We start from the raw sequence: 57671 nt of genomic DNA, 5'->3' as shown, positions 1-57671 counted from the left end.
TATTAAAGTTAGTACCTACAATTTCAGCACGTTGCTGACCTGACTCAGTTTTTCCAGCAGGCAATAATTCTACATGAGCGTAGTCTGTTAATATGTGATATCGCCCATGCTCACAACTGGCAATGGCAGCTACACGCTCAAATAACCCATACCAATCAAAAACAGTGCATTTAAAACGTGTTTCAATTAGGTGCTTGTCTTCCTTTGATAAAGACTCTGATGAGGTAACAATCGACTTTAAGTCTCCTGGATAATATTGATTATTCACTTCTAAGTATTTAGCTAACGTGGCTATAGAAGAGGGGTAGGCTTGAATAACTTGTACACCAAAACTAACCATTGTATCTATGTATGACTGCAAGTTAGCAGGCGCCATATGAAAGGACGAAAGCATAATCATATTTTCGAAATAGGAGTAACGCCAAAATGGCGCCTTTTTTTGTTCGAGTGGTACAATCATATCACCCCTGATCCATGCTCGCTTATCACCCTCTTTAAATCCAGCCCATGCTAAGCCTCTGCTAACGAAAGCTTGTTCAGTAATTATTGATTGCATATTCTGCGGGATAACTAGTGGAGCACCTGTTGTGCCACTCGTTGCGCCATTAATTACAGCGCCTCTTTTTTGAGGTGACACAAACTCATATTTATGGCTATTAATTGTAGATTTATCGATATATGGGTACTTTTCTATATCTGTTCCAGTCCCTATGTAGTAATCAACAGTCTCATTTGCATTTGTAACTACATCACTGAGCATTCCATCACTATACTGTTTCAGCAATTCACTGTTAAATTCATGAGCTTGTAACTTTTGAGTAAGCTTTTCGCAATCATTATTTTCCCTAAGTTTTTTACGTATAAATGCACGACTACTTAATAAAATGTTTTGAATGAAAATAGGGCTTTTTATGTATACCTTACTCGTAAACATCAATACTATTCCTTTAATTTAATATCAGGTTTAATTGCTTGAGATCGCAAAATACAATTAAATTACATAAGATTAAACATGACTGTCTACTTGACAAAGTCTTGTTTTATTTTTTCACCATATATGGAGCTACATCATCTAAATAACTTTCGTTTTTTAATATGTCATAATTCAATTCGTCTATATTCCCGATAATTTTTGCAGGAACTCCACCGACTATGCATCCATTAGGTACACTTTTTGTAACTACAGAATTTGGAGCGACTATTACTTTGTTACCAATTATTACTGGTCCTACGATTACAGAGCCTGGACCAAGAAAAACATCATCTCCAATACTAGGAACACGCTTATAAGGTCCCTTACCAACGACTTTGCAACCAATACCAATCCTGCAACGTTCTCCTATTCTGGCGTTATCAATAATTACTACCCCAATACCTTTAACCACAAGAAAAGAACCTTTCCCGATATCCGCGCTAGCAGGTAATTTTGAATTATAAAACAGGAAAATCATTAACTGTATAAGCTTTGGTAATAAAGGGACTTTTCTTAAATAAAGCCACCTGGAGACTCTATATAACAGTATTGCATTGGGCATTATTTAACCTCATCATTTTAAATTGTATAAATTTCTAAAAAATTTTGCTTTAATTTCCACTTTAGCTAACAATGAAATCCTGTATTTTATACTGAGCTATATTTTGGTCTTACTTTCTATTGCTCTGGAAAGGTACATTACGCTAAATAAAAATAACAAAGCTGGCGTTTTAGTCGTTAATGCATTGTTGGTCACTGATACTAAAATAAATACAATTAAGGCAACATTTAATTTTATATTACTTCTTGTCATCAATTTTGATGGTATGCTATAGCAAGTGAAAACAAGTAAAAACGTGCCAATAAGTCCAAAATTAACAACCCAACCAATGATATAATTTTCAATCACATTTATTCCAATGTAGAAATCAATATTTTGCTTAAATGCAGACGATGCTCCAAATACCCATTCAATAGGGGTTAACTCATCTAACAAAATATATACGTTAAAACGTGCTTCAGCACTCTTATCAATATGCAACTTACTTAGGATTCGAGCACCAATTGGAGTTAAAGTAATTATTAATGTTGTAAAAATGAACGCAAAAAAAGCGAGCGCTTGAATTATCGCAAAACGCATTTTTGATGTATGAAACCCTGATTTTATAAATCTAGGTATCTTTGGCATAATTAAAAACAACATTCCGAAAATGAATATAGCAGTGGCAGCTCGCCCTCCAAATGCAAATAAAGCTAAAGTTACAACGGTAAAATAGATTAAATAAGGAATTCGAGTATAACTCATTAGTATAGGGGCTAACGCAGCTGTGATTAATGCATTATTTAGAGGGAAACCTAAGAGTGCACTTGACCGAAAAAAGCTAAAGTTTGCAAACTCAACACTAACCATTGTTTTGCCTAACGTAAATTCCAGTATAGCAATCATGGCATTAAAAAATAAAAGATAAGCAAATAAGCTTAATAATTTACCTTTATGATGTGTGCTTAACTGACATAATAAATAAATAGCTAAAAGTGGTGAGATCATGGTATTGACCAAATAAGCTATACCAGACATACCCGAGGTATATAAACCATAAAATATCACAAAAATTATACTCAGTAAGCTAATTAGCCATGCTGTACTTAGCTCCTTAAGATTAATTATAGGTGTTTTAAATCCTTTTCTGAGCGTAAAGATAGCAAAAGTTAGCATTAATATATACGTTGAAATATGTATTTTAACTAACGGATTTCCGCCTTCTGATACGTATTTTATACCTACGTTTTCTAGTAAATAGCCGCCAAAAATAAAGGCCGTCAAAAAAGTGAATACCATTACTTTATAAATATTTTCACTTTTCATTTATTTATTACCCATGCTTTACATTTTTTATAATTCAGTAAGGCAAGCACACATGAGAAAATGCTCACACCAATAACGATATCAATAATAATATTGACTATGGGTATATTAATTATCACAAAGTGATAAACACGTAATTCTGGAAGGAATATAGCCATACACACAGTTGAAAGTAGAATTTTATATACCTGCAACGGTACAGTGTATTTATACCCTTTTCTTAGTGATAACCATAGACTCATAACCAATGCGATAATATTAGCAATTAAAAAAGCACTCGCTGCACCTATCAAACCAAAAGGAGGAATCAAAGTAACTAATAATGACAGGTTTAAAATTAATGAAAAAACACTAATTTTTGGCAGGTATTTAGTGTTTAAAGAGAACTGTAAACCATGGTCTATATAATGTCCCTTCAAATTTAAAACAAACACCCCCGCACATAAAATATAAATAATAGTAGAACCTTGTGATAAATATTCTTCACTAAGCAATAGGTGCGTTATAGGCTCGGCTAAAATACAAAACCCAACTAAAGCGGGCATTGCAATTAAACATAACAAAGTTAAATATTCACCATGTGCTTTGTACAAAGCAGTTTTATCGTTAATTTTTTTTGTTAATTCAGGATAACTTGGTAAGGCTACTACCATAAAAATAAGTGCACCAATTCCTAATAAAATATTTGATATAGCGGCATAAATACCTGTTTGTGCTAAATCTAATGAGTCGGCAATAAAATAACGATCTAACCGACTTGATATTGCTGCAACTAAGCCACTGGCCATAAGTGGTAAGCCATAAGAGAAAATAGCCTGAGCGTCTGCAGTTTTAAGTTTATTAATACTGATTTTAAGCGGTTTAAAAACAACTAAACCTGCAGCTATGTAGCTCAAAGCAAGGGCTGATAATGCAGAAAGGATATTAGGAGAATAAGCTAGCAAGCCGCCTGTAATTACTATAGCCATAATAGATTGAGTAAGTACGGCAACTCTATATTGGTTTAAACGCTCCATTATACGGGCTAATTCAAGATAGAACTGATAGAGGGCTTTAGTTAAAAAAACTAAAAAGGTAGCTAAAAACGTAGATAAGGTTAATAGACCTGTTAAATATAACCCCAAGCTAACTAATGCTAAAGCTGGTAATGTGCAGCAAAAAATAATTGAGCTGGCAATCGCTGCAAAATTATTATGTTCCTCTGTTTTTTTACTAGGAAGTAAACGCAGCATGCTAGAATTTATCCACTGGGCAGCTACCGCCCTTACAACTTCAACCGTTAATAGCATTAATGCCAACATTCCGTATTCTGTTGTAGTTAATAACTTGGTATGAATACTAATTAATGCAAAAACACTAATTGCAGCAAAAATTTGCACTGGAGCATATTTAAGTAACGAGCTAATCATTATTTTTTTCACTACACTTTTTATATAAATCAATATATTGCGCGAAAACAGATGCAATATTAAATTTTACTTCAAGTTCACTTTTAGACTCATTAACATTATGATTAGCAATTAAATTTTTGATACGGTTAGGGGTTATCGTATCAGATAGGTATAAAACACCCATTTTATCAAAAAAAGTTTTCTCATCTTCAAGTATTCCAACCTCAGTTGTTATTAGAGGCAATCCAACTGCTAACATTTCTAGAGGTACTAAGCCAAAGGTCTCTTCACTAGAAGTAAAAATACCTACATCAGCATTAAGATATTGTTGTACAATTTGGGTTTTATTTAACTTACCCATAAATTTTACTTTGTTTTCTAATTCTAACGAAGCTACCTGTTTTATCAGTTGCTCTGTATAGCCTTTATCAGCATGTGGCCCAATGATAGCTAATGAGGAATCAATGCCGTCATTAATTAATTTAGCTAGTAAAGAAATTGAATCTTCCACCTTCTTTCTTGGTGTTAGCAACGCACACGTAACAAGCTTTATTTCTTTTCGTTGATGTTTGACGTAATTAGCTTCAAAGTATTCTTGATCTATTGGGTTATGAACTACTAAAGATTTAAACCCATCTGCAGCAATTGCACTTTGTAGCTGTTTGCCAACAACAACAACATTATCATTTCGTTTCTTTATTAACCGTGGTATTGCTTTTTCATATAAAAAGTTATTAACCAACCCCACATTACGCCGAGCTATTTTTTTATAGCTATGAACTGTAACAACCGATTTCCCTCTAAAACCACTACCTATCAAAAAGCTCCAAAGGTGGGTGTGCACTAAATCAGGGTTCAAAGTTTTTAATAACTTACGAACATGCCAATTTTGCCAAATAATGCCGGGGATTTTAAAGCCTATTTGCTTACTTGATGCAGGCAGCCAAATAAAATCAACATTATCTGATAGACGAATAACATTCCCTGCGAAAGGGGTTTTACTCTGCGGGTCGAGCCCGATAATGGTAAACCTAAAGTTAGCGTCATCATGGTTAACCAAATATTCTGCAAACATTTGGCATACACTGTCTACTCCGCCACAGTTAACACTACCCCAGTCATAAGTAGATAAAGGCATAATTAAAACTATATGTTTTTTAGGCATCATATTTATTCATAATATATCGGCCAGGATCATTTTGATTTACTACACGTGAAGGGTTACCCACAGCCGTTGAATTTTCAGGTATATCTTTAATAACCACAGAGCCAGCACCAATAGTAACGTTATTCCCTATGACAACATTTTCGACTATGCAAACCATAGGTCCTATATACACGTTATCTGCAATAGATGCAGCTTTCCCATGGTTACTTCCAATGTTTACAAATTGGCTAATATTACAGTTAGCTCCAATTTCTACTGTTGGACTTAAAACTATTCCAGTAGCATGACCTAAATTTAACCCAGGACCAATTTTTGCTTCTTTAGGTATTTGTATTTGATACCTAATAGATAAGGTTAAATGCATAAACCTTGCTAGTGCCCTAATCAATAGATTATTCGACTGAGTTAGCCTCCACCAAAAAGTGTACTTAAAAGAACGGTTATTATTGATTAAGTTTTTTATTAATAATTTATGGGAGTACCTTGCGGTACTCCGATACAAATCACATTTTATAAGCTCAAAAGGAGTCATAAATGTTAGCCTTACAAAATACCGCGGGTATCGATAACAACTTTTGATGCAAACTCTGTTTTATCCGCCGCTTTAAATTGTTTATGATCAACCAATACTACAACGACATTTGCTTGCTCTAGAGCACTTTCTAGCGACACTAAACTAACATTTTTATCTGCTAGGTTGGCTGGTAGCTCTGCAATGTTTGGCTCTACCGCAAGTATTTCACCAATATTTTTTGCTGCTAATTCTTCAACAATATTTAATGCCGGACTTTCACGAAGATCGTCAATATCGGCTTTAAATGAAAGGCCTAAACATGCAATAACTGGTCGTTTAAATTCATCAGCGGCTTTTGCTACTTTTTCAATTACGTAAAATGGTTTTGCGTCGTTAGTTAAGCGCGCTTGTTTAATTATTTTTGCTTCGTCTGGGCAGCTTGCAACAATAAACCAAGGGTCAACCGCAATACAGTGGCCGCCAACACCTGGGCCTGGATTTAAAATATTTACACGCGGGTGACGATTAGCAAGCTTAATAAGCTCCCACACATTAATTTTTAATTTGTCACAAATGACCGACAATTCATTGGCAAAGGCAATGTTTACATCGCGAAATGAGTTTTCGGTTAACTTAGCCATTTCAGCAGTACGGGCATTGGTAATAATACACTCGCCGCGTACGAAAGTTTCATATAACTTAACCGCTTTTTCGCTACATGCTTTGCTCATACCACCTATAACGCGGTCGTTTGATACCAGCTCCTGTAATACATAACCAGGTAATACACGTTCTGGACAATGCGCAATGTTAATGTCGGCGGCATCGCCTTTATCTTGTGGGAAAGTTAAGTCTGGGCGCGCTTCACTTAACCAAGCGGCTAGTTGCTCCGTTGCACCTACAGGTGAGGTGCTTTCTAAAATAACTAAGTTACCTTTTTCAAGCACTGGGGCAATCATTTTTGCAGCCGATTCAATATAGCTTAAGTCGGCACTGTGGTTACCACTTTCGCTGTGAATAAATGGTGTAGGTACAGCTACCATAAACGCGTCGGCTTTTTCTGGCGTTGTAGTCGCTCTTAAATTACCAGTAGATACTACGCCACGAACTATTATGTCGAGATCAGGCTCTACTATGTGTATTTCACCGGCATTAATGGTATTAACTGCTTTTTCGCTTACGTCTAAACCAATTACTTTCATACCACGCGATGCAATAACCGCTGCAGTTGGTAAACCTATATAGCCTAAACCAACAACTGAAACTGTTTTAATTGTCATTACTAAATCCTTGAAAAAGTTTTAAACTTTATTTTAATCTTTAAAGTGTTGCTTAATTTTAGCCACAATGCGCTCACACGCTTTACCATCACCATAAGGGTTATGTGCACGGCTCATTGATTGATATTCTTGAGCGTTAGTGAGTAAGTTATTTACTTCACTCACAATGCGAGATTTGTCTGTACCTACTAATTTAACTGTACCTGCTTCTACCGCTTCTGGGCGTTCTGTAGTATCACGCATAACAAGTACAGGCTTACCTAGGCTTGGCGCTTCTTCTTGTACGCCACCTGAGTCGGTTACTATTATGTGAGCTTGATTCATTAAGTACACAAATGGTAGGTAGTCTTGCGGCTCGATTAAATGCACATTATCAACATTTTTTAATATGCGGTTTACCGGTTCGCGTACATTAGGATTTAAATGCATTGGGTATAAAATTTGTGTATCTGGATGCGCGGTTGCAATTTCTACTAACGCCTCACAAATTCGCTCAAAACCGCCACCAAAACTCTCACGGCGGTGCCCTGTTACTAAAATAAGTTTTTTAGTTTCATCGAGCTCTGGAAACTTAGCTTTTAATGTTGCGATTAAAGCGGTATCAGTTTTTACCTTATCAACCACTTGTAGTAATGCATCAATAACGGTGTTACCAGTAATTACGATATCGTCAGCATTTACTGCTTCGTTGAGTAAGTTTTGCTGTGATGTTTGCGTTGGTGCAAAGTGTAGCTTTGTAATAGCGCCAGTGAGTTTACGGTTACCCTCTTCCGGCCATGGTGAACTTAAGTTACCTGTGCGTAAACCCGCTTCTACGTGCCCTACTGGAATTTGCTGATAAAACGCAGCTAAGCTTGCAGATAAAGTCGTACTTGTATCGCCATGAACAAGGACTAAATCTGGTTTAAACTCTTCAAGAATAGGTTTTAAACCTAACAAAATATTTGTTGTTACATCGTATAAGCTTTGACCCGGCTTCATAATATTTAAATCGTAATCTGGTACAATTTCAAACAACTCTAAAACTTGGTCAAGCATTTCACGATGCTGTGCAGTAACACATACTTTTGCGTCAATACCTTCTGCTGCATTTAGTGCTTTAACAAGTGGCGCCATTTTTATTGCTTCAGGTCGCGTACCAAAAATACTTAATACTTTAATAGCCATGATTTCCCTTAATTTTTTACTAACCGGTTTTGCATAACTTTATGCATTTGCCATTAATTGCTTAACGCGCTTTGTAAATTCATCACCCATTAGGCTTGATTGCATTGCGTACTCTACATTTGCAAGCATGTAACCCAGTTTTGAGCCGCAATCGTGTGACTTACCTTTTAAATGGTACGCTTCAATTGTTTCAAGATGACGTAACTGCAGTAATGCATCTGTTAATTGTATTTCTCCGCCAGCCCCCGGAGGCGTATATTCGAGTAAATCCCAAATAGCGGGTGATACAACATAGCGCCCTGTTATGGCTAAGTTACTGGGTGCTTCGTCATTGTTTGGCTTTTCAACCATATTGGTAATGGTTGCATTTTCGCCAGGCGCAATATTTTTACCTGCCAAATCAACCACACCATAGTTGTGCACTTCCTCATGAGGGACAGGTTCAACCATAATTTGATTATGTTGAGTACGTTCAAATTGGGCGATCATTTGCGCTAGGTTATCAACCTTAAGATTTGACTTATATTGATCGATAATTACATCGGGCAATAAAATAGCGAATGGGTTGTTGCCTATAATTGGGCGTGTTTCAAGTATTGCGTGGCCTAACCCTAATGGCGCCGATTGACGAACCGATATAATGCTTACATCACGTGGGATTATTGAACGCACCTCTTCTAATAGGCTGCGTTTTACGCGCGCTTCTAGGGTGGCTTCTAGTTCAAAGCTAGTGTCAAAATGGTTTTCTATAGCGTTTTTAGAAGCATGAGTAACCAGTACAATTTCTTTAATACCGGCTTTTACTGCTTCGTTTACAACGTATTGAATGAGGGGCTTATCGACTAATGGAAGCATTTCCTTTGGCGTTGCTTTTGTAGCTGGTAACATACGGGTACCCAAGCCTGCAACAGGCAAGACTGCTTTTAATACTTTCACTTCAATTCCTTTTATAGTTACTTTTGGTTATAACGTAGCTGTTTATAAATGTCGCTTCGAATAGCGAGTTTTAAGCGCTACTAACCATATGGGCGGCTATTATACACAACACATATAATCGCTCAATATAAAAAGCAGCCTTTTTGATTGTTTTAGGTTAATTTTTTGTTAACGGTTTATTTTTGCTTTTTTTGTAATCTATCAATTTACTTCCAATGGGAATATAATGGCTTTGTTAACATTTTAGGGATGGGCTTTGTGCGCGTTGGAATTTGCATCATTATATTAGTGTCTTTTTTTGCTTGTGCACAAGACATGCTTTTGCATCTGCGAAATAGCGATATAATAAGCCGTGCCAAACAGTTTTACGGCGATGCAGGCCACCAACGAATAAAAACGTGGCTGAGTTTTATAGATGACTCTGCCGATAAGAGCGAATGGCAAAAAATTCATTTAGTTAATGATTTTTTTAATAAGCATATAAAGTACAAAACCGATGACGAACTTTGGCAAAAAAAAGATTACTGGGCCACCCCTCTAGAAAGCCTAGGTGTTGGCATGGGTGACTGTGAAGATTATGTTATTGCTAAATATTTTACTTTAATCGCTTTAGGTATCCCCGAAGATAAAATACGCTTTATGTATGTTCGCCAGCGTACGGTTAATCAACCACACATGGTGCTTATATACTTTGAACAACCAAACCAAATACCGTTGGTGCTTGATAACTTTAATACAAAATTAGTGCCTGCAAGCAATCGGGGCGATTTAAAACCTATATACAGTTTTAATGGCCAAGGTTTATGGTTAGCCAAATCGAAAGGGTTAGGTAATAAGGTTAAAAATAGTCGTGGCGTTTCTGCTTGGAACACTATGCTTGAACGAATTGAACAAGGTGAGCTTGCCCCCGCCGCCGGTAACAATAAAGGAACTAGTAGTTATGTCTCGAATATTTAAATATGGATTGAGTTTAAAAACTCAAGTATATGGCTTGATCATATTAATTTCGGTTATTTCATTTTGTGTACGCGTTATTACCGATGTGGATACAACCCGTAATTATTTACAAACGCAAATGGCCAGCCATGCGCAAGACACCGCTACCAGTTTAGGGCTTTCTATATCTCCTTATTTAGAAGACGACAGCCTAGTAATTGCCGAAACGATGGCAACCGCTATTTTTGACTCTGGTTATTACAGCCAAATTAAATTTACCGATGTGCAAAATAATATAGTGTTTGAGTTACAAAACCCTAAACGCGTTGAATCTGTTCCAGGTTGGTTTATTAGTGCTGTTGAACTGAGTGCACCTACTATGCATTCTGAAATAAACAATGGTTGGATGATGGCAGGCACACTTGATGTAACCAGCCATACTGGGCAATCTTACCTTACATTGTGGCAACACACACTCCGCAGCTTATATAGCTCATTTTTGCTATTAGCAGCATCACTGGCTATTGCATTTTTAATTTTACGCGCAGTATTTAAGCCGTTAAAAGCAGTAGAAGACCAAGCCACTTTAGTTACTCGAAAACGCTTTACCTTAAATAAAGAAATACCAGTAGCACGGGAGCTTCGCACTGTAACCCAAGCCATAAATAACATGGTTATAAACTTACAAAGTACGTTTGATTCGCTGACCAAACAAACACAAGCGCTTACTGAAGAAGTATACATAGATTCGTTAACGGGGTTGGGTAACCGTAAGTCGTTTGAAAACCACTTTAATTCTGTTGTAAATAATATTACTGACGATACGCCAATTACTGCGATGATGCTTACCCTACCCTCGTTAAATAATATTAACCAAGTGGTAAGCTACCAAGATGGTGATCAGCATGTGCTTGATGCTGCTAAAATACTTAAGCATGTTGCCGATGAGCTACCAAATTCAACTATATTTAGGCTTAATGGGGGTACGTTTGTATTACTGGCCCCATATGACGTTTTATTTTTAAATAAAGCCCGCTTAGACCTCATTGATAATTTAAGTCAAAAAGAAAACAGCTTACATATAAACGGTTACGCTAATTTAGCGATTGTTGGTGTTGAGCAAGGAGCGAGTTTAGGTGAAGTGTTATCGCTACTTGATACTGGTTGCACTATAGGTGAAGACACTACGTTTGATAAAAACGATAAAGAGTCATTATTTAGTGTTAACCAATGGCGTACCTTAATTAAGTCGATTATAAATGCTGGCGAAGTGAGTTTTTCGGTGCAACCTGTTAAACAAGCTAATAAAACTGATTCTCAGTGTTACTTTGAAGTATTTGCTCACTTTATTCATGAAGGTGAAAAGGTAAATAATGGCCACTTATTCGCGATGGCTGAAAAGTTAAATTTAACCGAAGAGCTCGATAAAAAAATTATACGTAGCTTTGTTGATATAAAAGAGCACTACCCTAATGATGTGTTTGCGTTAAATATTAGTAAGGCCTCATTGTATTCAGCCGACTTTATACAATGGCTTACCCTTTACTCGCACACTAAACCGGTAATTAAAACAAACTTAGTGTTTGAACTACATGAAATTGGTTTGCTTTATAACGTGCATGTTGCGTCTTTACATATAGATGCAATTAAAGAGCTGGGTATTAATGTGTGTATTGAACACTTTGGTACTAGCTTAACATCGTTTAGGTATTTACAAGGTCTTGATATTGAGTACGTTAAAATTGATGGTAGTTACATTCAAGATTTGGTAACTAACCCGCAAAGTCAATTTTATATTCAAACAGTTAATAATATTTGTCATGGCTTTGGTATTAAAGTTTTAGCCTGTTTAATTGAAAAAACCGAGACTTTAGAAATACTTGAATACCTAGGATGTGATGGGGTACAAGGTAATTTAATACTGCCACCATCAAAAATTATTAAATCTAATGAAAATGGCGTAAATAAAGAGTTTACTTTTTGCACCGATGCGCTAAAATTTTGCAATTAGTACTCAACCAAGGGACGAGAAATGAAAAAATTAATTTTAGCTGGCTTAGTAGCTAGTGCGTCTGCTCTAACTGCTTTGCCAACCTATGCACAAACGGATAATAATGCTGTGGTTCAAGAAGTGAGCATAAATAGCATTATTGATATTCTTAATAACGTAACAGCAGATACTACGCCAGAGCAATTACGCGAAGATTTAGTAGAAGCGATTAAACGTATTTGTAAAAATAAAGAAAAAATCAAGCTAGACGAAAAACTGCTTAATGGCGCTTGTGGCGCTGCTGATATAGATGCAATGGTTGCTGCTGTTGTGGCACGTTTTGGTGCAGACAATCCATTAATTTCTGACTTTTTAGCTGCTCTTTCGGATGCTGGTTTAGATACTGATGCAATTACCCTAGCAGCAATTACCGCAGGTGTTGATGCAACAACCGCTTCTGAAGCAACTGCTGCAGGTCCTGGTGCGGGTCAGCCTGCTCCGCCAGTAGGCAGCTTACCAACATTACCAACACCTCCAGGTTCTGGTGGTACAGGCGGTGATAACGGTATATCTGAAGTCGGTAACTAGTTTTTACTATTAGTATATTCAAACGCAGCCAATTGGCTGCGTTTTTACTTTGTTTGAGTTTATTTTGAATCGTTTTATATTTTTTCTTATTTGTCTGATCCTTTTTTTGCTTCCCCTTCCTTTAGGTAGTTATAGGCCTTGGGCAATTTTAGCTATTGGTATTTTAACTAGCTTTACCTTTATTACTCACTTGGCAAACAGTGTTTTAAATAACCACCAAGCACTTTTCCCTCCTCGATATACTTGGCCGTTATTTACTACCTTAGGCATTGTGGCTTTAGTGTGTGGAGTTCAGTTATTTGGCGTGAGTGTTGATGCTTTTCAAACCAAACAAATGTTATTAAAAACCAGTTTTTTAATAATGTTGAGCTGGTTAATATTTAATTACTGTAATAATGTAAATCGTATTAAAAAATTAATTTACGCCGTTATTTGCGCCGGTGTTTTTCAGGCTTTGTATGCTAGTTACTTAAACTTATCGCCCGATATTGTTAGCCCTTTATTTGGCTACAAACACACCGACAGAGCGATTGGTACTTTTACCTATTCTAACTTTTTAGCTAACTATTTAGCGCTGTGCTTATGCTTAGGCATTGGTGCTTTAATTAGCGAACTAAAACGCACTAACAACGGCTACAAGCCTACTTTAAAACAAACCTTACGTGCTTGGGCTGAGATTATATTAAGCTCTAAAATAATTTTGCGTATATCGCTAATTATTATAATTGTGGCGCTTATTTTAACCCGTAGTCGCATGGGTAATTCGGCCTTTTTTATCGCCTTAATTATAGTGAGCTTACTGGCGCTGTTTGTTTATAAACAAAAGCCTAAGGCATTTAAGTTACTGATTGTGAGCTTTTTTATTATCGATTTAATCATCATTGGTGCCATTTTCGATGTAGAAAAAGTAAAACAACGTATTAGCGAAACCAGTTTACAATCGGAAACTCGCGATGAAGTTGTACGCGACTCAATCCCACTAATTTTAGATAACCCGTTATTAGGCTCGGGCGGCGGTACTTTTTACACTGCGTTTCCTGCATATCAGTCTGAGCCCTACTCTGGTTATTACGACAATGCGCATAACGATTATGTGCAATTTGCAGTTGAGCTGGGTATTCCTGCAACGGCGTTATTGGGGCTGTTAGTGGTTTATTGTTTATGGTTATGTATTAATACTATGCGAACGCGCAAAACGGCCCTTTATCAGGGTGTGGCGTTTGGTTGTGCTACAGCTATTGTGGCAATGATGCTGCATTCGTCGGTTGATTATTCGCTGCAAGCGGGGGCTAATTCGATGTTGTTTATAGTAGTGTTATGTTTAGCTTTATTAACCAATAAGTTGCCAGCACCAAAAAGGATTAAAAAACGGCGAAGTGAAAGTTAACGGGTTGCGGGGAGCGGGTTACGAGCCTAATCCCGAAACCCGTAGTTCGCAACCCGCCGTGAGCAAGCTCTAACACCTAACACTTCATCCAGTTATATCATTACAATAAGATCTTAGTGATTTATTTACCACCGAGGGTTGGAGAAAAAAGAGAAAGTGACTAAATACAAACGTTATGAGCATTAGAAAAGTAAAAGGTATTAGGCTTTTTGCTTTGTATTCTCAGTGCAGCGTGTAGCGCCTCGGTGTCCTCTGTGGTTCAAGAATAAAGGTTTTAAATAAAGTTAACGGGTTTCGAGCTTAATCCTTCACCCAGTACTATTATTACAATAAGAACTTAGTGATTTATTTACCACAGAGGGTAGGAGAAAAAAGAGAAAGTGACTAAATACAAACGTTATAAGCATCAGAAAAGTAAAAGGTATTAGGCTTTTTGCTTTGTATTCTCAGTGCAGCGCGTAGCGCCTCGGTGTCCTCTGTGGTTCAAGAATAAAGGTTTTAAATAAAGTTAACGGGTTTCGAGCTTAATCCTTCACCCAGTACTATTATTACAATAAGATCTTAGTGATTTATTTACCACCGAGGGTTGGAGAAAACAGAGAAAGTGACTAAATACAAACGTTATGAGCATTAGAAAAGTAAAAGGTATTAGGCTTTTTGCTTTGTATTCTCAGTGCAGCGTGTAGCGCCTCGGTGTCCTCTGTGGTTCAAGAATAATTTTTATGTTTTGGGTTTAAGTGATTTATTCACAAAGAGGGTTAAGAGACGCTGCGCTTTTAGTTATTTAGCCCGTAACTCGAAGCTCGAAGCTCGTCGCCCGTCGCTCACGACATCAAAGAATGCCGCGACATAAAGTCGCTGCTACACGTCGGCAATAATATCAATTTAAAACCTATCGCCTGTTCAAATTTACTGCTCTTCTAAATCAAATTCGGTGGTGTGGCCGTCGCCGTGTATGAGCTGGTAACGGTCTAAATTACCGCCTTTGAGAGTAACCAAACTAATAGCCGAATCACTTACTAGGTACTTTTGCCCTTTGCCTTTAGTTTGGTGTTTGTCGACTTCCATATGCCAGCGTTTAGTAAAAAAGTTAAGCGGACTTTTAGGGCCATATAAAATGGAGTCGAGCTTATCAAGCACATTTATTAGCTTACGCGGGAACTCGTTTTTAATGCCACTAGCTGTGAGCTGCCAAATTCTGTTGGGGTGATCGCCAAAGCGCTTTTGCACTGAAAAACAAAACGAATAATGCACGTCGCCTGATAAAATCAGCGTTTCATTTGGGGTGTCGGTACGTCTAAATGTGTCGAGCAGTTTTTTAGCTGAGCCCTCATGCGCCATCCAGTTTTCTACATCAACCATAAGCGGTTGCCCACACATGTTAAACACCGCTTGAATCGCCTCTATTGATTTGACTCCAAACACCGGTGCGGGCGATACAATAATGACTTGGTCATGGCTGAGTAGGCTTTCTTCAAGCTCAGTGAGACGCTCCCAATCTAACAAGCCTGAGGGTTCATTAAAGTTCTGCTCGTTACGCCAGCGGTGTGTTCGGGTATCAAGCACCACCACTTTAGGAATAGTTGTTAGCTCATAATGCCAATGGTTAAAATCGTTTAGATGTTTATCAAATGCTTTGAATTGCCATTGCTTATCCCCAGCTAGACTTGTTGTAAATGGAGTAAGTAGCGCACCAGTTTTTTGCAGTGCGTCGTTCCCCATTCCCTGAAACAGCCAATAGCTTGCTAAGCCATTATTTACAATACGCTTGCTACTGGGGTTTTGATTAATGGCTTGCTCCCACCCGGCGGTGAGGTTCCAATCGTCGGTTACATCGTGATCGTCAAACATCATTAAGGTAGACACATTGGCACATAATCGCTCTACCTCAGCTAAGCCTTTAGCGTAATCAATGAGTGTGGCTTTTTCTGTGCTAAACAATGCTTGGCTTTTTTCGTTACCGCCTGAGTAATTTAGCTTTGATAAGTCAACATATTGCCACGCGGTACTACTAAAATTAAGTAAATACAGTGCTACAAACTCTTCAAAATGAATAAGGTGGTTATACGCTTTTACGCTAGAAAAATGCGGCTCGTCTTTTTTTAACCAGTAACCTATGCCTAATTTAGAGCGCTTTTTCCATGAGGTGGTAGGGAGTAAATGATGGCGGCCATAAAGCTGTTGGCTAATATCGTCGGGTAAATCCAGCGCAAGCGCTTGCTCTTTGTAAATGCCTAATTGCTCAATGAGTTGATGGATAGCTAATAACATAGGCCCTGCTACATCGTCAGCATATACCTGATCGCCCGAGAGCAATAGCAACTGCGCCCCTTGTTGATTATTACTGCGTTGAGTAGCTTGCCACTGACTTGAACTAACTAGGCTGTCTTTTGCGGGATGATGTGCATTGCGACATGAGCCATGCAATATTTGCGTCAGTCTTTTGGGGATCACAAACGCAGGTAACGCGCCATCATTAAAACTAAACGCTGATAAATCAACAGGGCTATCATCAAAAAACAGCTGATATTGTAGTAATATATCGCGCGGGAACTGGCTGTTTATGGGTTTAATAACTATGAATTGTAAAAATAAATGTTCACCCAGTCTAACGCTGTTTTGTTCGCTATAGCATTCGTAACCCATTAGCTCTATACGGCCGTTTACCTGCTTTGAGGTAGCAAACTGAATACAAACTGTGGTTTTTTCTGCTCGGCGCACCATAGGCCCCATAAGTAACAGCGGGTGTTGCACCGAGAGAGTCGTCATGAGGTTAGCCTTTAGCTGCTAATTTAAATAAAGAATAAAAATTATCGGTAGTAGCCTTTGCCAACTCGTTAAAGCTAATGCCTTTTAGTTCACTAATATAATAAGCAACGTCTTCCACATACGCTGGCTGATTAGTTTTACCACGGTACGGCACTGGGGCTAAATACGGCGAGTCGGTTTCAATAAGCAGTCTATCAAGTGGGATTTGTTTTACCACTTCTTTAAGTTCTACCGCATTTTTAAAGGTTACAATACCTGAAATAGAAATATAAAAACCCATATCAATGGCTTTTTTAGCCATATCCCAATCTTCGGTAAAGCAATGTAATACCCCACCGCAGTTTTCTGCTTTGTGTTCACGCATTAAATTAATGGTGTCGGCACGTGCGTCGCGGGTATGAATAATAAGTGGCTTTTGTAATTCGTTGGCTACTTCAATATGGCCAACAAAGCTTGCTTGCTGCACTGCGTGAGTGTCTTTTGCGTAATAGTAGTCAAGTCCGGTTTCGCCAATGGCCACTACTTTGTGGTGCGAGGCTAAATCAATTAATTGCTGTTTGTTGAGCGCGTCTTTTTGATCAAGCGGATGTACACCACAGGACGCTGATACGTCGTCGTAATGCTTAATTTGCTCTAGCATGTTAGGGAACTGATCAAGTGTGACGCTCACACATAAAAAGTGTTCTACTTTTTTGGCACGGGCGTTATCAAGTACTTGGTCTAGGTTTAAATCGAGTTTATCAAAATCAAGACGGTCTAAATGGCAATGAGAATCTACAATCAAAATAAGGCCTGTTTTTACTACATGGTATAAGTTGGATTGCCGGAGTTTAACATAGTCCCCAGCAGTTTTTCGATCTTCGCGTTTAGGTTTGTTTTATCATCTAAAAAGCTAATGCCGATCCCCGGAGGGTTTGAGCTTTGTGCACCTTGCGGAGTGATCCACGTAACTTTGCCGGTGACCACATCGTCTTCTAAGGCATCAGGTAAGGTTACTCGTAAAGCGAGTGAATACCCAGGCTCATAACGCATATTGGTGCGTACAAATAGCCCCCCTTTTTTTAAAAAAGGCATGTAGCAGCGATATAGTTCGTCAAGGTCATCTATATCAACTAATAGCTCTTGCATATCTAATCCTTTTTATTGGTTGCGTAATGTATACGCTAGTCGTGATACCGCAAGCGGTAAGTTTAGCCCAAGAATTTGTATGTTATTTTGTAAAAAATCATTCAAGGCTTGCTGTGCAACTTGGTAGGCTTCAAAACTCATGCCGTTTAAAAGCTGCTGTTTTAGCTGCTCACTTAAAAATAAGGTAAAAATACGAACAAGCTCAGGCTGTTTATTTATTATATCGACTAACGCATTGAAATTATGGCTTTGTTTAAACTCAGTTGCAAATTTATAGAGTGTATCAATGCTTTCTAGCTGATTTTGCTGTTGCCACTGCTTTACTTGCAGGGGTTGACTGTAAAACAATGATAACCATGGGTAGTTAGGCACATCTAAAGAACTTAGCCACTGCTGTGCTAGCTGGCTATTGGTTACTTTGACCTCAGTTTTAGCACAGCGGCTTAAAATAGTCGCTGGTAATTGTGCCACTTGGCTGGTTGTGAGAATTAAAAACCGGCTGTTACTTGGCTCTTCTAAGGTTTTTAATAATGCATTTGCTGCCGCCGTGGTCATTTTTTCGCAGTTTTCAATAATCGCCACTTTGTTGCCATTTTGCGCCGCCGACTGGTGCATAAAATCGCTTATGCCGCGTATGTCGTCTACACCTATGCTTTGCCCTTCTACTTGGGTAACGCGTTTATCTGGGTGCGTCCCAGCTAGATTTAACGAGCAGCTTTTACACTGCCCACACGGCGTTAACACGCTATTAGGTGCACTCAACTGCGATTGTGTATTGTGACATAACAAACTGTTAGCTAATTGATCGCTTAGCTCAAACTTGCCTACCCCAATAGGCCCGCAAAATAGCTGCGCGTGATGAAAGCGCTGCGCTTTATAGCTTTGAGCTAAACGTTGTTCTACATCGTTAAGCCATGGCAATGCCATATTATTTTAATCCTGAAAAAAATGTGCGCAGTACATTGGTAATATCACGGTGTACTTTATCAATACTTTGGTTAGCATCAACGGTTTTAATGCTTTCATCATCGTTTGCCAGTTCTATGTAACGCATACGGGTGCGCTGAAAAAACTCAATGGCTTCTTGTTCAATTCTATCGAGTTCACCACGCCCTTTTGCCCGTTCAAGACCAATAACAGGATCAATATCAAGGTAAATGGTTAAATCGGGTTTTAATCCTTTTAACACCATAGAGGATAACGACGCTAACGTGTTTGCACTAATTCCGCGTCCACCGCCTTGATACGCCTGTGACGATAAATCGTGACGATCAGCCAATACCCATTGCCCTTGTTCCAGTGCTGGGTTTATTACATTGTGCATTAGCTGTGAGCGAGCTGCGTACATAATAAGTAGCTCAGTTTCAAAGGCGATTTCTTCTTGATGCTCTGCTTTTACTAAGGTACGCAACGATTCAGCCAGTGGTGTGCCACCGGGTTCACGCACATTAATAAAATCAATATGATGATGGTTTAAAAAGTTTTGGCACAGGGCAATAGCGGTTGATTTACCCGCGCCCTCTAGGCCTTCTATAACTATAAATTTTGGTTTCATAAACACTAATTCTTTTTATTTAAAATATACCGGTTAACCGCCGCATTATGTTGCTTTAATGTGGTTGAAAACTGATGGCTGCCATCGCCTTTTGCTACAAAGTAAACATACTCGCTTTTAGGCGGGTTTACCGCGGCTAAAATCGCTTCTTTGGATGGCATGGCAATTGGCGTGGGCGGTAATCCGTTAATACGATAAGTATTATACGGTGTGTAATTTCTCAAGTCTTTACGTTTAATATCACCGTCAAAATCTTCGCCTAGCCCATATATTACGGTTGGATCGGTTTGTAAGCGCATATTGGTATTTAATCTATTTATAAACGCCGATGCAATTAACGGACGCTCGCTGGCAAGCGCGGTTTCTTTTTCGATAATAGAGGCCATGATCAGTGCTTCATAGGCGGTATCGTAAGGTAAATCACTTGCCCGTTGCTGCCAAGCATCAGCCAACGTTTGCTGCATTTTTTGCGCAGCACGTTTTAGTAAACTGCTGGCAGTATCATTGCTATGGTAATGATAGGTATCGGGGAATAACCAACCTTCTAGATGGGTTTGCTTACCGATTATTTGCTCGCCAAGTTGCTCAAGTTTTAAATCGTTTTGTAAGTGTGTAGAAGTACTCAGAGTATTTAAAACATCTCTAAGTGCTTGGCCTTCAATAATGGTAAAGCTAAAGCTAATTTGCTGACCTTGATTTATTTTTTTGATGTTATTAAGCACGCTATCTGCGCTTAGCTCGTACAAGCCTGCTTTTAAATCGGTCAAGGTTGGGTCGAGCTTGGCTAATATTTGAAAACGCCAACAGTCTTCTACCCACTGTTGTTGCTGCCATTGACGGCACAACTTATTAAAGCCGGTGCCTTTTTTAACTTCAAATTGGGTGTTATTGGCTATCTGTAATGGCGTTTGAATGGTTGCCTGTAGTTGCTGGTAGCCAATCACTGAGCTAAAAAAAGCCAGTAATAATACTGATATTATAACTTTTAACATTAAGCCTCCTTGGCTACTGTTAGTAATGACTGACTGTGAGCAATATCAAAACAGTGCTCGCCTATGCTTTTTACAGGCACAATTTTCATTAAACTATTACATACAAATACCGCGTCTGCTTGGGTAAGCTCATCAACGCTGATAGTTTTAAATTCAATTGCTAATTTATCACATAAAGATTGCAGAAAAACACCTTTAATGCCGCACTCATCAAGCCTGGGGCTAATTACTTTATTATTTTTTATTGCAAAAATATTAGCCGCTGAGGTTTCAATTACATTGCTGTTGTAGTCAAGTACAAGTGCATCATCACTTTGCTCGGCTTGTAGGGCATTTTTAATCAATACTTGCTCAAGCCTATTTAAGGTTTTAAGCCCTGCTAAGTGCGGTTGTAAAGCCAGTTTAATTGGGCTAATAGCTAAACTAATTCCTGTTTCGCGTAAGCTGTGATAATGCGCTGGATAAGGTAAAACACTCACAATAATGTTTAAATTACATTCGCTTGGTGGCGCATAGCCTCGCCCGCCCTCGCCACGTGTTACCACTATTTTAAGAACCGCTTGAACCTGTGATGCTATTTGCTGAGTAATGTGCGACTCAAGTGCGATAAACTCAAGCGCCGGAAACCCTAAACGCTGCGCGCATTCAATTAAACGCGCTTTATGATAAGCCCAATGCTCAACCTGTCCATGAGTAATAATTGCGGTTGTAAAAAAACCATCGCCATAGTTTAAGCCCCTATCGCGGGTACTTATGCTACTGGTTTCACTTGCTGTTATTATTGTTTGCATATTTTTTTACACATAAAAAAACCCAGTTAAACAACTGGGTTCTTATTGTCGTTCGTTGTTAAAAAAGATTATACCTTTTTAAACAGTAACGAGCCATTAGTACCACCAAAACCAAATGAGTTACACAACGCGTAATCAAGTTTGGCGTCTCGCGCTGTGTGCGGTACGTAATCTAAATCACACCCTTCATCTGGGTTGTCTAGGTTAATCGTGGGTGTTACTTTTTGCTCGGTCAACGATAAAATAGACACTATCGACTCAACAGAGCCCGCTGCACCTAGTAAATGACCCATCATAGATTTAGATGAGCTTACCATCACATCTTTCGCTGAATCACCAAAAATGGTTTTAACCGCTGAGGTTTCGGCTTTGTCACCCGCGTGAGTAGACGTACCGTGTGCGTTAATGTAGCCAACTTGCTCTGCATTTACTTGCGCATCGTTTAATGCGTTTTCCATAGCCAGTGCTGCACCTGCGCCGTCTTCTGGTGGCGAGGTCATGTGGTAGGCATCGCCACTCATGCCAAAGCCAACAAGCTCTGCATAAATTTTAGCGCCACGTGCTTTAGCGTGTTCGTATTCTTCAACAACTACTACACCAGCGCCATCAGAAAGCACAAAGCCATCACGGTCTTTATCCCACGGACGAGACGCTGCTTGTGGGTCGTCGTTACGCGTTGAAAGCGCACGTGCGGCATTAAAGCCACCCATACCAATTGGCGTACACGCTTTTTCTGCGCCACCAGCAACCATTGCATCGGCATCGCCGTAGGCAATCATTCGCGCTGCATGGCCAATATTATGCAGACCTGTGGTACATGCGGTTACAATTGAAATATTAGGACCACGCAAACCGTGCATTATTGATAAGTGACCCGAGATCATATTAATAATGGTAGACGGTACATAAAACGGCGATAACTTTCGTGGACCGCTGTTTAGTAATTTAATGTGGTTTTCTTCGATTAGGGTTAAGCCACCAATGCCTGAACCTACCGCTACACCAATACGGGTTGCGTTTTGCTCTGTTACTTCGAGGCCTGAATCTTGAAAAGCTTGAACACCCGCTGCAATGCCATACTGGATAAATAAATCCATTTTTTTAGCATCTTTTGGCGACATATAAGCCGATGCATCAAAATCATTGATTAAACCAGCGAAGTGAGTACCAAATTTTGATGTATCAAAGTGGGTAATATTTTGAATACCACTTTTACCATCTAATAAGCCTTGCCAGGTTGATTGCACATCATTGCCTAGCGGCGTCAACATTCCTAAGCCAGTTACGACGACACGACGTTTAGCCACGGTTTGCCTCCAATAAGGAATTATTATTATACCAATTAACTTAGCTCAGTTTATTTCAGCGTTAACGCTGTTGCTAGTTATGTTATTAGTATTGGGGATGATCATACCCAAGCTACCTCAAAGTGCGAGTCTCAAACCAATAACCAACGCTGAGCAATAACAACTTAATTGCTGATGATAGGTGAGGGTTTGGAATTGAATCATGTACTTTGAGGTGGTTTGGATATAAAGATTAAAGGCAGCGGATGCTGCCCTTAATTTGCGATTAATTACTCAGCGTGAGCTGTAACGTAATCGATTGCAGATTGTACTGTAGTGATCTTTTCAGCTTCTTCATCTGGGATCTCAGTGTCGAACTCTTCTTCAAGAGCCATTACTAATTCAACAGTATCAAGAGAGTCTGCACCTAGGTCATCAACGAATGAAGCTTCGTTTTTAACTTCTTCTTCTTTAACACCTAGCTGTTCGATGATAATTTTCTTTACGCGTTCTTGGATATCGCTCATTCTTCTTTCCTTTATTAAAAACGCCAATGCGTTATTTTCAGATTGCGGCGTAGTTTACGTCCGATAATTCTCTGATTCAATCTTTTGACCATAAATAATTTGCTGGTCAAACCTCTTGAGTGTTTATTTTATCTTTTATCGCTTATTTTCACAGCGATTTCAAGTATGTTTAAAGCAAGTTTGCGAAAAATTCAATATTTTTTAGCAAACTCATTGGTAATTTGTGGTTTAACTATTTCGCATTGCGAAGCTAAACCATGTACATCGCACCATTTACATGCAAAGTTTCACCTGATACGTACGCAGCGGCGTCAGATGCTAAATAACACACAGCTGCTGCAATCTCATCTGGCTGGCCTAAACGACCCGCAGGTACGTTTGCAAGCGTTGCTGCTTTTTGCTCATCTGTCAAATCATCCGTCATGTCTGTTTGGATGAATCCCGGTGCAACCACGTTAACAGTAATACCACGAGAAGCAACTTCACGCGCTAATGATTTAGAAAAACCGATAACACCCGCTTTAGCGGCCGCGTAGTTCGCTTGGCCAGCGTTACCCATAGTGCCCACTACTGAGCCAATATTGATAATACGGCCGTTCTTTTTCTTCATCATTGGGCGAAGTACCGCTTTAGATAAACGGAAAATAGAGCTTAAGTTGGTGTCGATAATATCGTCCCACTCACTCTCTTTCATGCGCATTAATAAATTATCGCGCGTAATACCGGCATTATTCACTAAAACATCAATATCACCTAAATCAGCTTTAATTGCCGCTAATGTTGCCTCAATTGACGCAGGATCGGTGACGTTAAGCGCATAACCCTTACCGTTATCACCTAAGTATTCGCTAATTTTAGCCGCACCTGACTCGCTTGTCGCTGTGCCCGCTACCTTTGCGCCTTGTGCCACTAAGGTGTTTGCAATCGCTTTACCAATACCACGGCTAGCGCCGGTGATCAGGACAACTTTGCCCTCTAAAGAAAATAAATTACTCATATTATATACTCTTATTTAGCTGTATCGATTGATGCAAGGTCGTTAACTGAGCCACACACCATCGCTTTATCAATGCGTTTTGCAAGTCCTGTTAATACTTTACCAGGGCCAAATTCATAACTTTGCGTTACGCCTTGTGCAACTAATGCTTGCACTGTTTCAGTCCAACGAACTGGGCTGTATAACTGACGTACTAATGCGTCTTTAATTGCATCGGCTGAACCTTCAGCTTTTACATCAACATTATTAATTACATCACACTTAGGTGAATTAAATATTAAAGCCGCTAAATCGGCGGCTAATTTTTCAGCCGCAGGTTTCATAAGTTCACAATGCGACGGTACGCTGACCGATAATGGTAGCGCACGTTTTGCGCCGGCTTCTTTACAAGCTACTGATGCTCTATCTACTGCATCTTTATGACCGGCAATAACCACTTGGCCTGGCGAGTTGTAATTAACCGGTGAAACAACCTCACCTTGTGCAGACGCTTCACATGCCGCTTTAATTTCGTCATCACCTAAACCAATAATAGCGGCCATAGAACCCACACCCGCAGGGACGGCTTCTTGCATGTATAAACCACGGTTTTCAACCAGTTTTACGGCTTCACTTAGGCTGATCACATCGCTACATACTAGTGCTGAGTATTCGCCTAGGCTGTGACCTGCCATGACAACGTCTGCATCTGGATTTGCTGCTAACCAATGACGGTAAATAGCAACGCTTGCTGTTAATAAAGCAGGTTGAGTACGGTGAGTTTGATTTAGTTTTTCTTCTGGACCGTTAAGAACGAGATCTGCTAGGTCGTATCCTAGTGCGGTTGATGCTTCTGCAAATGTGGCTTTTACTATGTCTGAGCTTTCAAGTAGCTCGTTTAACATACCCACAGTTTGCGAGCCTTGACCTGGAAAAAGAAGTGCAATTTTTTGTGCCATAGTTTGCTCTTTTAATTAAACAAAATAAATAATGTATAACACGGCACATCAATTTACTGATTGGCCACCGTGTCTTTAGAATGTGTTTTTTCGAAGATAGCAGCAATTTTATCCGGAAGTTGACGTTCTACTTCTTTCACTGCTTCGTCGATTGCGGCATGAAATGCTTTAGCTGAGGCATTTCCATGGCTTTTAACAACAATACCGCGCAATCCTACCAGAGAAGCGCCGTTATACTGGTCGGGGTTCACTCTTTTATAGAGTTTTTTTATGATTGGCGCCAACATAAACGCCATGCACTTATAAACAACGTGTTTTTCGAGGGCACGGGTGAACTTTTTCATGATAAGTTTGGCAATACCTTCGCAGGTTTTAAGTGCAACGTTACCGACAAACCCTTCACAGACGATAACATCGGCTTTGCCAGAAAAAATATCGCTACCTTCGCTGTAGCCAATATAATTAATCAGCTCGCTTTGTTGCATTAACTGCGCGGCTTGCTTAATTTCGTCGTGACCTTTGATGTCTTCGGCGCCAATATTTAATAAACTGACTTTTGGGTTATCACACCCGAGTGCTTGTCCTGCCACTACCGAACCCATAATGCCAAACTGATACAGCATTTGCGCATCACAGTGTACGTTGGCACCTAAATCGAGTAAGTAAACAGGATTTTTTCGTTCAGTGGGTACAGCCGATATGAGTGCGGGACGTTTCACTCCTGGAAGCATTTTTAATACGTAATGCGCCATAAAAAATAGCGCCCCAGTATTGCCAGAGCTAACACAGGCTTGCGCTTCACCCGATTTAACTAAATCAAGGGCAACACGCATTGAGGAATCTTTTTTTGAGCGTATAGCAACAGCGGGTTCGCAAGCATTGGTGACAACGTCATTACAATGGCGAATTATTAATCTGGGATGAGAAAGTGAATCGAGTGATTCTAATTGTTTAGCTATTACTTGCTCGTTGCCACATAAAATCAGTTTTAAGTTGGCATTAGCATTTACCGCGGAAACGGCTGCGGGGATAGATGAACGGGGGCCATAATCGCCCCCCATCATATCTAACGCTATGGTTAGATTGGTCAGCATATAAGCAATCTCTTAGTTAGAAATTACTTGAACGCCTTTGTAGTAACCATCTGCAGTCACATGGTGACGACGATGAGTCTCACCAGATGTTTGGTCTACAGTTAAAGTTGGACCACTGATCGCATCGTGTGAACGGCGCATGCCGCGTCTTGCACGAGACTTTTTGCTTTTTTGTACAGCCATAGTCTTCTCCTAAGAATCTTTCTTAAGTTGTTTCAAAATATCAAATGGATTTGGTTTATCATCTTCCGCCTTTAAAACACCAAAGCTGGCAGGCTCTGCTGTATAACTGCATGAAGCTTCGTTGTGGGTAGGCACTAATGGCACTGCTAAAATAAGTTCGTCTTCGATTAACTCAAATACGTCTATTTCACCATTTTCATCAAGTGCTACTTCGTCGTAGCTTTCTGGAAGATCATCTGACTCTGCATCCAAACCGACTGGCGAATACACAAAGTCTTGATCCAAATCCAACCCTAAATCACCATTACAACGTTGACAAGTGACAGTTACGTGTGTGGACAAATTGCCACTAATCACAACTAAACCTTGCTCATCGTTTTTGCAATGAATTTTTACCGCTATTTCACCTACTTCTTCCTGGATAACCCCTCGTAAACGAGGAAGTTTCTCAAGCGGTACAATGCCGTCATACTTTAAACGGTGTTGCGCTGCTTTGCCCGGATGAAGGGTGATGGGAATTTTCACCTTTTGCATAGGGGCTGCATCATATAGATAGTTAGTGGGTTAGTCAAAGTAAAAAACCAATTTTACGTTGTTTTTCACGTGTTTTACTCACGGATCTGATTTATCCTAACTCAATCTGATTTACGCTAGGAAAACATGCCATGAAGCACTCTCTTATATTAGCCTCAAGCTCGCCTTTTAGGCAGTCTTTATTACAAAAATTTAATCTGCCTTTTGAAACGTTTTCGCCCGATGTTGACGAAACGCCTCACAGCAACGAAACACCTAACGATCTTGTTAAGCGTTTAAGCGAACTAAAAGCCGCAGCTGCGGTCGAGCATTTTGACCAAGGCTTGGCGATTGGCTCCGATCAGGTTGCTGTATTTAATGACCAAGTATTAGGTAAACCACACAATAAAGAAAACGCCATGAAACAACTCAGCTTATTTAGTGGGCAAACGGTCACTTTTTTAACTGGCTTGTGTGTGTACGATATAGACACTAAGCAAAGCAAAACCCTTGTTGAGCCCTTTAATGTCACTTTTAAAACGTTAACAACGGCGCAAATAAGTGCTTATTGTGATGCAGAGCAACCTTATAATTGTGCAGGAAGTTTTAAAAGTGAAGGCTTGGGTATTTGCTTATTTGAAAAACTAAACGGAGACGATCCAAATAGTTTAATTGGTTTACCACTCATTAAACTCAGCCAATTATTGGCTGAGTTTGGCTTAGATGTATTAAGCGCTCAAACTAACTAAGTAAAAGTTGTTGCAACTGCTGATAGTTGTCAGCTGTTGCAATAGGCGTAAACTCGTTTAATTGCGCAGCGTTGTGCACGCCCATGGTTACCCCTAGTCTATCCATACCTGCAGCTTTTGCCATTGCCATGTCGATTTGCGTGTCGCCTATCATCAATGCTTCGTCGGCGCTTATAGCCAGCTCTTCAAGTAGTTGATAGAGCATATCAGGAGCTGGCTTTGATTTGGCGTCGTCGCTGGTACGCGTAGCACTAAAAAAATGACGCAGCTGGCTCTCATCCAATAAACGCTCCAACCCTACCCGACTTTTACCTGTGGCAACCGCCAATATTACGCCTTGATTTTTTAACCCAGAGAGCACCTGTTCAACGTGCTCAAATACCGGTGTTGGGGTGGTATCAAGCGCATACTGCTGTTTATAACCTGCAATAAGCGCTTCGTGATGCTCACTGTAATCAGGAAACAAGCTCGCTATTGCGTTTTCAAGCGACAAGCCAATAATATTTTTACTGGCAGTATCGCTCGGCGGTTCAATATTGAGTAACTGCGCACTTTTGCGGATACAATTAACTATTTTGCTAATTGAATCCATAATGGTGCCGTCCCAATCAAAAATCACCAGCTTGTAGTTTTTCATGCTGGGTGAGATCACGCTTTTGCTGCTCTAAGTTTAACTAAACAACTTGATAGTGCTTTATCAAGCGGTGCTTCTACTCGCATAGTGGTTTCGTTTTTAGGGTGGTAAAAACTTAAATCATGGGCGTGTAAAAATAAGCGGTTTAAACCACGTTTACGCATTGACTCGTCAAACCCTTGATCGCCATATTTGTCATCACAGGCAATAGCATGACCTTGACACTGAGTATGCACACGAATTTGGTGAGTACGACCGGTTACAGGGGATGCTTGTACTAATGAGCAATCGTTAAAACGCTCAAGCACTTTAAAGCGGGTATGCGACGGTTTGCCCTCAGTGTTATCAACACGTACTACGCGCTCACCCGATTTTAGGGTGTTTTTGCGCAAGCCTTCAGTCACATTTTTTGTTTTAGAGTCCCATTGACCCTCAACAAGTGCCCAATAATTTTTTTCCATGGTTTTTTCACGCAATTGCTCATGCAAGGCAGTCAGCACAGAGCGGCGCTTAGCAATGAGTAAACAACCTGATGTATCACGATCTAAACGATGCACAAGCTCAAGGCTGCGCTCTTCTGGGCGTAAAACACGTAATGCTTCAATAAGGCCATAGCTTAGGCCACTGCCGCCATGCACAGCCATACCCGATGGCTTGTTAATAACCATCAGGTATTTGTCTTCAAATAGAATATCGTCTTCAAGGCGCGTTACTTTATCGAGTTTTGAAGGGACAAACTCTTCACGCTCTGACACTCTGATTGGTGGTATACGAATAACGTCGTCTAGCTGCAATTTATACACAGGTTTAATGCGTTTTTTGTTTACACGCACCTCACCTTTACGAAGAATTTTGTAAACTGCGCTTTTAGGCACCCCTTTTAAATGGGTAATAAGAAAGTTATCAATACGCTGACCTAGGTGGTCTTCGTTGATAGTGACAAAAGTTACTTGTAAGCCGGTTTTTTCTGACATTGCCTAATCACTGATTTAAGTAAAATAATTTAGTTGCTAACACAGTTATAATAGTGGGATAATCAGCAGCGCAAATATTTAGTATTTGCAAATAACAACGGTGCTTTTTAACACATTAAAACATTCGTGATGCACATTCTGGGTAACCGATCATACAGATCCGAGTTAAGTTTTCCAAAGCTTTTATACATACCCAGTTAACACGTGCGCACAACTAACGGCAATGCGCGTAATATATTGCTGCTTAAGTTTGAACATGAATTGATTTTTAAAGTGATAATAAAAGCAATGAACAGATAATTTGTCTGATAGTGGCGGCGTAAAAAAACGCCGTTCAGAATTCGCTCAAATATTGTAGTACCGTACAGCAGCTTATTTAGAACTAAAAAAATCTAATAAATAAGCGTTCATTAACATCGGTAGCGATTTTTGCTCATAAAAACGATAACGGTAGTTTTAAAAACGAAACTATGGTTTGAAGCTAAAGAGCCCTACGCACCTAATATGAATGCATTTAATAAGATTGTTATGACAGGCCAACTTCTGGATAAAACGAGTATTGAGCTAAACAGCCGACACGTTTGTATCCCCTTAGAATTTAATAGCGTGATTACACCCTATTGTTTGCCGGCATTTAAAATACTGCTTACTAAATACAGAGCCGTTCCGTTAAAGACCCAGTCGTGAGGCTGCACATTCTAAAAATAGGAACACCTGAACAGGCGAGAAAACATCGTCATGTCAGCGACACAAACTAGTAGAGTAACATTATGAAACGTATGCTAATCAATGCAACGCAGCAAGAAGAAATGCGCGTAGCACTGGTTGACGGCCAGCGCCTATATGATTTAGATATAGAAAGCCCAGGTCACGAACAGAAAAAAGCCAATATTTACAAAGGTAAAATCACACGTATTGAACCATCTTTAGAAGCAGCATTTGTTGATTACGGTGCTGATCGTCATGGTTTCCTTCCTTTAAAAGAAATTGCCCGTACTTACTTCCCGCAAGGTTACACCTTTCATGGTCGTCCGAATATTCGCGACGTGATCAAAGAAGGTCAAGAAGTTATTGTACAAGTTGATAAAGAAGAGCGCGGCCAAAAAGGGGCAGCACTGACTACCTTTATCAGCGTGGCAGGTAGTTATTTAGTGCTTATGCCTAACAACCCTCGCGCTGGCGGTATTTCTCGCCGTATCGAAGGTGATGAGCGAACTGAACTTAAAGAGTCGCTAAGCCGCTTAGAACTTCCAAAAGGTATGGGCTTAATTGTACGTACCGCAGGTGTTGGTAAGTCGTTTGAAGAACTAAACTACGATTTAAAAGCATTATTAGTCCACTGGGAAGCCATTCAACAAGCGGCAGACAGTGCAAAAGCACCATTTTTAATTCACCAAGAAAGCAACGTGATTTTCCGTGCAATTCGCGATTATTTACGTCGTGACATTGGCGAAATTTTAATTGATAAGCCTCGTGTTTTTGAAGAAGCTAAAGCGCACATAGAGCGTTTTCGTCCTGATTTCATGAGTCGCGTTAAGCTTTATCAAGGTGATACACCGTTATTTACACATTACCAAATTGAAAGCCAAATTGAGTCTGCGTTTCAACGTGAAGTGCGCTTACCTTCAGGTGGTTCTATTGTAATTGACCCTACTGAAGCACTTACCTCTATCGATATCAACTCGTCTAAAGCAACAAAAGGCGGCGATATTGAAGAAACAGCGCTTAACACCAACCTAGAAGCGGCAGATGAAATTGCACGTCAACTTCGTTTACGTGATTTAGGTGGCTTAATTGTTATCGACTTTATTGATATGACACCTCCACGTCATCAACGTGAAGTAGAAAACCGCTTAAAAGATGCTGCTCGCCCAGATCGTGCGCGCGTACAAATTGGTAAAATTTCTCGCTTTGGCTTACTTGAAATGTCGCGCCAACGCCTTCGCCCTTCACTAGGTGAAGCAAGCCAAGGTGTTTGTCCACGTTGTAGTGGTCAAGGTACTATTCGTTCTAACGAATCAATCGCATTGTCTATTCTTCGTTTAATTGAAGAAGAAGCGATTAAAGACAACACCGCTCAAGTTAATGCTCAAGTGCCTGTTGCTGTTGCCGCTTATTTATTGAATGAGCAACGTCGTAGCGTTCACCGTATTGAAAAGCATCATAAATGTGATGTAGTGATTATTCCTAATCAACACATGGAAACACCTCACTACGAAGTAATGCGTTTACGTAAAGATGAAACACTTGAAACTGTAAGCTACGAGCAAGTTGTTGCGCCTGAGCCTGAAGCATTTGAAATGTCTAAATCGCCAGCGGCACCTGTTCGTGAAGAGCCGAAGCTTAAAGGCGTCGTTATGCCTTCAACGCCTGCTCCACAAGCGGCAGCAAAAGCTGCGCCGGTAGTAGAAGCAAAAGCTGAAATTGGTTTATTTGCCGCATTAGGTAAATGGATTAAGTCGTTATTTGGGTCTGATACTGAGCAAAAATCAGAAAAACAGACTGAAAAGCAATCGCAAGATCGCCCTAGTAATAACCGTGGTAATGATAATCGTCGTCGTAATAACAACCAACGTCGTCGTAATAATAACCCTCGTAATAAACCGCGTAACGAACGTACTGCAGACGCTGAAGCTAAAAATGAGTCGGCGCCTGTAAATGATACGCAAGAAAAGAATGAGAATCGCAATAAGCGCCGTCGTAATTCAAATACGCGTAAACGTCCTGAGCATAAAACTGAAGATAAAACGCAAGTAAAAGCAGAGGCAACTCAAAATACGGATACTGCAGTTAAATCTGATAAGAATGCTGAGCCAAAAGAGCAAAAGCCAAAGGTACGTCGTCAACGTCGTAATTTACGTAAAAAAGTTCGCGTAAAAGACGAAAGCACAGAGCAAGTTCAAACAACTGAGCAAGCTGTTGAGCAACCAGTGGTTAAAGAAGACAAGCCACAAGTGAAAGAGCAAGCTCCTGTTGTTGAAAAGCAAGCGCCGGTATCTGATGAAAAAGCACCTGCACCTGCTAAAGAACAAGCTGAGGCTGTTGTTGATGCAAACGATAACGTGGCAACACAAGATGAAGAGCAAGAGCAAACACGTACTCGCTCACGTCGTTCACCGCGTCATCTTCGTGCATCTGGCCAACGTCGTCGTCGTCCTGAAGGTGAAGGCACGCAAGAGAAGTCTGATGAAGCGCCTGCTTTCATTCCAGTTGCGGATCAAGCCGCTGCTGAATACGAAGCAGAGCTAAAAGCAAAAGCACATAAAACGGCCGTTGATGCCTCTGATGCAGTTGAACAAAACATTGTTGAAGAAGAATTAGCGAAAGTTGAAGAGCCTGTAAAAGCTGAAGAACCAGTAAAAGCTGAAGAACCAGTAAAAACTGAAGAACCAGTAAAAACTGAAGAACCAGTAAAAACTGAAGAACCAGTAAAAACTGAAGAGCCAGTGCAAGCTGAAGAACCAGTGCAAACTGAAGAACCAGTGAAAGCTGAAGAACCAGTGAAAGCTGAAGAACCAGTGAAAACTGAAGAACCAGTAAAAGCTGAAGAACCAGTAAAAGCTGAAGAACCAGTAAAAGCTGAAGAATCAGTACCAGCTGAAGAAGTTGCTGTTGAAGCTGAAACAGCACCGGTTAGCGCTACTGAAACACCTGTAGAAGCGAAAGAAGCACCTGTGGTTGAAAATAAACCTAAGGCAGTTTCGCAAACGAGTTCAGCTAATGTAAACGCTAAAACAGTGATTACAGCAGGACATGCAAGTGCGCCAATGGCACAGCCTGCGCCTGTAGCCGATAGCGAAACCAAGCATACATCGGTTGCAATGGCACATGACAAACGTGAGTTAATCCCTGACAGCGGCCTTCGCCCTGGCTCGGTAAAACCTGCCGGTCGTGCAAGCTCAGCAATGACTAAAACGCTGAGTGCTGAATAAGCACTGAGTTTAGCTCAAAGCATAAAAAAGCCGCGTTAATTGATTTTAACGCGGTTTTTTAATGCCTGGCATTTATGTATCTGGCAAACGGGGTTCGGGCTGCGAGGATCGGGTAAGGAGTAAAGACTGAAGGTTAAAGACTGAAGGTTAAAGGTTAAAGGTTAAAACATTCGAAGCTTCGCTTCACACGAGATCAAGCTCTATGTCTACCAGTTATCTGCTAATACCTGTTTTATCTTCTCATTTACTCCTCATTCTCTTCTCTCAGTGCAATTAGATCTTTAAGAAAATTATTCACAAAGAGGGCTAAGAGACGCTGCGCTTTTAGAGATTAAAGTTACAATCGTAAGTTAACGGGTTGCGGGGATCGGGCTTCGAACCTGATCCCGAAACCCGTAGCTCGCAAATTGCCGTAAGCATGACAATAAGATTTTAGTAATTTATTTACCACAGAGGATAGAAGAAAACAGAGGAAATGATTAAATACAAATGTTATGAAATTAAAAAGTACAGGGTATTGGTTTTGTTTTGTATTCTCGTGCAGCGCGTAGCGCCTCGGTGTTCTCTGTGGTTCAAAAATAAAGATAGAGGTAAAGTTAACGGGTTGTGGGGAGCGGGCTACGGGCCTGATCCCGAAACCCGTAGCCCGCAAATTGCCGTAAGCATGACAATAAGATTTTAGTGATTTATTTACCACAGAGGGTAGAAGAAAAAAGAGGAAATGATTAAATACAAATGTTATGAAATTAAAAAGTACAGGGTATTGGTTTTGTTTTGTATTCTCGGTGCAGCGCGCAGCGCCTCGGTGTTCTCTGTGGTTAAAAAACCAAAGATTAGAGTCAAAAAAGTTAGCTGGCTGCGGGGTTCGGGTTACGAACCTGATCCCGCAACCCGTAGCTCGCAGCCCGCTGTGAGTTTAATCTTGCTGTTGTTCCATAAAACGCTGTAGCTGATCTTTTAGGTTTGGTGGAATGCCCTTGATCACTAACGTATCAGTGGCTTCATTATAAGTTACACGCTCGCCTAAATGCTTACGCTCAAAACTGATACTGACTCCACCGCCTAAGCCTGAAAATTTAACCATGCTGGTTACCGTTTTTTTATCAACCGGGAATGACTCTTCTAAGTCATAGCTTTGCTCTTTACAAAAACTTTCAAACGGGTTGTCGTCACCTTTGGTAAGCGTTGCTGAAAGTTCACTCACATTAGCTTCTTCACCCGTGGTAACACAGTCGTTACAGTAATCAAATACTTGCTTACGTAACTCGTCTTTTTCAGATTTATCAAACTCTTGCTCCGATAAGTAGTCTTCTACCGCATTGAGCATCACTTGACTTTGCTGCTTAGGATCAATGCCCTCTTCACAACCTAAAAAATCTAAGAAAAAGTCAGCGACTTTACGCCCTGCACGACCTTTAATAAATGAAATATAACGATTGTCGTCTGCCTGGGTATCCCATGCGGTTAAGTCAATACGAGCAGCCAATTGCATACGCGAAATATCTAAATGACGCGATGCGGCTAAATCAAGCTCAGAGGTCATTGAGTAATGCTCTTTAATATTGATCATAGCAATCAACATATAATCAGTCGCCACGTACTGATAGTGACAAAATACTAAATATCCCGTTTCGTTAAAGGCGTATTTATCTAACTCTTCTTTTAATACCGTTGATGCTTGCTCGGTCATATGCCAAAAGCCAAGCTCATTATTGCGATAGCTTTGCATGGTAGAGGCAACAATACTGTTTTTTTCTCCACTGAATGCACAGAACCCTTTACCTGGCTTGCCATTGTAGGCATGGTGTAATTGCTCAATGAATACAGCCACTTTATCGTTGATAGTCATTTCGTCGTTACGAAGGTGAATTTGAGTGTCGTCGTCTTTTTTGTCTACATAGTGAACGACTAATTTTTTAACATCTATTGCCATCTTTGTTTTTCACGCCTCTGGTGTTAAAATACGGGAATATAACTCTTTTTATTGAACCAACTGATGCCAATCTTATCAAAATACTCTAATGAAGAAGTAGAACAAATCGTCGATCAGCTTATTGATGTTTTATCAAAACATAATGCGCCGGTTGATTTAAGTCTTATGTGTTTAGGAAATTCTATCACGCATATCTTAAAAGAGCATGTACCAACAGGGAAAAGACAAGCCGTTACCGAGAACTTTGCAAAAGCACTCGCGCAGTCGGTTAAGTAAACTTTATGAATTTATCGCAGCACAACCAGTTTTCATCGAAAGCGAGTCAATTATTAAGTTGGGGTCATTGGTTTACATTTGCCAATATTGGCTTAGCGCTTTTAATTAGCTTAAGCTATTTATTTGCCGATTCGCCACCGACCACTTATATGGGTATAACCTATATGATGGTTACTTGGCTAAGCCACACTAGCTTTATTGCATTTTTAGCGTTTGTGCTGACGGTTTTCCCTTTGAGTTTAGTATTCCCCTACCCACGGCATATACGCGGTATGGCAGCAGTGATTGCAACTGTCGGGGCCTCAATACTGACTTTAGACGCTTACGTCTACTTTAACTTAGGTTATCACTTAAATGCCTCTGCACTGCCTGAAATTATTTCACTGTTGTGGCATCGTGTAACAAACTCACCCGCACTTACCACCTTGCTTGCAGGGAGCATAGTGTTAACAATATTAGCGTTTCAATTGACTGTTAGTAATTTTACTTGGCATCATTTAGGGCGTTTAAAACAGTTTAAATTTGCCCGTTATGCCGGTTCATTTTTAGTGATTTGTTTTGCGCTAAGCCACAGCATTCACATTTGGGCTGATGCCAATTTAAAATTTGATATCACTAAACAAGATAATGTACTACCACTTTCGTACCCGACTACGGCAAAAAGCTTACTCGCTAAAAACGATTTGCTGGATGTTGAAAGCTACGAGCAAGCGCACAACGTTAAAATTAATAACCAAGGTATTAATTATCAAGCACCTGCTCCATTAGAAAAATGTGAAGATTACAGCGCAGCAAAAGTTGATATATTGGTGTTTGATAATGACGAGCAGCTAGCAAAATTTGTTGCCAGCCAACAAAGTATTTATAAAAACACGCAATTTTTACAACCCACCGATCATAGTGATATGTTATTTGGGCTTGTGTACGGCTTGCCAGCATTTTACAAAACGAACATTATTGAGCAGCAAACTTTACCCGTTTGGCAAAGCCAACGCCGTAGTGTGGAAGTGGCCGGTATTGATGAGCTGAGCTTTATTAACGAGCAAGCACACAAAGACAGTGCAATAAGAATTGTCAAAGGGGCTGAAAACGCCACTGTACGTGATGACGCTACTGAATTTTTTGCTTTTAGTATCTCGCAAAATAGCAATGAAATTGTAACCACGTCAACATTGTACAGCTCCGATAAATTTATTTCTAAAGTGAACGGTTTAATTCAGCCCAGCGATATTATCGCTACGAGCCTTGGCCAATACTTAAACTGTAATGCGCTTGCGCAGCAAACTATGCTGGGTGATAACTTGTACAGTAAAAGTAATAATATTGGGGTTAATTACTCGCAAGGCGTGGTGATTGCTTACAAAAAAGATAGAATCACGCTTATTGATCGTGATGGAAATTTTAGAAATATCTCTGCCGCTGAAGGGTTTTCAATTGAACAAGGGCTTGATATTCCATTCTTAGTGCATGGTATTAAAAAGCTTAAAACATTTTCTCAATAGCACCTCATAATACGAGCGAGTCATTAAAACTGACTCGCTTAGTTTCTGTTATTACTCCTTTGCACTTGCTATCCCCCCAAGCTAGGTTATAGTTTTTATCATTAAAAATTATTAACTCGATCAGAATATACAAAGGATAATCATTATGTTCAGCGTTATTAATCTGATCATTACTGTCTGTATTTTATGTTTTAGCTCTCTTGCATTAGCTCAAACCACCTATTTCAAGTGCGTCACTCCCAAAGGCACCACTTTCTCTCAGTTTCCCTGTAGTGATAATGCTACCTCACACACAATAACCGCCACTGAGCCTAAGCAAGCCGGTAAAGAAATAAACTATACCAAACAGTTAAACGAGCTGGAACGAGATACGATTATTTCCAACCTAGAAGCAGAGCTGCGCAGTAATCAGCATAAGTTAGCAATACTTTTACGAGAAAAAGACAGGGCTGGTTTTAAACAACAGCAGCGTTTAAATCATATATTGAGCGCAGATGATAAAAAGCGTATTAGCAAAGATATTAGAAACACACAGAAAAAATTAGATAAGCAATATAAAAAAGATAAAGCATTGATTAAAAAGCGTATTAAAAAGTTACAAAAAAAGATTGATGCCTATCAACCTTAATCAGACTAACTTCAATAAATATCATCTTAATTAGCTTGGTTTTAAATATAAAATAACATACCCTTAACATCTATAGAGCATAAACTCTATTGTGTGTTTAGTGGTGTAATTTCCTTTGACCACCTTTTTCGGATTTAATACTAATACCAATTGCATTAAATTAGTGATCTATTATAGCGACAAAGAAATAAGTCGATAACAAGGCGAAAATTATGATACATAGTTGTTCTATATAAATAATTTTTAACGCAGCTAGCGGATTATTTAAAACGCTAGAATGATCATGTTTTTAATAAAATTGGTATAACCACCGGCATTATCCTAAACACCTAAAGGCGTCTATTAAGGAGTACTGATGCAACCACGCCAAATTGCTGAATTAATTTTAACCGGTTTTAAAAAGCATTATTTGCTGTTTCAAAGAACAACAGCCAAGGCTCCCTACGCTTTTGCTAAAAGAGACTGGCAAGCTATTAATGATATAAGTCGCCTGCGTATAAGCTATTACGATGATCGGGTAAACGAAACAACAAAAACACTAAGAGAACGCCAGCAAACAGACGCGCTAAACGAGAGCTTATGGCTTGAAGTGAAAAAGCTTTACCAACACTTTTTATGTTTTCATCCGCAAGCAGAACTTGCTGAAACATTTTATAATTCAGTATTCTGCCGCCTGTACCACCGCCGCTATTTTCACAATGACTTTATTTTTGTAGAAGCCACGCTCAAAGATGCGCCTTCTGTGCCTGTTGAAGCTGAATACCGTAGTTATTTTCCTGTTGTAGATGGTTTAAAGCCCACCATTAAGCGTATTATTAATCACTTTGATTTTAAGGCCGACTTTGTCAATCTAGAACGCGATATTCGTTTATTAGTTAAAGCCTTTTATAAACAAGCACCCGATACACACCACCAGCATTGGCAAATGCGTTTTGATATATTACATACCCCGTTTTATCGTAATAAAGCCGCTTACATTGTGGGGCGCGTTGTATCGCAAAGTGGCGTTCAGCCTTTTATTATTGCGGTGTTACACCATGAAGATAAAGGCCTTTATTTAGATGCCTTACTTACAAAGTCGTCACAAATGCGCGTTATTTTTGGCTTTGCGCGTGCCTATTTTATGGTAGAAACTCATGCTCCTTCAGCGTTAGTGCGGTTTTTAAATCAACTTATGCCTAATAAAACCCTCGCCGAGCTTTACAACGCCATAGGCTTTCATAAACAAGGTAAAACCGAGTTTTATCGCGAGTTTTTGAATCATTTAACCCATTCTAATGACGAATTTACCATTGCTCCCGGTACACCGGGTATGGTGATGATGGTATTTACCCTACCCTCGTTTGGTTATGTATTTAAAGTTATTAAAGATAAATTTGGCGAAAGTAAGCCGTTTGGTCGCGATACGGTATTAAAACGCTATCAACTGGTTAAAAGTCATGACCGTGTTGGCCGAATGGCTGACACCATAGAGTATTCAAACGTCGTATTTCCTTTGGCACGATTTGATAGTAACTTGTTAGCGCAGTTGCACAAAACCATTGGCTCATCGATGGTGATTGAGGGTGACTGGTTAATCATAAAACATTTATACATTGAACGGCGAATGACACCGCTTAATTTGTTTTTAGAAAATGCAGACGAAAAAAGTGCCGCCGATGCCATTGAAGAGTATGGCCAGGCGCTTAAAGAAATGATTGCCGTGAATATTTTCCCTGGCGATATGCTGTTAAAGAACTTTGGTGTAAGTAAGCACAAACGTATTATTTTTTATGATTACGATGAAGTGCAATATTTAACAGACATGAACTTTAGAGCACTACCCAAAGCAAAAAGTTATGATGATTATTTGATGGATGAACAAAGTTACTCGGTTGCTCCGCAAGATGTATTTCCAGAGCAATTATGTACCTTTGTAATGCCTAACCCAACATATAAACAATTTTTAACCAGTACGCACCCAGAACTACTTGATGTGAGCTTTTGGAAACAAGCACAACAAAATATAAAAAATGGAAAGGTGAGTCATATTTATCCCTATCCTACAGCACAGCGTTTTATCCATTACTGGTAAACGTTAAGGACACACAATGAATATAAGTAAAATAGATTTAAATTTACTGGTTTACCTCGATACATTACTGCGCGAATGTAACGTTACTCGTGCTGCTAACCAGCTTAGTATTACTCAACCGGCAATGAGTAATGGACTTAAACGCCTACGTAACCTTTTTAACGATCCTATTTTAGTGCGTACCAGCGATGGTATGGTGCCGACCGAGCGCGCTATTGAGTTACAGCCTGTTATTCGCGGTATTTTGATGACGCTTGAAGAAACGCTAGCACCTAATCGCGAATTTGAAGCTAAGCAAAGTAAACGCGTGTTTAGAATTATGGCCAGTGACTATGCAGCCAGTACCATGGCACCGCGTTTGTTAGGGAAATTACATGAAGAAGCCCCAGACACCACATTAGATATTTTAACGCCCAGCGATGTAACTTTCCATGATGTAGAAAACGGTAAAGTAGACATGGCAATTAACCGCTTCGAGAACTTACCGCAATCGTTTCATCATAAGCGAATTTGGAAAGATAGCTTTTGCTGTTTAGTAAGATCCGACAACCCTATTATTGAAAACTTTAGCCTAGATAGCTATTTAAAAGCCCGTCATATTTGGGTAAGTAAAACAGGCTTTGGTGTTGGGGTTGGCATGGATCCAAAAGATGTGCAAAAGCTGGGTTGGGTTGACGAAGCGCTCGCACATTTTGGGAAGCATCGAAATATTGCCACGTTTACTCGTAACTACCATGTTGCGATTCATTTAGCGAAAGAAAAAAACCTCGTGGCAACTTTACCTTCAAAAGCGGCCAATATTTATGTAGACGATCCGGGGCTTAAAATACTTGAACCACCCTTTCCAATTCCACCATTTGAACTTGATATGATATGGAGCCCTTTGTTACACAGAGATGCTAGCCATATTTGGTTACGTCAAAAAGTGGCCGAAGTAGCTGAAGAGCTTAAATAACCTTCTTACATGCTTTTATGTAAATTTTGCTTGCTAGCAGCATGTTAGCAAGCTTACCTAGACCTCCCCATAAAAATAAAACCATGAAAAACAATTAGTTAAAAAATAAAACCGCGTTGGAATGCCGCTTGCTTAGTTATCTATGTATTTTAAATTAACAGAGGTCATTATTATGAGCACCCATCAAGGACAAGAGATAAATCATATCACCGACATTATCCAAGTAATGAATAGCGGTATCGACTTTTACGAAAAAGCACAAGATAAAGTACAAGATCCTAGCGTAAGTGCATTATTTCAGCGCATGATCGACGCCCGCAAAGTAAGTGTTGAAAGCTTACAACCCTATGCAATTAATCAACAAGGCGCACGTGAAGATGGCTCTTCGTTCGCGGTAGAAGCACGCAGAGCATTTACCGCTTTGCTCAGTACATTCACTAGCGATAACGACCAAACCTACATTAAAGAGCTTGAAGAAGTAGAAGATAAAACCTTAGAAGAAATCAAAACAGCGTTAAAAAAGCCTCAATCACATGATTGTGAAGCGGCGCTGTCAAAGGTATTGCTTACCATGCAAAGCTGTCATGCTGAAATGAGTAAAATGCAAAAACATTAAGTTTAAAAACTATAAAAGGGCCTTACGGCCCTTTGGTTGTTAAATAACAATAGGAGAGTTATTAATTAAAAGCGGTATTCTGCACCTACGTAGTAGTAAGCACCGTTAAAACCAAATGGCGCTGAACGACGAGAGTACTTAAATACCCCATCACTGCTGACAATGGTATTACCTTGAGCATCTACAATAGTACCTGAACGTGAATTACCTATGGTGTTTTCATCAGGGTAAACATCAAATAAGTTATTTGCGCCAATGTTTACCGATAAATTATCAGTTACAAAGTAATTAACTTTAATGTCAGTTAAAATTTCAGCACCGTAAGTCTGGCGGCCGCCATCTTCAACTGTGTACTCACCAAAACGATTAAGTGATAAATTAACAGTCCAGTCGTCACGGCGATAAAGTGCACTTAAGTTAATGCGATCTTCTGGTTGCCATTCTTCGATGATAGAAATTTCTTGATCAGAAAACACATCATCGACTGGCACGGTTTCAAGACCAGAACCTGCAGGTGTAAATAACGACACGACATCGGTTTCGGTAAAGTTGGCCGCTAATGTAAAATCAAGCGTGCCGCCTAGGCCTTCTGTATTCCATGTAGCTACAAAGTCGATACCTTGCGTTTCTGTGTCAGCCCCATTTAAGAAAAACTGTCCTGCACCAGCACCCGAGCTCAATAACGCGGCATCAAGACTGTTTGATAAACCTTTGCCTAAGCGATTACTAATTACAATACGGTCGTCAATATCGATTGAGTAGTAATCAAGCGTTACATTAATATTATCGCTTACATTATAAACAATACCTAAACTGCGGTTTTGAGATTTCTCTTCTGTTAACTTAGGAATACCTAAACTTTGCGCCAAGGTTGAATCGTTTCTAAACGTGCCCACTTCTTCAGCCACTAAATTGCCATTAGGACCAACAACAAACTGCGTGCTGATATTGTTAAAGTACAACTGCTGCATTGAAGGGGCTCTAAATCCTGAGCTTAATGCACCACGAAGTGAAATATCTTCGGTTAGTGACCAGTTACCCGCGAGTTTAAAGTTAACTGTATCGCCAAATCCTTTGTAATTATCGTAACGTAACGCCCCTGAGATAATCACATCTTCAATAACGTAAGCTTCAGCGTCTAAATAAAACGAGATCACATCGCGCGACTCATCAACCGACGATGCTGGCGATGAACCACCAAAGCCTTGTGTGCCACCTGATGCATTTTCGCTACCAATACCACCGCTTAGTCCATCATAAATATTAACACCATTGTTGGTATCGTAATCACGGTATGCGTATTCGCTGCCCTCTAAAATACGGTACTCATCGGTGCGTATTTCTGCACCCATTGCTAATGAATAATCATCAAAATTTTGAGTAAAATCAAGATTAATCGTTTGCAGTGATAGCTCCATACCATACGCGTAACCTTCACGTGGAATAGTGGCGCGAATATCTGCGGCGCTTAAGCCTTGGTCGTAACGTAGGAAGTTGGCATAAGAGGCATTAATCGTATCGCTAGTGGTGTAATCAATGCTGTTTTCACCATAGGTGTACGATAAGTCTAAGCTTGAGTCGTTATCAAACTGCGTTTTATAACCAAAGTTATATGAAATATCGTCAATCGTAGTGTTTATTTTTGGTAAAAAGCCAGCCGGAACTGTCGCATCACCATCTTGTAATACTGGGTTACCACCGGCATTGGCATTATGACGGAAAAATGCTGCTGATTCGTTATCACGCGTTGAATAGGTAATAAAACCGTATAGTTCACCCGCTCCTAATTCGTAGCCGGTGTTAACCGTTAAACCAAATTGTTGAGAGTCGGCATCGCCAATTCTAAATGTATCGCGTGGCGCGGTTAGTTCACGCGGGTCGCCTGCCAGTAACGTGCCGTCACTGAGCTCAGTACAACCATAAAATTGACATGAACCATGAAGCCCTGCACGGTTAGTTGGTGCGCGGTCACGGTAGTTTATAGTTGTATTTAAATAACCATTGTCACCTAAAGCAAAGCCTTTATTAAAGTCGATGTTAACAGTTTCGCCATCACCTTCTGAATACTCACCGTAGTTAATAGCGGCTTTACCACCTTCGCTGCCATCTTTGAGCACAATATTTATAACACCGGCAATTGCATCAGAACCATATTGAGCCGCAGCGCCATCACGCAGTACTTCAATACGTTTAATTGCTGAGGCTGGAATAGCGTTCATATCGGTACCCGCCGTACCACGCCCCACCGAAGTATTAATATGAATAATACTGGCTTGGTGACGACGCTTACCATTGATCAATACCAACGTTTGATCTGGCCCTAGGCCACGTAGCGTTGCTGGTCTTAATGCGTCAGTACCATCACTGATAGATGAACTTGAAAAGTTAAAAGAAGGTGCAATAGCTTGAAGCATGCGGCCAACTTCTGTTTGGCCGGTATTTTCGAGTGCTTCTGCACTTAAAATATCAACGGGGACAGGTAAGTCTTCAACTGAGCGCCCTGCCACACGACTACCTACAATAGCAATTTTTTCGATGTTTTGTTCTGCGCTTTGTTCAGCGGCATTGATTCCTTGTGAATTAACTGCAAGTAAAGCAGGTAATACAGCTGCACTAACTCCTGAAAGCTTCATCATGTTGTTATCTTTCCTATTGATTTGTTTGAGTTTAATACTCAGTAAACCATTTTGATCAACAACCGCATCGAGCTGTGTCTCAGCCAGTAATGCTTTTAGTGCATCAAGTTGAGAATAAAATCCATACAACGAATTTGCTTCGTATTGCTTGGCAAGTTCATACGAAAAAACCACAGTTTGTTCTGTTTGCTTAGCAAATTCTATTAAGGCTTTGTCTGCTCGTTGCGCTTTTATATCAAATTGCATCATTTGCCCCTCGGTTTGACTTGCATACACACTGATACTTAAAAACAGCGGTGCAACAAGGCCAAATTGAGTTAAATGGCACGTATGGTTACTGCGCAACTTATATAAACAGTTAGCAAACAAAAATCCTCTATAGTTTTTTATCATTTTTTTAATCTTTAAATTACTTTTTACACTCTTATGAGCAACATTGATTAACAATGGTGTGATTTTCATTACGATTACCTATGATTTTTTTTGATATTTTAGGCTAACAACATGCTCGCCTAAACGTTCATGTTCAATCGAAAAATTATTTTGCAAGCTCTCTAACAGCCCTGCCACATCACCCGCTTTAAAAACACCGGCCACTTTTATACGGGCTAACTCATCAGATGATAGTTCAAACCGCGTAGCGGTATAACGGCTGACTTCGTTTAAGGCATCTACCAGTTGCTCACCATTAAATATCAACATGCCATTTTGCCAAGCTAAGTCACGCTGTACATCATCAACCGATAACTGTGTGATTGGTTTGGTAACGCTTTGTTCAATAATGGCTTTTTCACCGGAAATCACAATATTGGCATTAATTTGACGAATTTCATGATTGTTATTATCAGCTTGTTGATACGCTTTGAAATCATCAGCATTAACAGCAACGCTAGGATCGGTGATCATCACTTTACCCTCAGTAACAACCAGCTCGAGATCTGACGAAGTATTGCGCTGCACATTAAATACAGTACCGAGAGCGGTAAAGCTTTTATCACCGGCCATCACGCTGAATGGGCGTGATGCATCTTTAGCAACATTAAAACGCCCCTCGCCACGACTTAGTAACAATTGCCTACGGCCTTGGCTATAAGCGACTTCCAATGAGCTATTGGTATTAAGTTGTACAATTGTGCCATCTGGTAAAACATAGGTTGCTTGCTCGCCAACTTTTGTTTTATAAATTTTTGTATAATTTACCTTGGCTAAATTTTTGTTGAAATTGCTATCTATATTTAGCAATAAATAGCTGCACATCATTAATGCAGCAACAATACTTGCTGCCATGCCAAATACATACGCAGGCTTTGTTTTGCTATTAGCCGGTTGTTTATTTGGAAATAATACGCTGAGTTCGTTAAGTACACTCAGGTCATCCCAAAGCTGAGCTAATTCATACACCGCATTTTGATGAGCAGTACTTTGTAGCATCCACAGTTTAAATTGTTCTTGCTCTTCTTTTGTAAGGCCACGGTCAATAGCACTGATCCATTGCGATGCTTTTTCTAATATTAATTCTTTTGAGGTAAATTGATGGATGTTATTCATTTTGCTGCCCTCATTATGTCCGCACTTTGTTGGCAATGGTCGCTCTCATCGTGTGACTGTTCGCGCATATATAGCATGGTATTTAATAACCCTTTGGCAATGTGTTTTTCTACCGTACTTTGACTTAGCTGCATTTGCTGTGCGATCTCTTTTTGGCTCATTCCATAGACTTTTTTTAAAATAAAGCACTTTCTTACAACAGGACTTAATTGCTCAGTCGCCCGACAAAATAATAAAAAACGTTCTTTAGAGGTGTATTCGTCTTCTAATTGCATTGATTTAAGCAATTTGGGGAGTTCAGTTTCGTGATTTAAAGGGGTACTAAATTTATTATCCCATTTAGCTATATGATTAAGTGCTAGGTGTTTAGCTGTTTTTAACATGTAGCTACGGGTGTATTGAATATCTTGCTTTAATTCAGCTTCATAACTTTTAACAAAGGTTTCTTGAACAATATCATCAACATCGTCAGGCAACACAATTTTAGACACGAAGCGCCGCAGTTGCGTGGATATGTCTGAGAATGTACTGGCTAATTTAAGTCCTCGAGCCACGTGGGTAGTCCCTTGTTATTATTATTACCGTAAGATTACGAGTTTTAGGGCTAATTACAAGGAGTTTTGTTAATTATTGGTTATTTATTAGTTGCTAACATACATAGTGCAATGTAAACGTATTACCTTTTAAAACTTTTTTAATCATTATGCCTGTTTGGTAAATATTGAAAGTTAGCGCAATTTTAGTTGATTTGGCTTTTTATAATGAGGGCAAACAGATATTTAGCTTAATTTTATTGGCGTGTTGTGTAGTAATTTAGTAGTCGCAACGCTACTATTAACGGATAGGAGTTACATATGAATAATCAAAAATTATCAGATTTTGAGCTTTATTTTCAAATTGATGAAAGTAATCGCGTCAATCTGTTTGCCGTGGATGATTCGGCTGTGCCAAAAAGCTTAGCTGAACTTGACGCTGATATTCCGCCTTTATTTAAACTTGCTAACGAAGTAAGCAGTTTAGAGCAAAGCGCCTTAGGCCCTTTGCGTAATTTAGGTGATATTGCCCAAGAACTAACTACTTTTTTACAAGCTCAGTCGCGCAAAATAGATTTGATCATGAGTCATATTTTAGCCTCTGAACAACCAGAAGATAACTCAATCTATTGCGACAGTTACGGCGGTGGCGGCATTAAGTTTACCAGTGAACATTTGTATACATTAGGGCAAAAGTTTCGTACTAAACTTTTTTTACAACACGAGGCCTCTGCGGTGTATTGTTATAGCGAAGTGGTTGCCATTGAAAAACAAGATAATGAGTACTACCAATATACCCTGTTATTTGTATCAATAAGAGACAGCGACCAAGAGCTGGTTGTAAGAGCCAGCTTACATGCGCAAACTCGCCAGCTTAAAAAGCGCCAGCAACTTGAAAAAGCCAAAGAGAGTACAAACGATAAAAGCTAGCGTTTATTTACTTCTCAAATCGCTTTAAAATTGTGAGCCAAACGCTCATTTAGAAGTGACTTAGCAGTAATTGAACTGCTAAACTAGCCCCATCTTTATTTGTATTAAAAATCCATGAACTTTAGACTTTTACCTGAATGGGCCGAGCAAGACGCTGTTATGCTTACATGGCCGCATAAAGACACAGATTGGGCTGATAATTTAGCCCGTGTAGAACCTGTATATATTGAGCTTGCTAAGCATATAACAACGCAGCAAAAGCTTGTTATTGTGGCGCATAATAGCGCCTTAAAAATGCATATTACAGCATTGCTAAATAGCGCTAACATCTCTTTGAATCGTGTTCATTTTGTAGTAACCCCTACCAATGATACGTGGGCGCGCGATCATGGCCCGCTTACTTGTAGCGCTATTGACTCACCTGAGCAATTAAAAGTATATGATTTTACTTTCAATGGTTGGGGCAATAAATTTGAAAGCGCATTAGATAATCAAATTAATCGTACTTTGGTAAAAGAGTTAAGTAGCAAAAAAAACCACTATCAAGCGCTCGATATGGTACTTGAAGGTGGCGGTATTGAAATAAACGAGCATGGTGTGTTGCTAACAACCAGCGAATGTTTGCTTAATAAAAACCGTAACCCAAATTTAAACCCAAGTGACATAGAAGCGCTTTTAAAAGCGCACTTGGGCGCAACAGACTTTTTATGGGTTGATCATGGCTATTTAGCAGGTGACGACACCGACAGCCACATTGATACCTTAGTGCGTTTTGCACCAAATAATACCCTTGTGTATGTGCAATGTGACGATAAAAACGATGAGCACTTCAGCGCGCTTAATACCATGCAAAAGCAACTACAAAGCTTTAAAACTGCCGATCGCACCCCATATAAGCTAATTGAGTTGCCATGGCCAAAAGCCGTGTACGATGATGAAAACACGCGCTTACCCGCCACCTATGCAAATTACTTAATTATTAACAATGCGGTATTAGTGCCTACTTATAACGATGTAAACGACCAACGCGCGTTAGCACAGGTTCAAAAAGCATACCCAGGTCACACAATTATTGGGGTAAATTGTTTACCTATTATTGAGCAATTTGGCAGTCTTCACTGCATTACAATGCAATTACCTCGTGGATTTTTAGCTGGAGCAGCACAATGACAAGCCCTGCAAATTTATCAGTTGCCTTAGTGCAACAAAGCAACAGTGACAACGCTGAACACAATATTGAAAAATCAATTGCTGGCATTCGCGATGCAGCCAGTCAAGGTGCACAACTTGTTGTGCTACAAGAGTTACACCGTAGTTTATACTTTTGCCAAACCGAAGATGTCGACGTCTTTGATTTAGCCGAAACAATACCTGGGCCGAGTAGTAATACGTTAGGTGAACTTGCTAAAGAGCTTGGTATCGTGATTGTGGCGTCTTTATTTGAAAAGCGCGCTACAGGCCTTTACCACAATACCGCAGTGGTGCTCGAAAAAGACGGCAGTATTGCCGGTAAATACCGTAAAATGCATATACCGGATGACCCTGGCTTTTATGAAAAGTTTTACTTTACTCCTGGCGACTTAGGCTTTGAGCCTATTCAAACCTCAGTGGGCAAACTTGGCGTACTGGTGTGTTGGGATCAGTGGTTTCCTGAAGCGGCGCGTTTAATGGCGATGGCAGGTGCAGAGCTTTTAATTTATCCAACAGCAATTGGCTGGGATCCACGCGATGATAAAGACGAGCAAACCCGCCAAAAAGATGCTTGGGTTATTAGCCAACGAGCCCATGCGGTAGCCAATGGCGTTCCAGTGATTAGCTGTAATCGTGTTGGTCTTGAGCGCGACCCGAGTGGACAAAGTGACGGCATTCTATTTTGGGGTAACTCGTTTATTGCAGGTCCCCAAGGCGAAATATTGGCAGAGGCTGATAACCAAAGTGAACAAATATTAATGGTTGAACTTGATCAAAAACGCAGCGAGAACGTAAGACGTATCTGGCCGTATTTACGCGACCGCAGAATTGATCATTATCAAGATTTAACAAAAATCTATCGCGACTAAATAATAGTATGGCTCTTAGCAGCTAAGAGCCTAATTTAATGGAGTAATTAATGGCGTTTGAGCAATGGGCAGCCTTGCCTTGGGTAAAATCTCAAAAAGATAAAATTCAATGGGGCGAGCTTTTAGGCAGTGGCTTAAGCATTGCCATTGCACAAGGTGTAAAACAACAAGATAACTTAGTGTTAATAGTTACGCCAGATACACCAAGTGCTTTGCGCCTTGAAACCGAATTAGAGTATTTGCTTCCTGATAATCCGGTAATGATATTTCCGGATTGGGAGACATTGCCTTATGATCATTTCTCTCCCCATCAAGATATTATTTCAGCGCGCTTAGCAACGCTTAATACCCTGAAAAACGAGCAACAAAGCGTGCTCATTATGCCTGTATCAACGCTGATGCTGCGCACGGCCCCAGCTTCGTTTATATACGGTTCAACGCTTAATTTTAAAGTGGGCGATAGATTAGACACCCACGCTTTGCGTGAAAACTTAGAGCAAGCGGGTTACATGCACGTGCAACAAGTTATGGAGCATGGCGAATATGCAATACGTGGCTCTATTGTTGATTTATACCCGATGGGCAGTAAACACCCATTTAGGCTCGATTTTTTTGATGACGAGCTTGATACCATTCGCTTATTTGATGTGGAAACACAACGCTCAGATGAAAAAGTAGAAAAAATTGAGTTACTTCCTGCCCATGAATTCCCCACTAACGACACGGATATTGAACGCTTTAGAATAAACTATCGTGAAAAGTTTGGCGCAAGCGCAGAGCAAGACTCTGTTTATATGCAAGTTAGTAAAGGTAATTGGCCTGGAGGTATTGAATACTACATGCCATTATTTTTTGATGGCTTGGCGACTATTTTTGACTATTTGCCTGAATCAACGACCGTAATGCAATTAGGCGATTTAGAACATGCGGCGGATAACTTTTGGCACGACGTTAATGTACGCTATGAAAACCGCCGTGTGGACCCCTTGCGCCCACTTTTACCGCCGGATGAATTGTACCAGCCTATCAATGAGCTATTTTCAAACTTAGGTAATTATGGCCGTATTCGTTTATCACAAGCAAAATTAGGTACTAAAGCGGGCAATAAAAACCTTGCCGTTAATGAATTACCCAATGTCCGCATTGATCATAAACAACATGAACCTTACAACGCATTCATTAGCTATGTGGCAGAACAAAAAAAGAAAAAAGGCCGAGTTGTCATTAGTGTTGAGTCGGATGGTCGACGTGAATCATTACTGAGTATATTAAAACCCAGCGGCTTAAAATTTAAAGAGTTTGATACTTTTGAGCAATTTACCAACAGCAGTAGTGACGTTGGTTTAATTGTAAGCCCACTTGAACAAAGTGTCGTGCTTAGCACAAAACCTAGCCTGAGCATTATTACTGAGCAAGAATTGCTTGGAATTAAAGTATCACAACGCAGACGCCGTAAGCACAAGTATGAAGCAAGCCAAGATGCGCTAATTCGTAACTTAGCAGAGTTAAAAGAAGGCCAACCGGTTGTGCACCTTGACCATGGTGTTGGCCGTTATCAAGGACTGCAAACAATTGATGCTGCCGGTGTGGTTACTGAATTTGTAACCATTATTTATGCCGGTGAAGCAAAGCTCTATGTGCCGGTATCAGCGCTTCATATGCTCAGTCGTTATTCAGGCGGTGAAGAAGCCAGTGCCCCACTGCATAAGCTCGGCTCTGATGCGTGGGATAAGGCAAAAAAACGCGCCGCTGAAAAAGTACGCGATGTCGCTGCTGAATTGCTCGATATCTACGCTCAGCGCCAAGCAAAACCGGGTAATAAATTTACGCTGGATGGCCAAGCTTATCGTCAATTTAGTGATAGCTTCCCGTTTGAAGAAACGGATGATCAACGTAACGCCATTGAAGCTGTACTGGGTGATATGCAATCAAAACAAGCCATGGATCGCTTAGTCTGTGGTGATGTAGGCTTTGGTAAAACCGAAGTAGCAATGCGTGCAGCCTTTGTTGCGGTTAACGATAATAAGCAGGTGGCTATTTTAGTCCCTACCACCCTACTTGCTCAACAACACTACGATAACTTTAAAGACCGCTTTGCTGATTTTCCAATTGAAGTGGGCGTATTGTCTCGGTTTAACTCAACTAAAGAGCAAAAAGAAACCCTTGAAAAAATGAGTAATGGCAAGCTTGACGTGGTTATTGGCACGCACAAACTAATTCAACAAGACATCAACTTTAAAGATTTAGGCCTGTTAATTGTTGATGAAGAACACCGATTTGGGGTGCGCCAAAAAGAAAAAATTAAAGCCCTGAGAGCTGATGTTGACATACTCACCCTGACCGCAACTCCCATCCCCCGTACTTTAAATATGGCCATGAGTGGTATGCGCGATTTATCTATTATTGCTACCCCACCGGCTAAACGCTTAGCTGTTAAAACGTTTGTGCGCCAACGCGACGAAGAGCTTATTCGCGAAGCGGTACTGCGTGAAATTAAACGCGGCGGCCAGGTGTACTTTTTACACAACAATGTAGAAACCATTGAGCGTGTTGCTCAGGAAATTAGCGAATGGGTGCCTGAGGCAACAGTTACCTCAGCCCACGGGCAAATGCGAGAGCAAGAGCTTGAGCAGATCATGACCGATTTTTATCACCAAAAATACAATGTACTGGTATGTACTACGATTATTGAAACCGGCATTGATGTACCCACAGCAAATACCATTATTATGGACAGAGCCGATAAACTCGGTCTTGCTCAGCTGCATCAATTACGCGGACGTGTTGGTAGAAGTCATCACCAAGCCTATGCTTATTTACTCACAGGTAACCCTAAAGCGCTCTCTAAAGATGCGAAAAAGCGTTTAGATGCCATTGCCTCATTAGAAGATTTAGGCGCAGGCTTTGCCTTAGCAACCCACGATTTAGAAATTCGTGGTGCCGGTGAGCTATTAGGAGACGATCAATCTGGACAAATGCAAACCATTGGCTTTAATTTATACATGGAAATGCTTGAACAGGCTGTTAACGCGCTTAAAAATGGTCAAGAGCCAACCCTTGAAAATCTATTACAAAAACAAACCGAAGTTGATTTAAAGCTACCTGCCTTGTTACCTGATGATTATATTCATGATGTTAACGCGCGTTTAGGTATGTACAAGCGTGTAGCAAGTTGTGCTAACCTTGCTGATATTGATGAACTGCAAGTAGAATTGATAGATCGATTTGGTTTATTACCCGATGCAGCTAAAAACCTATTTAGTTTACAACAACTAAAAATGCAGGCGAGCAATTTGGGCATAACCAAAATAGAAGCTAACCCGAAAGGAGGCTACTTTGAGTTTAGTCAAAATACCAAGGTTAATCCTAGCTTCATTATTGGTTTGATACAAAGTGCGCCACACATTTATAAAATGGATGGCGCAAATAAATTACGCTTTGCCATTAGCGAGGCGAATGCCCGTGAACGCTTAAAAATGATCACTGCTATGATTGCAGATTTCGAAAAAAAGGTTAGCCATTAATGTTGCTGAAAAAATCGCTGGTTATTTTATGCTGCTTATTTAGCAGTACTGCATTTGCAGAGCGCTGGTTTGAAGTAGAGGTGTTAATATTTAAACAGCGCCCTGCTCCTTACTTACAAGAAGACTTTAGCTTAAAGCATGACGCCATTGAAGATAAAAACACCTTAGATTTATTGGCCTCTGCTTATAAAAACCAAGCAATGGACGCGTGTATAAACGGTGACCCACGCTTTCAAACACGTACATTTGCTGATACTTTGGTTAATTCAAACCCACAGTCTGCAGCGTGTAACGACAGCATTGATTATGTAAAAAGTTACGATGTGCTGCCAGTAACCCCTCAAGCACGAGTACAAGATACGATGGAGCAAACTTACCTGCTCGCTCCTGAACAACTGCAGTTTGAACAACAACGCCAAGCTTTAGACCGCAAAGGACTCACCCCTATATTACATACCGGCTGGCGGTTTGAAGGCGCAAGTAAATCACGCTCCCCTAGTATGCACTTATTTGCAGGCAACCAATTAAAAAACAATATGAACACCGGTTTTAGTTACGCCAATTCCGACTTTATTAGCTTACTTGATACTCCTGAGCCATTGTTTAATGAAGCACAGTCTCCGAACATGAAATGGGAGTTAGATGGCTTATTGAAAATACATTTACGCCATTATTTATACATTAATGCGGATTTCGACATTAGTGAAAAGCAAGATAATGGTGAGCTAGAATCAGCCCGTTTTTCACAATTTAGACGCGTTTTCAGCGAAGATATTCATTACTTTGATCATCCTCGTATGGGTATGATTGTACAAATTCGAAAATTTAACCATTAACAGTAGGAAAATAATAATGAAGAAGCTCCTAATAATTGCTGCAGCACTGAGTCTTGCTGCTTGTTCAAAAGTAAGCATGGAAAATTACGAAAAAATTAAAATTGGTATGGACAAAACAGAAGTTGAAGCACTTTTAGGCAGTGCTGATAACTGTGTAGAAAAAACATTACATACTAGCTGTACTTGGGGTGATGACGCTAAAAACATCGAAATTACCCTGGTATCAGACAAAGTAACGCTTTACAGCAAAAAAGGGCTAACGGATAAATAAGGACAACAAAGGAATAACGTATGTTATTCCTCTTTTTTTGCATCGCTGGTGTAAATAAGCTCTATGTTGACTATTTTACTGCGGTTTAAAGTGATTTTGTAACGCTGATAGAGCGTTTTATCCGGTTCGGTTAGAACCAATACCATGTTTAACTGATAGCGCCTTTCTACTCCCTGTTTAGAAATTTTATTGTTTTCTAAATGATAGAGCTTCCCTTCCCCTTTTTTTAAATAACGTGCAAACGGCGCGAGATTAAATTGCAGCGTTTGCTGCAAGCTATCGTAGCCTGGCAAAAATTCTTTAGCACTTACCCGGGTTTCACTAGCAAAATGCAGCCATTGCGCCGCCTGTTTGTTTTGCTGACGACGCTTAGAAAAAATTTTCCTCACTTCTTTGGGGATTTTTTTAAACCGAGTGTACTCTAACCAAATAAACTGACTCGCCACTTTATCTTTTGTGATACTGTTTTTAAAAATAAAGCGCCATTTTGGCCGCCCTCGCACAATAGCACGCCAAATAATACGGGTAATATCTTCTTTAAATATTTCTCTTAGCCCGTAAATAACCCCTAAAATTAGAATTAATGAAGCGGTTATTTCAGTAAAGGTAGAACGCGCATTTAAAATAACCACCATCACAAAAGCCATTATAACAGCTGTTACAGAGCCTTTTACCAACCGCTTTAAATAGCTATTAAGATAGCGTGTTTGGCGCTGTAAAATCACTCCATGCTCTATTAAACGCTGGAGTAAACGCATCTTATTAGTAATTCTGTTGGCGTCTTTAAGCGTTGAGTCAGAATTATATTGCTGCTCTGCTCGATACTCACTCTCTGACTTACAAAAGTTTAATAAGTCATTTCGCTCTTTAGCGTGATCGCTACTACGCGGGCCTTCATCAAGTAGCTTTAAAAAAGTTTGTTCAATTTGCCAGCTTAGGTAGTTATCAGCATTAGTATAAAACGGGATCAGCTTTTCGTTATCTGGGGTGTAACGTCTGAGTTTTCTAAGTAGGCTTTGGCTTTGTTCACAGAGCTCCATGGCTCGTTGATAAAACTCATCACTTTCTTGAATTTTTAACGCATCTTTAATATCGGCATCAATTGCCAGACGCACTTGATAACAATATAAATTTAAATTTTGTCGGTAATCTTGCTGCTCACCTTTGTTCTTACTCACAAAGCGGCTTCGTACCAATGGAAGATGAATGTTATTCGCGTTATAGGCTACAAAAGATTTAAATTGGTTATTAAAGTAAGACTCTTCGCTGAGTGTTTGCGCGTTAATACCCATTTCGTTTGGGATAGAAAAATAAAGATCGAGACGCTGCTCTGCACGCGGTGATAGTTGCGGTTCAATAACAAACGATAAATTTTCGTCTTGCTTTAACAATGATGCCTCCTTCGGTTACCTACCTGAGTTTACGTGCCTCTTTAATTTTGTTCAACAAAAAAGGCCTAGTAAAAACTAGGCCTTTTAGTAGTTCTAATGAATTAAAATTAGAACTTAACGTTTACGCCAGCGAATAAACGACGACCTAACGTATCAAACGTGTACGGGTCAGTGTTTGAATCGTTATTACCTGAGTAATACGGTGGCTCTTTATCAAATAAGTTATTAACACCTGCAGACAATGTCACTGTATCATTAATTAAGTAAGATCCACTAATGTCATGGTACACAACTGAAGGCGTTGAAGGTGCATAACATGTCTCACCATCAATACATGCGAAGCTATCTAGGCCAGCAATGTAGCGTGCTTCATAAGTTGCATCCCAGTTATCTCCTTTAACTGTTAAGTTAAAGTTTGATTTGATATCTGCGTAACTACCAGCTCCACCCGTAATGTAACCAGCGTAATCTACAACAGCACCCGTATCAACAACGTATTCATCTAAATATGTTGTATCAAGGCCAGCTCTCCAGCTTAAGCCTAATGCATCAAATGAATACTTCAGATTTAAGTCAATGCCAGATGTTTTTTCAGAACCAATATTACGAAGCTGATTATTGAAAACAATGCGACCATCAGCTTGTAAAATTGCACCTGTGCTTGCACAAAGTTCGTTTGAACTGCTGTTTGAATTACCAATACATTGATCAACAACGAATTGGTTGTTGTATGTTGAAATAGCATTTTCGATTTCAATGTCGTAGTAATCTACGGTCATTGAGAAACCTTCAAACCATTGTGGTTCGTACACCACACCAAACGTTAAAGTATCAGCTTCTTCTGGTGTTAGATTTTGATTACCGCCCACAGTTACTTCTGCCTGGCTATCAGCACCTGGGTATTTTACTTGCTCATAAGATGGCGCATTACCTGAGTAAAGCTCATCTACCGTTGGAGCACGGAATGCGGTTGAACGTACGCCACGGAACATCAATTCATCATTTGCTTTCCAAGTAAAACCAAGTTTCCATGTTTCATCAGAACCAAAAGTGCTGTAATCAAACGCGCGGATTGCCGCACTTAATTCAACATATTCTGCAAATGGAAGCTCAGATAGTAAGGGTAATGCAAACTCAACATAAGCCTCATTCACATCAAACCCACCACTTGTTGGATCTACACGTGGATCGTTACCTAGACCTTGAGCAGCAATTGAATCAGGATTATACCATGCCTTTTCTTGGCGACGCTCTACACCCGCTGCAAATGCAGCATAACCTGCAGGTAGCTCAAACATTTCACCAGATAATGAAGCTGCCAAAATAAATAACTGGCTTCCACCTGAGTTTTGCTCTGTGTATATATAATCTTGAATGTTTTCTTGTGACCAAGATGCCTCATTTAAAGGCTTAAATGTACCTGCAGCTAAGTCTTCTGTGATTGCAGAAACGTTGTGCAGATTACTCATTTTATCAACAGAATCATTGCGACCAAAGTTTGCTGATGCATCCCATGAATAATCACCAATAATACCTTCAGCACCCACAACAACACGAACAGTATCAACTGTTTGCGATAAGTCACGAGTACCACTTTCAGCCATACGACGACGGTAGCTTATTTCATCACCATAGGCGTAATTAGTCGGTGTTGTAACGTAATTATCATTAGCATCTTTTACAAATGCACCGTTAACGACTTGTCGCTTATCATAAGTTTGTGACAGTAAGCTGTCACCCATATCTTCGGTATATTTAAAGCCAAAGTTGATAGGCTGTGGTGCTAACTTTTGCTCTGACCAGCGCTTAGTATAGGTAAACTCGCTGAAAAGCATTGTGTCATCATTTAGTTCATAATTACCTAAACCTGTGATGTTTAAGCGTTCCATAGGTGTGTATAGGTAGCTTTTAGACGCATAGTTGTATGCATCGTTTTCATCGGTATAGCGGTGTAAGTTACCGCCAAGGCCACTTAAACCAGCATCGTCAGCAACACCCTGCTTCTCGATTTCACCTTTATCGTTGATGATATTAGCTGTATTAACATTGTAAATATGGCCGCCTTCGCTGAATGAAGAACCGCCACAGAAAAGTCCATTTTCGCCTTCAAATAAAGGACATGATGAGAAACCACGATCACCTTGACTTGCTTCACCACGATCAGTGTATTGAATACCAAAAACCATATTACCTTTGTCAAATGTTGTACCTAAGGTAAAGTCGATTGATGTTTCTGACGCATCATGTTTTGAAGTCATGGCTGTGTTGACGTTTAAATCTAAACCTTCAAAGTCATTTTTAAGGATAATATTTACAACACCCGCTACAGCATCTGTGCCGTATACAGCAGAAGCACCGTCTTTAAGTACTTCAATTTGTTTGATCATTGATACTGGAATAGTATTTAAATCAACCGTTGAAGCCGCACCAGTACCTGAATTGATCATACGACGACCATTAACAAGTACTAAAGTACGCTGTGAACCTAAACCACGTAAATCTATAGATGCACCACCGCCAGAGCCATTATTAACGCCAGGGTTTGTCATTGCACCACCCGTAGCCGTCATTTGTTGTAATACGCTATCTACAGATGTTGCACCTGATGCTTTAATTTCATCGGCACCGATAAGTGTAACTGGGCTAGCAGTTTCCATATCTGAACGCTTAATACGAGAACCCGTTACTTGAATTTTTTC

Annotated in this window: 49 protein-coding genes (2 of these 49 running past the window's edge); 18 read left to right on the top strand and 31 right to left on the bottom strand. The window is 39.9% G+C overall.

What is annotated here, in order from left to right:
* The 9 genes from AAGD16_RS06400 to galU form a co-directional block, all read right to left on the bottom strand.
* A protein-coding gene (locus AAGD16_RS06400) for a phenylacetate--CoA ligase family protein (RefSeq protein ID WP_377114374.1) crosses the window boundary here: on the bottom strand, nt 1-934 show its 5' portion. It extends 401 nt beyond the left edge of the window; 934 of the gene's 1335 nt are visible here — the first part of the coding sequence; its start codon is at nt 932-934; its stop codon lies off the left edge, out of view.
* A 106-nt stretch (nt 935-1040) separates the two neighbouring features.
* Nucleotides 1041-1535, bottom strand: coding sequence for a serine O-acetyltransferase (locus AAGD16_RS06395; protein ID WP_055011804.1), 495 nt, complete (start codon nt 1533-1535; stop codon nt 1041-1043).
* Nucleotides 1536-1631: 96 nt separating this feature from the next.
* Nucleotides 1632-2840 carry a VpsF family polysaccharide biosynthesis protein gene (locus AAGD16_RS06390; protein ID WP_377114371.1) on the bottom strand — a complete coding sequence of 403 codons (1209 nt, stop codon included), beginning with the start codon at nt 2838-2840 and terminating at the stop codon, nt 1632-1634.
* Nucleotides 2837-4249: a lipopolysaccharide biosynthesis protein gene (locus tag AAGD16_RS06385; RefSeq protein WP_377114368.1), complete on the bottom strand. Its 1413-nt coding sequence runs from the start codon at nt 4247-4249 to the stop codon at nt 2837-2839. Before AAGD16_RS06385 ends, AAGD16_RS06390 begins: the two co-directional genes overlap by 4 nt.
* Complete coding sequence (locus tag AAGD16_RS06380; protein WP_377114365.1) at nt 4242-5399, bottom strand: VpsD family glycosyltransferase; 1158 nt, start codon at nt 5397-5399, stop codon at nt 4242-4244. Before AAGD16_RS06380 ends, AAGD16_RS06385 begins: the two co-directional genes overlap by 8 nt.
* Entirely contained in the window at nt 5389-5763 is a 375-nt protein-coding gene (locus AAGD16_RS06375; RefSeq protein WP_377114362.1) for a serine acetyltransferase, read from the bottom strand. The genes AAGD16_RS06380 and AAGD16_RS06375 overlap by 11 nt, the downstream gene beginning before the upstream one ends.
* Nucleotides 5764-5942: 179 nt before the next feature.
* The gene (wecC, locus tag AAGD16_RS06370) at nt 5943-7193 is read right to left on the bottom strand and encodes a UDP-N-acetyl-D-mannosamine dehydrogenase (protein ID WP_090492899.1); all 1251 of its coding nucleotides are present in this window, start codon (nt 7191-7193) and stop codon (nt 5943-5945) included.
* A gap of 33 nt (nt 7194-7226) precedes the next feature.
* Nucleotides 7227-8360 (bottom strand): non-hydrolyzing UDP-N-acetylglucosamine 2-epimerase, encoded by a 1134-nt coding sequence (wecB, locus tag AAGD16_RS06365; protein ID WP_377114359.1) that lies wholly within the window; start codon nt 8358-8360, stop codon nt 7227-7229.
* A gap of 39 nt (nt 8361-8399) precedes the next feature.
* A complete protein-coding gene (galU, locus tag AAGD16_RS06360) occupies nt 8400-9296 on the bottom strand; it encodes a UTP--glucose-1-phosphate uridylyltransferase GalU (protein ID WP_377114356.1) in 897 nt (298 codons plus the stop codon).
* 258 nt (nt 9297-9554) lie between these two features.
* On the opposite strand from galU, the gene AAGD16_RS06355 reads away from it, so the two are divergent.
* From AAGD16_RS06355 to AAGD16_RS06340, 4 genes are all read left to right on the top strand, one after another.
* Entirely contained in the window at nt 9555-10253 is a 699-nt protein-coding gene (locus tag AAGD16_RS06355; RefSeq protein WP_029609966.1) for a transglutaminase-like cysteine peptidase, read from the top strand.
* On the top strand, nt 10237-12243 hold the full coding sequence (locus tag AAGD16_RS06350; RefSeq protein ID WP_377114353.1) for an EAL domain-containing protein: 2007 nt from the start codon (nt 10237-10239) through the stop codon (nt 12241-12243). The genes AAGD16_RS06355 and AAGD16_RS06350 overlap by 17 nt, the downstream gene beginning before the upstream one ends.
* A 21-nt stretch (nt 12244-12264) precedes the next feature.
* Nucleotides 12265-12810, top strand: coding sequence for a hypothetical protein (locus AAGD16_RS06345; RefSeq protein ID WP_013464705.1), 546 nt, complete (start codon nt 12265-12267; stop codon nt 12808-12810).
* 64 nt (nt 12811-12874) lie between these two features.
* Nucleotides 12875-14197, top strand: a complete 1323-nt coding sequence (locus tag AAGD16_RS06340) for an O-antigen ligase family protein (protein WP_377114350.1) — start codon at nt 12875-12877, stop codon at nt 14195-14197.
* A 909-nt stretch (nt 14198-15106) separates the two neighbouring features.
* Here the strand turns inward: AAGD16_RS06340 and AAGD16_RS06335 are convergent.
* The 14 genes from AAGD16_RS06335 to yceD all read right to left on the bottom strand — a co-directional run bounded on the left by AAGD16_RS06335 (nt 15107) and on the right by yceD (nt 26991).
* Nucleotides 15107-16966: an alkaline phosphatase D family protein gene (locus AAGD16_RS06335; protein ID WP_377114347.1), complete on the bottom strand. Its 1860-nt coding sequence runs from the start codon at nt 16964-16966 to the stop codon at nt 15107-15109.
* A gap of 4 nt (nt 16967-16970) precedes the next feature.
* Nucleotides 16971-17750, bottom strand: coding sequence for a TatD family hydrolase (locus AAGD16_RS06330; protein WP_013464702.1), 780 nt, complete (start codon nt 17748-17750; stop codon nt 16971-16973).
* Nucleotides 17751-17767: 17 nt separating this feature from the next.
* A complete protein-coding gene (locus AAGD16_RS06325) occupies nt 17768-18094 on the bottom strand; it encodes a PilZ domain-containing protein (RefSeq protein ID WP_008109887.1) in 327 nt (108 codons plus the stop codon).
* A 12-nt stretch (nt 18095-18106) separates the two neighbouring features.
* Nucleotides 18107-19021, bottom strand: a complete 915-nt coding sequence (locus tag AAGD16_RS06320; RefSeq protein ID WP_013464701.1) for a DNA polymerase III subunit — start codon at nt 19019-19021, stop codon at nt 18107-18109.
* A gap of 1 nt (nt 19022) precedes the next feature.
* Nucleotides 19023-19649 carry a dTMP kinase gene (gene tmk / locus AAGD16_RS06315; RefSeq protein WP_368485526.1) on the bottom strand — a complete coding sequence of 209 codons (627 nt, stop codon included), beginning with the start codon at nt 19647-19649 and terminating at the stop codon, nt 19023-19025.
* Nucleotides 19650-19654: 5 nt separating this feature from the next.
* A complete protein-coding gene (mltG, locus tag AAGD16_RS06310) occupies nt 19655-20641 on the bottom strand; it encodes an endolytic transglycosylase MltG (RefSeq protein WP_377114341.1) in 987 nt (328 codons plus the stop codon).
* The gene (gene pabC, locus AAGD16_RS06305; RefSeq protein WP_377114338.1) at nt 20641-21432 is read right to left on the bottom strand and encodes an aminodeoxychorismate lyase; all 792 of its coding nucleotides are present in this window, start codon (nt 21430-21432) and stop codon (nt 20641-20643) included. Before pabC ends, mltG begins: the two co-directional genes overlap by 1 nt.
* Nucleotides 21433-21500: 68 nt before the next feature.
* On the bottom strand, nt 21501-22739 hold the full coding sequence (gene fabF / locus AAGD16_RS06300) for a beta-ketoacyl-ACP synthase II (protein ID WP_008109876.1): 1239 nt from the start codon (nt 22737-22739) through the stop codon (nt 21501-21503).
* Between the two features lie 269 nt (nt 22740-23008).
* Nucleotides 23009-23245: an acyl carrier protein gene (gene acpP / locus AAGD16_RS06295; protein WP_008109873.1), complete on the bottom strand. Its 237-nt coding sequence runs from the start codon at nt 23243-23245 to the stop codon at nt 23009-23011.
* Between the two features lie 250 nt (nt 23246-23495).
* On the bottom strand, nt 23496-24242 hold the full coding sequence (gene fabG / locus AAGD16_RS06290) for a 3-oxoacyl-ACP reductase FabG (RefSeq protein ID WP_013464697.1): 747 nt from the start codon (nt 24240-24242) through the stop codon (nt 23496-23498).
* 11 nt (nt 24243-24253) lie between these two features.
* Complete coding sequence (gene fabD / locus AAGD16_RS06285) at nt 24254-25180, bottom strand: ACP S-malonyltransferase (RefSeq protein ID WP_033102705.1); 927 nt, start codon at nt 25178-25180, stop codon at nt 24254-24256.
* A gap of 53 nt (nt 25181-25233) precedes the next feature.
* The gene (plsX, locus tag AAGD16_RS06280) at nt 25234-26274 is read right to left on the bottom strand and encodes a phosphate acyltransferase PlsX (RefSeq protein ID WP_013464695.1); all 1041 of its coding nucleotides are present in this window, start codon (nt 26272-26274) and stop codon (nt 25234-25236) included.
* Nucleotides 26275-26286: 12 nt separating this feature from the next.
* On the bottom strand, nt 26287-26457 hold the full coding sequence (gene rpmF, locus AAGD16_RS06275) for a 50S ribosomal protein L32 (RefSeq protein WP_008109865.1): 171 nt from the start codon (nt 26455-26457) through the stop codon (nt 26287-26289).
* 9 nt (nt 26458-26466) lie between these two features.
* The gene (gene yceD / locus AAGD16_RS06270; protein ID WP_013464694.1) at nt 26467-26991 is read right to left on the bottom strand and encodes a 23S rRNA accumulation protein YceD; all 525 of its coding nucleotides are present in this window, start codon (nt 26989-26991) and stop codon (nt 26467-26469) included.
* 131 nt (nt 26992-27122) lie between these two features.
* On the opposite strand from yceD, the gene AAGD16_RS06265 reads away from it, so the two are divergent.
* On the top strand, nt 27123-27719 hold the full coding sequence (locus AAGD16_RS06265; RefSeq protein WP_377114330.1) for a Maf family protein: 597 nt from the start codon (nt 27123-27125) through the stop codon (nt 27717-27719).
* Here AAGD16_RS06265 and AAGD16_RS06260 read toward each other — a convergent pair.
* Both AAGD16_RS06260 and rluC read right to left on the bottom strand, forming a co-directional pair.
* Complete coding sequence (locus tag AAGD16_RS06260; RefSeq protein WP_377114790.1) at nt 27712-28356, bottom strand: HAD-IA family hydrolase; 645 nt, start codon at nt 28354-28356, stop codon at nt 27712-27714. The genes AAGD16_RS06265 and AAGD16_RS06260 overlap by 8 nt on opposite strands.
* A gap of 11 nt (nt 28357-28367) precedes the next feature.
* A complete protein-coding gene (gene rluC, locus AAGD16_RS06255) occupies nt 28368-29327 on the bottom strand; it encodes a 23S rRNA pseudouridine(955/2504/2580) synthase RluC (protein ID WP_036982979.1) in 960 nt (319 codons plus the stop codon).
* A 770-nt stretch (nt 29328-30097) separates the two neighbouring features.
* Here rluC and rne point away from each other — a divergent pair.
* Complete coding sequence (gene rne / locus AAGD16_RS06250; RefSeq protein WP_377114327.1) at nt 30098-33259, top strand: ribonuclease E; 3162 nt, start codon at nt 30098-30100, stop codon at nt 33257-33259.
* Between the two features lie 916 nt (nt 33260-34175).
* Here the strand turns inward: rne and yejK are convergent.
* Nucleotides 34176-35192 carry a nucleoid-associated protein YejK gene (gene yejK, locus AAGD16_RS06245; RefSeq protein ID WP_058154455.1) on the bottom strand — a complete coding sequence of 339 codons (1017 nt, stop codon included), beginning with the start codon at nt 35190-35192 and terminating at the stop codon, nt 34176-34178.
* A 63-nt stretch (nt 35193-35255) separates the two neighbouring features.
* Between yejK and AAGD16_RS06240 the strand changes: the two genes are divergently transcribed.
* The 6 genes from AAGD16_RS06240 (at nt 35256) to AAGD16_RS06215 (ending at nt 41243) form a co-directional block, all read left to right on the top strand.
* On the top strand, nt 35256-35468 hold the full coding sequence (locus AAGD16_RS06240) for a DUF1414 domain-containing protein (RefSeq protein WP_008109847.1): 213 nt from the start codon (nt 35256-35258) through the stop codon (nt 35466-35468).
* A gap of 5 nt (nt 35469-35473) precedes the next feature.
* Complete coding sequence (locus tag AAGD16_RS06235) at nt 35474-36970, top strand: DUF3413 domain-containing protein (RefSeq protein WP_377114323.1); 1497 nt, start codon at nt 35474-35476, stop codon at nt 36968-36970.
* A 145-nt stretch (nt 36971-37115) separates the two neighbouring features.
* A complete protein-coding gene (locus tag AAGD16_RS06230) occupies nt 37116-37598 on the top strand; it encodes a DUF4124 domain-containing protein (RefSeq protein WP_377114320.1) in 483 nt (160 codons plus the stop codon).
* Between the two features lie 355 nt (nt 37599-37953).
* The gene (aceK, locus tag AAGD16_RS06225) at nt 37954-39672 is read left to right on the top strand and encodes a bifunctional isocitrate dehydrogenase kinase/phosphatase (RefSeq protein WP_013464685.1); all 1719 of its coding nucleotides are present in this window, start codon (nt 37954-37956) and stop codon (nt 39670-39672) included.
* A 16-nt stretch (nt 39673-39688) separates the two neighbouring features.
* A complete protein-coding gene (locus AAGD16_RS06220) occupies nt 39689-40627 on the top strand; it encodes a LysR family transcriptional regulator (protein ID WP_028835763.1) in 939 nt (312 codons plus the stop codon).
* Between the two features lie 172 nt (nt 40628-40799).
* Nucleotides 40800-41243 (top strand): PA2169 family four-helix-bundle protein, encoded by a 444-nt coding sequence (locus AAGD16_RS06215; RefSeq protein WP_024601388.1) that lies wholly within the window; start codon nt 40800-40802, stop codon nt 41241-41243.
* A 65-nt stretch (nt 41244-41308) separates the two neighbouring features.
* Here AAGD16_RS06215 and AAGD16_RS06210 read toward each other — a convergent pair whose 3' ends face one another.
* Genes AAGD16_RS06210 through AAGD16_RS06200 form a run of 3 tightly spaced genes read right to left on the bottom strand, consistent with a single transcriptional unit; the run spans nt 41309 to nt 45981 of the window.
* The gene (locus tag AAGD16_RS06210; protein ID WP_036956219.1) at nt 41309-44341 is read right to left on the bottom strand and encodes a TonB-dependent siderophore receptor; all 3033 of its coding nucleotides are present in this window, start codon (nt 44339-44341) and stop codon (nt 41309-41311) included.
* Nucleotides 44342-44350: 9 nt separating this feature from the next.
* The gene (locus tag AAGD16_RS06205) at nt 44351-45427 is read right to left on the bottom strand and encodes a FecR family protein (protein WP_024601386.1); all 1077 of its coding nucleotides are present in this window, start codon (nt 45425-45427) and stop codon (nt 44351-44353) included.
* Nucleotides 45424-45981: an RNA polymerase sigma factor gene (locus AAGD16_RS06200; RefSeq protein WP_013464680.1), complete on the bottom strand. Its 558-nt coding sequence runs from the start codon at nt 45979-45981 to the stop codon at nt 45424-45426. Before AAGD16_RS06200 ends, AAGD16_RS06205 begins: the two co-directional genes overlap by 4 nt.
* Before the next feature lie 300 nt (nt 45982-46281).
* On the opposite strand from AAGD16_RS06200, the gene AAGD16_RS06195 reads away from it, so the two are divergent.
* The 6 genes from AAGD16_RS06195 to AAGD16_RS06170 all read left to right on the top strand — a co-directional run bounded on the left by AAGD16_RS06195 (nt 46282) and on the right by AAGD16_RS06170 (nt 53581).
* Nucleotides 46282-46890 (top strand): PilZ domain-containing protein, encoded by a 609-nt coding sequence (locus tag AAGD16_RS06195; protein ID WP_377114313.1) that lies wholly within the window; start codon nt 46282-46284, stop codon nt 46888-46890.
* Nucleotides 46891-47004: 114 nt separating this feature from the next.
* On the top strand, nt 47005-48060 hold the full coding sequence (locus AAGD16_RS06190) for an agmatine/peptidylarginine deiminase (protein WP_377114310.1): 1056 nt from the start codon (nt 47005-47007) through the stop codon (nt 48058-48060).
* The gene (locus AAGD16_RS06185; RefSeq protein ID WP_064662847.1) at nt 48057-48950 is read left to right on the top strand and encodes a carbon-nitrogen hydrolase; all 894 of its coding nucleotides are present in this window, start codon (nt 48057-48059) and stop codon (nt 48948-48950) included. The genes AAGD16_RS06190 and AAGD16_RS06185 overlap by 4 nt, the downstream gene beginning before the upstream one ends.
* Before the next feature lie 50 nt (nt 48951-49000).
* Complete coding sequence (mfd, locus tag AAGD16_RS06180) at nt 49001-52474, top strand: transcription-repair coupling factor (RefSeq protein ID WP_013464676.1); 3474 nt, start codon at nt 49001-49003, stop codon at nt 52472-52474.
* A complete protein-coding gene (locus AAGD16_RS06175; RefSeq protein WP_377114306.1) occupies nt 52474-53310 on the top strand; it encodes a peptidoglycan binding protein CsiV in 837 nt (278 codons plus the stop codon). Before mfd ends, AAGD16_RS06175 begins: the two co-directional genes overlap by 1 nt.
* A 16-nt stretch (nt 53311-53326) precedes the next feature.
* A complete protein-coding gene (locus AAGD16_RS06170; RefSeq protein WP_013464674.1) occupies nt 53327-53581 on the top strand; it encodes a hypothetical protein in 255 nt (84 codons plus the stop codon).
* A gap of 23 nt (nt 53582-53604) precedes the next feature.
* On the opposite strand, the gene AAGD16_RS06165 is transcribed toward AAGD16_RS06170, so the two are convergent.
* Both AAGD16_RS06165 and AAGD16_RS06160 read right to left on the bottom strand, forming a co-directional pair.
* Nucleotides 53605-54972 (bottom strand): hypothetical protein, encoded by a 1368-nt coding sequence (locus AAGD16_RS06165; RefSeq protein WP_013464673.1) that lies wholly within the window; start codon nt 54970-54972, stop codon nt 53605-53607.
* Nucleotides 54973-55079: 107 nt separating this feature from the next.
* A protein-coding gene (locus AAGD16_RS06160) for a TonB-dependent receptor (RefSeq protein WP_013464672.1) crosses the window boundary here: on the bottom strand, nt 55080-57671 show its 3' portion. Its footprint extends 96 nt past the window's final position; only the last 2592 of its 2688 coding nucleotides appear in the window; its start codon lies off the right edge, out of view; its stop codon occupies nt 55080-55082.

The organism is Pseudoalteromonas sp. M58 (genome assembly GCF_042604605.1).
Classification (GTDB): domain Bacteria; phylum Pseudomonadota; class Gammaproteobacteria; order Enterobacterales; family Alteromonadaceae; genus Pseudoalteromonas; species Pseudoalteromonas tetraodonis.
This window is presented reverse-complemented; position numbering and strand designations above follow the sequence as displayed.

Excerpts from the sequence above, each read along its gene's own strand:
- AAGD16_RS06215 (WP_024601388.1), top strand. The coding sequence starts at position 40,800 with ATGAGCACCCATCAAGGACAAGAGATAAATCATATCACCGACATTATC.
- pabC (WP_377114338.1), bottom strand. The coding sequence starts at position 21,432 with ATGCAAACAATAATAACAGCAAGTGAAACCAGTAGCATAAGTACCCGC.
- AAGD16_RS06350 (WP_377114353.1), top strand. The coding sequence starts at position 10,237 with ATGTCTCGAATATTTAAATATGGATTGAGTTTAAAAACTCAAGTATAT.
- tmk (WP_368485526.1), bottom strand. The coding sequence starts at position 19,649 with ATGAAACCAAAATTTATAGTTATAGAAGGCCTAGAGGGCGCGGGTAAA.
- wecB (WP_377114359.1), bottom strand. The coding sequence starts at position 8,360 with ATGGCTATTAAAGTATTAAGTATTTTTGGTACGCGACCTGAAGCAATA.
- AAGD16_RS06385 (WP_377114368.1), bottom strand. The coding sequence starts at position 4,249 with ATGATTAGCTCGTTACTTAAATATGCTCCAGTGCAAATTTTTGCTGCA.
- AAGD16_RS06380 (WP_377114365.1), bottom strand. The coding sequence starts at position 5,399 with ATGATGCCTAAAAAACATATAGTTTTAATTATGCCTTTATCTACTTAT.
- mfd (WP_013464676.1), top strand. The coding sequence starts at position 49,001 with ATGGCGTTTGAGCAATGGGCAGCCTTGCCTTGGGTAAAATCTCAAAAA.
- AAGD16_RS06325 (WP_008109887.1), bottom strand. The coding sequence starts at position 18,094 with ATGCAAGAGCTATTAGTTGATATAGATGACCTTGACGAACTATATCGC.
- AAGD16_RS06205 (WP_024601386.1), bottom strand. The coding sequence starts at position 45,427 with ATGAATAACATCCATCAATTTACCTCAAAAGAATTAATATTAGAAAAA.
- plsX (WP_013464695.1), bottom strand. The coding sequence starts at position 26,274 with ATGCTGACCAATCTAACCATAGCGTTAGATATGATGGGGGGCGATTAT.
- AAGD16_RS06220 (WP_028835763.1), top strand. The coding sequence starts at position 39,689 with ATGAATATAAGTAAAATAGATTTAAATTTACTGGTTTACCTCGATACA.
- fabD (WP_033102705.1), bottom strand. The coding sequence starts at position 25,180 with ATGGCACAAAAAATTGCACTTCTTTTTCCAGGTCAAGGCTCGCAAACT.
- AAGD16_RS06335 (WP_377114347.1), bottom strand. The coding sequence starts at position 16,966 with ATGACGACTCTCTCGGTGCAACACCCGCTGTTACTTATGGGGCCTATG.
- yejK (WP_058154455.1), bottom strand. The coding sequence starts at position 35,192 with ATGGCAATAGATGTTAAAAAATTAGTCGTTCACTATGTAGACAAAAAA.
- AAGD16_RS06260 (WP_377114790.1), bottom strand. The coding sequence starts at position 28,356 with ATGAAAAACTACAAGCTGGTGATTTTTGATTGGGACGGCACCATTATG.
- AAGD16_RS06175 (WP_377114306.1), top strand. The coding sequence starts at position 52,474 with ATGTTGCTGAAAAAATCGCTGGTTATTTTATGCTGCTTATTTAGCAGT.
- yceD (WP_013464694.1), bottom strand. The coding sequence starts at position 26,991 with ATGCAAAAGGTGAAAATTCCCATCACCCTTCATCCGGGCAAAGCAGCG.
- AAGD16_RS06265 (WP_377114330.1), top strand. The coding sequence starts at position 27,123 with ATGAAGCACTCTCTTATATTAGCCTCAAGCTCGCCTTTTAGGCAGTCT.
- AAGD16_RS06185 (WP_064662847.1), top strand. The coding sequence starts at position 48,057 with ATGACAAGCCCTGCAAATTTATCAGTTGCCTTAGTGCAACAAAGCAAC.
- AAGD16_RS06230 (WP_377114320.1), top strand. The coding sequence starts at position 37,116 with ATGTTCAGCGTTATTAATCTGATCATTACTGTCTGTATTTTATGTTTT.
- AAGD16_RS06320 (WP_013464701.1), bottom strand. The coding sequence starts at position 19,021 with ATGGCATTGCCATGGCTTAACGATGTAGAACAACGTTTAGCTCAAAGC.
- AAGD16_RS06390 (WP_377114371.1), bottom strand. The coding sequence starts at position 2,840 with ATGAAAAGTGAAAATATTTATAAAGTAATGGTATTCACTTTTTTGACG.
- AAGD16_RS06210 (WP_036956219.1), bottom strand. The coding sequence starts at position 44,341 with ATGAAAATCACACCATTGTTAATCAATGTTGCTCATAAGAGTGTAAAA.
- rne (WP_377114327.1), top strand. The coding sequence starts at position 30,098 with ATGAAACGTATGCTAATCAATGCAACGCAGCAAGAAGAAATGCGCGTA.
- aceK (WP_013464685.1), top strand. The coding sequence starts at position 37,954 with ATGCAACCACGCCAAATTGCTGAATTAATTTTAACCGGTTTTAAAAAG.
- AAGD16_RS06170 (WP_013464674.1), top strand. The coding sequence starts at position 53,327 with ATGAAGAAGCTCCTAATAATTGCTGCAGCACTGAGTCTTGCTGCTTGT.
- AAGD16_RS06195 (WP_377114313.1), top strand. The coding sequence starts at position 46,282 with ATGAATAATCAAAAATTATCAGATTTTGAGCTTTATTTTCAAATTGAT.
- AAGD16_RS06235 (WP_377114323.1), top strand. The coding sequence starts at position 35,474 with ATGAATTTATCGCAGCACAACCAGTTTTCATCGAAAGCGAGTCAATTA.
- acpP (WP_008109873.1), bottom strand. The coding sequence starts at position 23,245 with ATGAGCGATATCCAAGAACGCGTAAAGAAAATTATCATCGAACAGCTA.
- AAGD16_RS06375 (WP_377114362.1), bottom strand. The coding sequence starts at position 5,763 with ATGCATTTAACCTTATCTATTAGGTATCAAATACAAATACCTAAAGAA.
- mltG (WP_377114341.1), bottom strand. The coding sequence starts at position 20,641 with ATGTTAAAAGTTATAATATCAGTATTATTACTGGCTTTTTTTAGCTCA.
- rluC (WP_036982979.1), bottom strand. The coding sequence starts at position 29,327 with ATGTCAGAAAAAACCGGCTTACAAGTAACTTTTGTCACTATCAACGAA.
- rpmF (WP_008109865.1), bottom strand. The coding sequence starts at position 26,457 with ATGGCTGTACAAAAAAGCAAAAAGTCTCGTGCAAGACGCGGCATGCGC.
- wecC (WP_090492899.1), bottom strand. The coding sequence starts at position 7,193 with ATGACAATTAAAACAGTTTCAGTTGTTGGTTTAGGCTATATAGGTTTA.
- AAGD16_RS06345 (WP_013464705.1), top strand. The coding sequence starts at position 12,265 with ATGAAAAAATTAATTTTAGCTGGCTTAGTAGCTAGTGCGTCTGCTCTA.
- fabG (WP_013464697.1), bottom strand. The coding sequence starts at position 24,242 with ATGAGTAATTTATTTTCTTTAGAGGGCAAAGTTGTCCTGATCACCGGC.
- AAGD16_RS06190 (WP_377114310.1), top strand. The coding sequence starts at position 47,005 with ATGAACTTTAGACTTTTACCTGAATGGGCCGAGCAAGACGCTGTTATG.
- AAGD16_RS06240 (WP_008109847.1), top strand. The coding sequence starts at position 35,256 with ATGCCAATCTTATCAAAATACTCTAATGAAGAAGTAGAACAAATCGTC.
- AAGD16_RS06395 (WP_055011804.1), bottom strand. The coding sequence starts at position 1,535 with ATGCCCAATGCAATACTGTTATATAGAGTCTCCAGGTGGCTTTATTTA.